The organism is Heliomarina sp. (assembly GCF_052826185.1).
The window spans coordinates 283,799-339,734 of record NZ_JBRBUI010000027.1 but is presented as its reverse complement, the minus strand read 5'-3'; the positions used below and the strand labels follow the sequence as shown (position 1 = coordinate 339,734).

Sequence of the window (55,936 nt, the reverse complement as noted above, 5' to 3'; positions counted from 1 at the left end):
ACCTCTTGCAGCGCCGGGTCAACTGGGATGGTCTCTGTCGTTGTCCAGATCAGCGCACCATCGGGCGCATGGATCGTGCCTCTGAGCGCCAGCATCCTCTCGGCTCCAAGCGTTTCACGCCGTAGGGAGAAGGCAAAGGGCACAGGCACCTGCCCGGCGGGAATTTCGAGCAAGGCCAGCCGTGTCGCGCCGACGTCCATCCGGCTGGCATCGATCAGAGTAATGCGGGCCGTGGACTCCGGTGGCAGGGCGATCCGTTCTCGGTATTCGAGACTGCCTGAAATGGTGATCATGTCCGGTTCAGCCGAAATGGAAGGCGCGACGGTGATGAAAAGCGCGCCAAACAGCCATATCAGAGCCTTGCTCACGAGGTTTCCGATCATCGTCACACTCCGTCTATGCCGTTTCGTGGCCGGATCCAAATGCGAAGGGCAAAGTAAAAAAGACCCGATCAATTTCTGGGCGAGTCTTTTTCTACCATTCGGTAAGCAGCGGAGCGAGAGATTTATCCTGTAGCGGATTGCTCGCAGTCCGCCCGCGCGCGCTGCGCTTGCAAGGTTCGCTACTGGCGGACCGCTTTCGCTGAGGCTACCCGCACGGTCAGCGCGGCGTTCAACAGGACCAGCGCGAGAACGATCAGGGGCGGAATCGCGTGGGAATATTCCCCCGCCAGCAGAACCGTTCCGGCCGCTGCCGCCATGACGCCGGCTGCGAGCAGGCTTCCGATCAGGCGGGTGCGCGGCATTGCGATCAGGATCGCCGAGAACCATTCCAGAAGACCGGTCAGATAGTTGAATCCGCTCGGATAGCCCCAGCGTGCGTAATCCATGAGGATTTCAGGCGTGGCGAAAATGTTCATCGTGCCGCCAAGGGCAAAGAAGGCGACCAGCAACCACGCGAAAATAGAGCGCCACGGGATATTCTTCATTATTCTTCACTTTCATTTCTGGTGCTCTGTCGAGCGGATGGGCCGACCATCAGAGCATTTCGGACCCGTTGCCATCGCGAGACAACCGAACCATAGCGCGGGTCGTGCCACACCAGCGGCGCGCGGTCGAGGCTCTGGACCAGTTCTCGCGCGTGCCCGGCAAAAAGAATGTGGTTCAATCGCTACTTGGCAAGTCGGACAGCATCGAGAGTACAGAGCATCGTGGGGCCGGGCGACGCTGTTCCCACGTGATCAAGAACACTGCGTGAGTTAAATCCATTCGATTACCGTGTGGCGCTAGTAGTGGCTTATCGGACGATGTCGAACGCCCGGGCAACCAGGTCGTTTAGTTCTCCGTTGGTATCGAGGCAGGTCCAGGCAATATCTCCGACATCGCGTTTTGATTGCTTCGCGACCACCGAGGCATCTGCGTCGGAGGCATCCTCCCGGCGATTTGTGACGCGGTTTGTCAGGGTCTTTTGTGGCGCTTCGAGCCATATTCCCGTGAAATTGACACCGGCGCGTTGCGCCAGCGATGCGACGGCCTCGCGTTCTGCTTGCGCCATGAAGGTCGCATCGAGGATGACGGACTGACCCACGGCGAGAATGGTTTCGGCCCGCTGCTGAAGCCTGTCATAAACGGCCTGCGCAGATGCGGCCGAGTAGGCGTCCTCGGGGAGATGTTCCAGCGGATCGACACCGGCCAGCGCCTTACGCTCAAGATCGCTGCGAAGGTGTACCGCGCCCGGAAAACGCCCAATCTCGGGGGCCAGACATCGGGCCAGTGTTGTCTTGCCGGTGCCTGACAGCCCGCCCACCGCAATCAGGCGCGGCGGCGCATCGGCAAGCGCCCTGCCCGCGTAATCCATGTAGGATTGCGCATCACTGTTGGATTGGCCTTCGTGGTGCGCGGCGGCGTCCGTCTGGACATCCACCATCGCGCGGATACCGGCGCGGATTGCAAGGAACAGCGGTAGCGCGGCAAGCGAGCTGTCTTCCGCGCCGCCCTGTTCGAAAAGCCATGCGTTCAGGACTATATTCGCAGCGCGGTGCAGAGCCTGGTGCTGCAGGTCCATCACCAGAAAGGCGAGGTCATATAGGATGTCGCATGTGCCGAGCGTTTCATCGAATTCCAGCGCATCGAACGGGACCGGTCGCCCGTCGATCAGCACGAGGTTGCGCAAATGCAGATCGCCGTGGCAGCGGCGCACGCGGCCCGCTGCGCTGCGCTCGGTCAACAGCGGCGAAACCCGGTCGAAAGCCTTTCGGGCGCGCGATGAAAACTGCGCCACGCGTGCGTCACCCAATTGCGGCCCCATGCCGGAAAAGGCGGTTTCGAGTTCTTCGATGATCTCGCCGATCAAACGCGCGCCGTCTGCCTCACGTGGGGACGATTGCGCATGATATTTTGCAACCGCGCGACCGAGGTCTTCGGCCAGCCGGTCCGTCATTTCACCGCGCGCGACGACCTGCGACAGCTCGGCCTCTTTGGGGAAACGCCACATGCGCAGGACCCATTCGACCGGCTCACCGGTTCCGTCAAGGTCCAGCCCATCTTCGTTCCGCGTAACGGGGATGACGTCGCGATAGATCTCGGGCGCGGCGGGCTGGTTCAACTCCAGTTCGCGCCGCAGCATCTTTTCGCGGATGTCCAGCGTCGAAAAATCCATGTAATCATAGCTGACCGCGCGCTTGATCTTTAGCGCCTCGTCTCCGGCAAGAAAGATATGCGCGCCATGGGTTTCCACATGGTCGACCGACGCCCCACCGTGCTGCGCCGGGTTCATCAGAAATTGGATGACCTCGTCCTGTTCGTCGGACATTTTTGCGCCCTTCCCTATCCTGTCGTCACCGCCCCCTGCGTTTACAACGGAACATACAATTCGGGCCGCAGCCTAGGCATCGCAAAGACAAGTTACGTTGACTTCGATCAAGGTAGAAATGCGGCGGATGCGCAGAATACGGCAATCAGTTCTTTCAGATACCGGAGACCGAATCATGGCGAATACCAAAGAAAAGGCACCCGTCGAAAAGATGATCAAACTGCGCTGGGATTTTTCCAAGTGGAACGGCAGGGACTATCTGGAAACATGGTTGGATATCGGCAGTGAACTTCAGGATTTTGTCGCCGAGCGCATCCGCGAAGACGTGCTGACCCAGCATCGCATCCTGCATTCCCATACACCGGGTGAGCTGAAGCATATTCAGGCCGAATATGTGCAAAAGGCGATGGACGATTACGCCGAAAAGACCGGCAGGCTGGTGGAACTGAGCAACAAGCTGATGACCCCACCAAATTGACGGCGGTTCGTCACGGCCGGAAAGTATCTGCGAAATACCCGAAGCGATGGACTGATTTGATATTCAATCTCGGATCTCGAAAAATCGATCATATATGTAACAATAACATACGTCATTAACTGACACGAGACACCGACCGATGAGTGATGATCCTTACAAGGTTCTGGGTGTGGCCAAGACGGCAACGCAGGACGAAATCAAGAAGGCCTATCGCAAGCTTGCCAAGAAGCTGCACCCCGACCTGCATCCCGGCGACAGCGGCAAGCAGGCCGAGTTTCAGGCGGTTTCGGCGGCCTATGATCTGCTTGGCGATCCGGAAAAACGCCGGCAGTTCGACGCGGGCGAGATAGACGCCTCGGGACAGGAACGCCCGGAGCGGAACTTTTATCACCAATATGCCGGCGGCAATGAAGGCAGGCGATATGATCCCGGCACCGGCCAGGAAGGGTTCGAGAACATGTCCGACCTGTTTTCCGATCTCTTCGGGCGGCGCGGGTCGGGCGGTTATCGGCAGAGCTTCGATGCCCGCGGGCAGGATCTGCGCTATAATCTCGAGGTCGATTTTCTGGATGTGGCCCGTGGCGGGAAACATGCGGTGACGATGCCAGACGGCAAAAGGCTCGACATATCGATCCCTAAGGGGCTGCGCGAGGGCCAGACCCTGAGGCTTCGTGGCAAGGGTGCGCCGGGTCATGGCAAGGGACCGGCAGGCGATGCGCTGGTCACGATTTCGATTCGACCCCACCCTGTATTCCAGCGGGAAGGCGATGATATCGAGGTCGAACTGCCGATCAGCTTCGACGAAGCGGTTCTGGGCGCAAAGGTCGAGGTGCCGACGATTGACGGGCCGGTTTCCATGTCGATTCCCAAGGGCGCGTCCTCGGGCCGACGGCTGCGGCTGAAGGGAAAAGGCATCGCCAAGAGCGGCGGCGGTGCGGGCGACCAGATCGTGCGGCTGAGGATCGACATACCCAAGCATACAGATGCGCAAATGGAAGAGATCGCAAAGCGCTGGCGGGATCATGTGAATTTCGACCCGCGCGAGGAGCTGCGGAGGAAAACATGAGTTATGACGAACGTGCTGTCGTTGCCCGTATCCGGCGCCTGAGTCTCAGGGATCTGCGGGTCTGGGTCGGGGAAGGCTGGGTGCGCCCCGCGCAAGGCGACAGCGGCCCGGTTTTCGATGATCTGGACATCGCGCGAATCCGGCTGGTGTGCGATCTGCGCAAGGAGATGTCTCTGCCCACCGATGCGATCCCGGTCGTGCTGTCCTTGCTCGACAACCTTCACAGCGCGCGGCGGGAATTGAAATGCCTTGCCAAGGCGGTGGAAAAACAGCCCGATGAGGTTCGGCGGGACATCGTGGCCGTCTACCGCGCGACGAGAGAGACGGAACCGGCGAACGAGGCGTGACTGTTTACTGGGAGTAACCCAAGAGCAGGTGACGCAGGCCCAGCGCCGCGCCGGCAAAGATCGACAGCAGTGTCGGCACGGCGGAATAGGCCAGCAGCGAGAATGCGGAAATGCCCTGCCCGATACTGCAGCCGACCGCCAGTATCGCACCGCCGCCCATGAGCGCGGCGCCAACAATCTGGCGTTTTAATTCGCGGGAATCGTCGCAGGCTTCCCAGCGGAATTCACCCCGCAGGCAAGAGCCGATCCATGATCCGGCGAGCACGCCCGCGATAGAACCGACACCGAAGGTCAGCGGCGTGCCCGAGGCTGTCATGAGAAAGAGCGTGGTTTCTCCGATCGGTGCGGCAAAGGTATGGGTGCGGGGGATCTCGGCCGAGAAGCCATGGACAGAAACCCACTGCGTGCCCATCCAGCCCGAAACCACGGCAAGGCCGACCACCGCGCCCCAGAATATATGCCGGACAGTCATGGGTTCCCACTGATGGGCGAAGGTCGCGCCAAGGATGATCGCGCCGATGGCGATGCCGGTGATCCAACGCGGGACGCCGGTCAAAGCCTCAATGGCGAGGGACATGCTTTGCGGATCAGGGGCCGTATCGACCGGAAAGAGCGTCAGGCGTAGGGTCGCGAGCGGACCGGACATCACGATATATGCCGAAATGCCCATTACCAGTACGATCATCAGGGAACGGAGGTCGCCTCCACCCAGACGCGCCAGCGCGCCGTAGCCACAGTTGCCGCTGAGCGCCATGCCGTAACCGAAAGTCAGCCCGCCGAGTACCGCGCCGACCGGGTTCCAGGTCAGGGCGACATAGGCAGTGTCTTCGGCAGCGATCAGGTTGAAATGCATAGCGAGATGGGCCGCGATCACGGCCGTGCCGATGGCGATCCCCCACATGCGCAGACGTCTTTCATCCCCGCCATAGAGCGCATCCTCGATGGCGCCGAGCGTGCAGAATCGACCGACACGCGCGGCCAGTCCAAGGGCGATACCACCCAATAGGCCGATCAGCGCAACAGCCTGCGCCTCGGACAGATAGTCAAGCATTTCATCGTCCTGTGCCTTAACCGCGCGGCGGGCCGCGCGGTCACTCCTCCCGACAGAACAGGTCGTAGACAACTTCCATGATTTTGCGCGGCCGGTCATCTGTCAAGGCGTAGTAGATCGTCTTGCCCTCGCGGCGCGGCGTTACCAGGCCCTCGAGCCTGAGCCGCGACAGCTGCTGAGAGACCGCCGCTTGTCGTGCCGACAACAGTTCTTCGAGTTCCATCACCGACTTTTCGCCCGAGACGAGATGGCACAGGATCATCATCCGGCCTTCGTGTCCGATCGTCTTGAGGAAATTCGACGCGCGCGTGGCATTGCGCATCATCCGGTCCATTTCCTCGGGGCTTGTATCCGCGTCAAAGACCGGAAGGCGCGCGGCAACAGGTTCGGCGTTTTGATCTTCAGTTTTGCCGCTTTCAAGCGTCATCGTTCATTCGTCCTGTTTCGCTCAAGCCCATGTCGTCGGTTGTTAGCATAGGGCTCAATGGGATGCGAAAAAAGTCTTTACCCGGTCGGCAGGCAAACCGTTTGGACCCGACGCCATTGAGGACGCGGGTATCGGCCCAACAGAATTGCGGGGCCAATGCCAAGACGGCGAGAGATATTCGTTTTGTAATCTTCACTTTGCCAGATTGAACCCAGGGTCATTCAAAATCATAATGTAATATTTGAATTTATCAAGATGAATGGGCGGTTCCGATGCTGGATGTCACTTTTCTCGGCGCTTTGGTCGCGGGGATGCTGTCCTTTGTGTCGCCCTGCATCCTGCCTATGGTGCCATTCTACCTTGGCTACTTGGCGGGGACGGGGGTGCAGAACCTTGCGGAAGACGGTGCCGTGCCAGCGGCGGTCCGGCGACGGGCGGTTCTGGCCTCGGCCCTGTTCGCGCTTGGCGTGACCACGATCTTTGTCGCTTTGGGCGCGTCGGCGTCATTCTTTGGCCAGATGGTGCGAGACTATTTCGATATCCTCAAATGGACGGCGGCTGCGATCATCTTTGTCATGGGGCTGCATTTTCTGGGGGTGGTGAAAATTCCCCTGCTCTACCGCGAATGGCGGGCAGATGCGGGCGATGTACAGAACGTCAGCCTTGTGGGCGCCTATGTGATCGGTCTTGCCTTTGCCTTTGGCTGGACACCCTGTGTGGGTCCGGTTCTGGCCGCGATCCTGTTCACCGCCGCCGGAGAGGAATCGGCCCTGCGGGGCGGGCTCCTCCTGTTCATCTACGGGGTAGGGATGACCGCGCCATTCGTGGTCGCGGCGCTGTTCGTCGGCCCGTTCATGCGGTGGATGAAGCGATTCCGAAAGCATCTTGGACTGGTCGAAAAGGCCATGGGCGTGCTGCTCATCCTGTTCGCGGTACTGATCGCAACGGATTCGGTGAACCTTATTGCGCAATGGATGCTGGAACACGTGCCGTGGTTCCAGAATGTGGGGTGACCCCCCGGGAGGAAAAAATGAAGCAACTATTGGGAACACTGGCCGTAATGTTGACGATGGCGGCGCCGGTTCATGCGACCGGGTTGGGTGATGACGGTCTACACAAGGCACCGTGGATGCACGATACCTTCAGGGACCTACGCGAAGACCTTGCCGAAGCGGAGGCCGAGGGCAAACGGCTGATGCTGCTGATTGAGCAGCGGGGCTGCATTTATTGCAGCAAGATGCACGAGGAAGTCTTTATCCAGCCTGAAATCGAGACCCTGCTGAACGACAGCTATTTCGTCATCCAGATCAATATGTTCGGCGACGTGGAAGTCACCGATTTTGACGGCACCGCGTTGGCCGAAAAAGAGATGGTGCGCCGCTGGGGCCTGCTGTTCACCCCGACGATGATCTTCATGCAGGAACAGGTGCCCAAGGACGCGATGGCCACGCAGGCAGCCGCTGCCGTCATGCCGGGTGCCTTTGGCAAGCAGACCACCTTCGACCTGCTGAACTGGGTGCTGGGAAAAGGCTATGATGGGGAGGAGCCGTTTCAGAAATACCATGCCCGGAAAATCGAAGAGCGCGGGAACTGAATCGCAAGCGAATCACATCATAATATTCAACTAGATGAATTTGATGTTGCGTTCTGCGGCATATCGTTGCTAACGTGACGTTACAATTCGGGAGGAGACATGAGGATCACGGTTCTGATTCCGTCTGCGCTCGCGCTTTTCGCGACCGCGGCGGCGGCTGAGACAGTGCTGCCTGCGAACATTGAGTTCAACGAGGGAGCGATCGAAGCGCCGCTCACCGATGCGCTGGGCGATCCGGCACGCGGCAGGGAAATCATGATATCGCGCGGCAAGGGCAACTGCATTGCCTGCCATGACGTGGCGGCGCTGAAAGACGCACCGTTTCATGGCGAAGTGGGCCCGCCGCTCGACTTTGTTGGCGAGTACCGCAGCGCGGCCGAGCTGCGCGGGATCGTGGCCAACGCGAAACAGACGTTTGAAGGGACGGTGATGCCGGCCTTTTACAAAACCACCGGCTTTGTCCGGCCCGGCGATGCCTACACGGGCAAGGCCGCACCGGCTGACCTGCCACCGATCCTGTCGGCGCAGGAGATCGAGGACGTCGTCGCCTTTCTCCAGACGCTGAAGGAGGGATGACCCGCATGATGAGGAGAGTGCAATGCAACTGACGAGACGCGAAACCCTGGCCCTTGGGGTTGGCGCTGCGGCCATGACATTCCTGCCGTTCCGCGTGAACGCGGCGGCAGCAGACGATCTGATCGCGGAGTTTACCGGCGGTGCGGATCTAACGAAGGGCGGGGTCGACCTGAACGCGCCAGAGATCGCGGAAAACGGCAACACGGTTCCAATCGATGTCAGCGCCCCCGGCGCCACGGCCATCATGGTTCTGGCAACAGGAAACCCCACCCCGCCGGTCGCGACCTTCAACTTTGGCCCGCTTGCCTCTGAACAGCGTGCCTCGACCCGTATCCGGCTGGCCGGGACGCAGGACGTGGTGGCGGTGGCAAAACTTGCCGACGGCAGTTTCGCCAAGGCATCGAAGACCGTGAAGGTCACTATTGGCGGCTGCGGCGGCTGAGAGAGGAGCTCAAGAAATGGCAGAAGGTGTAAAAGCCCGCGTGAAAGTACCGAAATCGGCGGCGGCGGGCGAGGATATCGTCATCAAGACGCTGATCAGCCACCCGATGGAGAGCGGCCAGCGGAAAGACAGCGATGGCAACAAGATACCGCGCTCGATCATCAATCGCTTTACCTGCGACTTCAATGGCCAGAACGTGATCGACGTCACGCTGGAACCGGCGATTTCGACCAACCCGTATTTCGAATTCGTGGCCAAGGTGCCCGAAGCCGGTGAGTTCAAATTCACCTGGTACGACGATGACGGCTCTGTCTACGAGGAAAGCAAGGCGGTCGAGATCGGCTGAACGCGCCACCTGCTCCGGACCAGTCCGGGGCAGGCAGCTTTGGGAGGAGTGACATGAAGTACAAACCGATGACGGCCATTGCCGTCACGCTCGCGGCGATTGGGACTGCCGCCTTTGCGGACGCCGATGACCATCAACTTGTCATCAACGGCGAGACCGAGATCGTTACCGAAGCGGCCGCGCCTGATCACATGGAAAATATCGACACGATCTATTCCGGCTGGCGTTTCCGGTCGGAAGAGACGCAGGCGCTGGAAGCGGATGATTTCGACAATCCCGGCATGATCGCCGTCGATCAGGCCATGGATAGCTGGTCGACTGTCGAGGGCGACAAGAACAAGTCCTGCGCGTCCTGTCACGGTGACGACCCGGCCGAGAGCATGGCCGGCGTTCGCGCGGTCTATCCGAAATGGAATGACGATGCCGGTGAAGTCCGCACCCTTGCGATGCAGATCAATGGGTGCCGCGAAAGCCAGATGGGCGCGGAACCCTATGGCTATACCAGCGCCAAGATGACGGCGATGGAGGCTCTTATTTCCGTTCAGTCGCGGGGTCTTCCGGTGAACGTCGCTATCGATGGCCCGGCTCGGGAAACATGGGAAAAAGGCAAAGAGATCTATTACACCCGGTACGGTCAGCTTGAACTGAGCTGCGCGAATTGCCACGAGGAAAATTATGGCAATCACATCCGGGCCGATCACCTCAGCCAGGGCCAAATCAACGGTTTCCCGACCTACCGGCTCAAGAACACCAAGCTGAACCAGGTGCAGGCTCGTTTCAAAGGGTGCGTCCGTGACACCCGCGCCGAGACCTTTAATCCCGGCAGCCCCGAATTTATCGCGCTTGAGCTTTACGTCGCCTCGCGCGGCAATGGGCTTTCGGTGTCCGCACCCTCGGTCCGGAACTGAGTTAAAACCCCGCGCGGCAAATCCGGGCGGGGATATCTGCACCAAATACATTCATAATGATGAATGTTTATATGTGAACCGAGGAAGGCAGCACACATGATCTCTCGACGCGATTTCCTGCAGGTTTCCATGGCCGCAGCGTCCTTGACCGGCGCCTCGGGCTTTGGATCATGGGCGCGGCTGGCGGCTCAGCAACGCCTGACGCAGGACCAACTGTTGGAATTCGAAACCTTCGGAAATGTCTCGCTCATCCACATCACCGATATTCACGCGCAACTGAAACCGATCTTGTTTCGCGAACCGTCTGTCAACATCGGTGTCGGTCCGAACAAGGGAGAGGTGCCGCATGTCACCGGTGCCGATTTCCGCCGTCTCTATGGAATAGAGGACGGCAGCCCGTCGCATTACGCCTTGTCCTCGGGAGACTTTTCAGCGCTGGCGCAGACATATGGCAAGGTTGGCGGGCTTGACCGGGTTGCAACCGTGGTCAAGGCGATCCGCGCCGCCCGGCCGGACGCGCTTTTGCTGGATGGTGGCGACACATGGCACGGATCTTATACCTGCTACCAAACACAGGCGCAGGACATGTTCAACGTCATGGCCGCCCTGAAACCCGATGCGATGACCTTTCACTGGGAATTCACCCTTGGATCGGACCGCGTGGCCGAGCTTGTCGAGGCGCTGCCCTTTGCCGCTCTGGGACAGAACATCTTTGACGCGGAGTGGGACGAACCGGCGGAACTCTTCCCGCCTTACAAGTTCTTCGAGAGCGGCGGCGTCAGGATCGCGGTGATCGGACAGGCGTTTCCCTATATGCCGATCGCCAATCCCGGCTGGATGTTCCCCGAATACTCGTTCGGCATCCGGGACCAGCATATGCAAGAGATGGTCGACGAGGTGCGTGAACAGGGGGCCGAACTGGTGGTCTGCCTGTCACATAATGGTTTCGACGTGGACAAGAAAATGGCCTCGGTCGTGACGGGTATCGACGTGATCCTTTCGGGCCATACCCATGACGCGCTGCCCGAGCCTGTTCTGGTTGGCGACACGATCATCATCGCGTCGGGGTCGAACGGAAAATTCGTAAGCCGTATCGATCTGGATGTACGGGACGGTCAGATGATGGGGTTCCGTCACAAGCTGATCCCGATCTTTTCGGATGTGATCGAACCCGATGCCGAGATGACCGCGCTGATTGACGAGGAACGCGCGCCATATAAGGCGGAACTGGAGGAAGTGATCGGTACGACCGACTCGCTGCTTTATCGGCGCGGCAATTTCAATGGCTCCTGGGATGATCTGATCTGCGATGCGTTGCTTTCTGAGCGCGACGCGGAAATCGCGCTGAGCCCCGGTGTGCGCTGGGGGCCAAGCCTGACGCCCGGGGCCGAGATCACCCGGGAAGACATCTGGAACGTCACCTCGATGACCTACCCCGAGGCCTACCGCACCGAGATGACCGGCGAATTTCTGAAAGTCGTGCTCGAGGACGTGGCCGACAACATCTTTAACCCAGATCCCTATTACCAGCAGGGCGGTGACATGGTGCGGACCGGCGGCCTTGGCTACCGTATCGACATCTCAAAGCCGCAGGGGGAGCGGATATCTGAGATGACGCTGTTGAAAACCGGTGAAAAGATCGACCCTGCCCGCAGCTATCAGGTCGCCGGATGGGCAAGCGTCAACGAGGGCACGGAAGGACCGCCGATCTGGGACGTGGTCGAAGCGCATATCCGCAAACTGGGGACAGTGACCACCACCACCCGCGAAACCGTCGACGTGGTGGGGCTCTAGCCCCGCCGACCGAAGAGGAAGAACCATGAGCGAAGAGAACAGAACAGGCCCCTCGCGCCGACAGTTCCTGACCAGCGCCGCGGCGCTTGGCGCCGGGAGCGTTGCCGCGGGTATGGCCCGGGCCCAGACGCCCGACCCGTTGATCACCGAAATTCAGCCATGGGCGCAACAATTTGGCGACGGCGTCGATGCCACCCCCTATGGTCTGCCGATCCGGTTCGAGGATGATGTCATCCGGCGCAACGTGCCGTGGCTGACAGCGGATGTGACGAGTTCGATCAACTTCACGCCGATCCACGCGCTGGACGGAACCATTACCCCGCAGGGCTGCGCCTTTGAACGGCACCATTCGGGTGCCATCGAGCTTGCCAAGCCGGATTACCGGCTGATGGTGAACGGCCTTGTCGACCGCGAACTGATCTTTACCTACGAAGACCTCGAACGCTTTCCCCGCGAAAACCACGTCTATTTCTGCGAATGCGCCGCGAATACTGGTATGGAATGGGCGGGGGCACAGCTGAACGGGGCGCAGTTCACCCATGGGATGATCCACAACATGGAATATTCCGGGGTGCCGCTGCGCACGATCCTGCAAGAGGCCGGGCTAAGCGCGGCGGGCGACCTGAAAGACAAGTGGATCTATGTCGAGGGGGCCGATGCCTCGTCCAATGGACGTTCCATTCCGATGGAAAAGGCGCTCGACGATGTGCTTGTGGCCTTCAAGGCGAATGGTGAGGCTCTGAGAAAGGAACATGGCTACCCTGTCCGGCTTGTCGTGCCCGGCTGGGAAGGCAACATGTGGGTCAAATGGCTGCGCCGGATCGAGGTGAGCGATGGCCCTGTGGAAAGCCGCGAAGAAACCTCGAAATACACTGACACACTGGCCGATGGCACCGCTCGCAAGTGGACATGGGTGATGGACGCGAAATCCGTCGTCACCTCCCCCTCCCCTCAATCGCCGATCACGCATGGTCCGGGTGCGCTGGTCATCACCGGGCTCGCGTGGAGCGGTCACGGCAGGATCGCGCGGGTCGATGTATCCAAGGACGGCGGCATGACATGGGAGACCGCAAGGCTGGCCGGTGAACCCGGCAACCGGGCGCTGACCCGGTTCTACCTCGACACGGAATGGAACGGAGAAGAGATGTTCCTGCAATCCCGCGCCATGGATGAAACCGGCTATGTCCAGCCGACCAAGACACAGCTGCGCGAGGTGCGCGGACTGAATTCGGTCTATCACAACAATTGCATCCAGACCTGGTGGGTGAAACCGAGCGGGGAGGCAGAAAATGTCGAAGTTTCCTGATTTTGGCGTGGCCGTTGGGCTGGGGACCATTGGCCTGCTTGGTATGGCCTACCTTGGCGTTTCGGATGTGAATATGAATGGCGCGGGAGCGGCAGCTTCCCGGGAAGGGACGAGCGGCTGGTTCATCTCCGCCGCACGCGCAGACGAATCGACCGGAACGCGACTTGGCCTTGGGCGGCCCGCACTGCCCGAGGAACTGGCGGCCTGGAATGTCGACGTGCATCCGGATGGGAGCGGACTGCCCGAAGGGTCGGGCTCGGTCGAAGATGGCGAAGTTCTGTTTTCCGAAAACTGCGCTGTGTGCCACGGCGAATTTGCCGAAGGTATCGACAACTGGCCCGAGCTGGCCGGGGGCGAAGGGACGCTGGCGGATGACGACCCGGTCAAGACGGTGGGCAGTTACTGGCCATACCTGTCGACGGCATGGGACTATGTCCACCGCTCAATGCCCTATGGGAACGCCCAGACGCTTTCCAACGACGATGTCTACGCGATCGTCGCCTATACCCTCTATTCTAACTACCTCGTGGAAGACGACTTTGTTCTGACGAAGGACAACTTCCTTGAAGTCGAGATGCCCAATGCCGACGGGTTCGTGATCGACGACCGGCCCGAGACAGAATATGCGAAATGGACCGGCGAACCCTGCATGGAGAACTGCAAGGACGAGGTAAAGATTACCATGCAAGCGTCGAACCTTGACGTGACGCCCGGCGTTGAAACAGAGGTGGAAGCCAAGGCAGAGGAAGCGGCAGCCGATAAAGCACCGGCAGAGGTCGAGGCAAAAACGGAGACAGCAAGCGTCGATCCCGCACTGATCGCTGCGGGCGAAAAGGTCTTCCGGAAATGCAAGGCCTGCCATGATATCGGAGCAGATGCCAAGAACAAGTCCGGCCCACAGCTTAACGGCGTCTTAGGCAGGGTGATGGGATCTGCCGAAGACTTTCGGTACTCCAAGGGATTTCAGGATGCGCATGACGAAGGTCGCGTCTGGGACGAGGCTGCACTAGTTGAATTTCTCGCCAAACCAAGAGCTTTCATGAAGGGTACGAAAATGTCTTTTGCCGGGCTCAAGAAAGAAGCAGACGTGGCGGCGCTGCTCGCTTACCTTCAGCAGCACGGAGAATGACGACGGCTTTGGCGTCTATCTAAGCGCGGTGGCCCGCCTCCCGGCCATCACTTACACGAAGCTCACTGGGAGATTCAGCTTGGAGGACACTGCATGAAACACCTGATCGCACTCCTGACGCTTTGCGCGGCGCCTGTCGTCGCGCAGGACGCTGTTACCACGCTTTTTGACGGCAGCTTTGACGACGCGACTTTTGCCGTCGAAAGCGCAATTGTCGGCAAAGGGCTCGTTGTCGACTATGTCAGCCATGTCGGCGACATGCTGAACCGCACGGGCGCGGATGTCGGCAGCGAAACCGAGATTTTCAAGGCAGCCGATGTCTTCCTGTTCTGCTCGGCCGTGGTGTCGCGCGAGGTGATGGAAGCAGACCCGATGAACATCATCCATTGTCCCTACAACATCTTCGTGGCCGAAACGGCCGATGGCGTGACCGTGGGGTATCGCAGCTATCCCGACGGTCCGATGAAGAAAGTCGAGGCGATGCTGGAGGAGATTGTCACCGAGGCCACCGGCCAATGACAAAAAGCGGGGAGTGGAGGCCCCGTGCAATAAGGGAGGAGAACCGATGAAGACGTTTATGAAGGCCGCGATGATCGCAGCATGCGCTGCCGTTATGTCACCCGCTATGGCACAGGCGCAGTCGGTCAATGCAGCGGAATATTTCGGCGACCAGAAAGTCGTCTACCATTTCAACGGGAATGGCGGTGAGGGCAACAAGGCCTACAAGGGTGGCCTGCGGAACCTGCAGAACCATATCAACGCCGTCGGAGCGGAACATCTGGAAGCCGCCGTGGTCATGCATGGCAACGGTCTCGGCATGTTGTCCGAGGCGATGAACGACACCGACCTTCAGGGAGCTGTCGCGAGCCTGAAAGGACAGGGTGTCAAGTTCCTGGTCTGTGCGAATACGCTCAAGGGGCGGAATATCGATTATGAAAATGACCTTTACGATGTCTGGGATACCGACATCGTGCCGTCCGGGGTGGCCGAGCTCTCTCGCCTGCAACAGATGGGATATACTTACGTGAAACCGTGATGCTTTTCGCGTCCGCTTGAACAACTACTCATCGTGTAGAGCTGGCAGGCCCAAGCTCGGCGCGCTGGACGTTGCAGCCTGCGCCTAGGCCGACAGACTTGCCTGTTCTTCGCGGATTTCGACGGGCTTCAAAACAAGGGTAAAGAGGCTGCCCTTCCCCGGTGTGCTTTCCACAAGCAGATCGCCGGATTGGGCGCGTGCAAGCTTGCGGGAAATCGCCAGACCAAGCCCGGTGCCCGTTTTCGAACGTGTGAGAGAGGAATCTACCTGCTCGAATGGTTCGAAGATGCGCTGCCGGTCGGCTTCTTCGATCCCCGGCCCGGAATCTTCGACGTTGAAATGGACTTCGCCCTCTTTGTGGGTCACGGTCAGCGCAATAAATCCGCGTTCCGTGAATTTCGCCGCATTGCCCAGCAGATTGGTTAGGATCTGTCTGGTCCTCTTGCAGTCCGCAAGCACTTTGCCGTCCTCATATTCAACGACAAAAGCCAGATGCTTGTCCTCGATGAGGCGGCGCATCTGCTGTTCAACCGTGGTCACGAGATCGCCGATTTCACATTCCGTCATGTCGATATCCGGATTACCGGATTCGATCTTGGAGAAATCGAGCATCTCGTTGATCAATTCCAGCAGGTAGCTAGCCGAGTTCGTCTGCTTGCCTGTCACCGACTTGATTTGATCCGCCAGCCCGCGCAGGGCCTTGCGGCATTCTTCAACATCAACCGGGTCCTTGTGAAGCGCGGTTTCAAGCGCGACATAGGCAGGCTGGCGTTCTATTTCATGTGTCAGTTTGGCCAGCCCAAGCACCACGGTCAGCGGCGTGCGCAATTCGTGGGACAAGACGCTAATGAACTGGGATTTCGCCTCGCTCGCGGCCTGTGATCGTTCCAGGGCATTTTTGAGCTGTGTCACATCGCTGAGGATCACAACGCTGCCGCCATCGGATGTCTTGTGGATCGCGGCGTGCACGGTCAATCCGTTCGAAAACCGCATTTCCCTTTTCGCCTGCGCGCTGTCGATCTCTTTTTTACGCTCCTTGTACCAGGCCTCTTCCTGGCCAAAGGCATCGACAAAATTGCCCCGTTTCAAACCTTCTTCGAGAAGTTCAGTGAGAGTCACGCCGGGGCGCAGGATGTCTGATACGCCGCTCAGGAAGCTTGCGTATCTCTTATTGTATTTCACCAAACGTTGTTCGGAATCGAATTGGGCGAAACCATCATCCATTGCATTGATCGCGCCGGCCAGCCGCGCGCGGGCAAGACGGTTCGCTCTCGAAATGTAAAGGATGTAGCCAAGTATCGACAGACAGACGAGGCTTATCATCAAGAGTATCAATCGATCGCGGACAAGTGTCGGAGCCGTTTCAGGCCACCCCCCTTTCGGCGTTGTCTGAACCTCCCAAGCTCCGTTGGGAAAATCGACATCCAGGCTGACGGGATCCCTTCCTTGAACGCCGGGGTTTCCGGCAACCACTTGTGGTTCGGAAAGGTCGTCGTTCTCGGACAGAATTACGTAATCGACGGTTTCTGCCAGTTCCCGAAAGCCGGTTTGCCCCAACATGTCATCCAGCCGTACGACGACGGTTGCAAAACCCCAGAATTCTTCTGTCGCTCCGCCATCGGAAGATGGAAGGAAAATCGGCGTCTTGAAGAACATAAGATACTCACCAGAAGGCGCTTTGACAGGTCCGGTCAAGAGAGCGGATTTTTTTGCACTGACCCGATCTGCATATTCCAGGAGCGTTGGATATTCTGCGAAATTGAGCCCGATCAGGTGTTTGTTTTCGGCATATGGATAGACATGGCTAACCGTCAGGCCCTGTGCTGCTTCGAAATTGATTATGTCAGGCATAGACTCTTGCAATCGTGCTGCGACGACCGCGAATTCTTCCTGCGTCATGTCCGGATTGCTTTTGATGAAGGACGCTAGTTTCTCAACCTGAAGGAAATGCCCAAAGATATACAGTTCAAGCTTTTCCCGAATTTCGATCAGTTCGAGAGTCTCTGAAAGCCTGAGGTCCTGAAGATAACTGTGATTGCTGAGTTTTTCGAAGTGACGGCCACCCAGCAAAAGCAGGACCATGACGATGATCAAGAGCGCTGCAGCGGCCCTTCGGTCGGCGGAAGAACTATATTTTCGAGTATAGGTTTCGTCTATCAACTAACGGTCCGCATCACGATCAAACAACCTTTCGTTGTCTTATTCATCCACGCCTTGCCGCACAAGATAGACACCCCGTGCGCAGCGGCTTAACGACTTTGCTGTCTACACTGTTGCTCTGAGGTTACAGGCCGTTCAAACCGCGCTATTTTAAGGTGCAGCATGGAGAAAGATAAAGCCTTCAGCGCCCATCGGGCGCCGCCACAGACCTCGTCGGCATATGGATGTGATTCGGCCTGAAACGCAGCGGGCTATGGTCGCGATCCCTTTCGAAGTCGGCTAAAATAAGCCTCTCAAGACGGTCATCTGGCCCCGTAACACAGTCCCAGTCGCGTCTTCAGGAGTAAGCGCCTCAAGAGTTGCTTCGCCGAGCGGTTTCGGCGTGGACGTTGGAGAAGTCGATCTTTTCGAATGCTGCCCGGCACAACTTGTGAACCCTCTCGTCGCCGTGCTCGCACCGATCTGGTCCGAAGCCAGATGAAGTTTTCCGAGAGTCACATTTGCCGTTTCACTGCCAAACAGCGGTCCACACGAAGGCGGTTTCCAAATGGACGTTGCGCGTCTGACTTTCCACAGATTCCAAGCGTCACAGATAAGGTTACTGGAATCGATGTAACTGTGATCCCTCACAGAAACGCGGAAATCTGCAAAGCAAAGGGAGCTGCAATTTACCTTGAGTGTCGAGAGTCACCGATTTTGTCCTTTTGGCCTCGGATAAGCTATTGAAAAATATAGGGTCGATTTTGAGCTCAGAACTGAAATGTCCTTTATCGTCAGGGAATTTGTCCCGGCAAACCCTGCCAGACTTCCCCAAAGCCGAGGTGGGGCATTGGTGTCCGCTACGACCGACGATATCTTGGCAGCTCTGCCATAGTCCCGTGCGAGGTAGCCTAAGGGGTTTCCATCTCGCCGATCCCTTCATCGAAAGTCTCGATAAAGCTTTCAAGCTTGGACATTATTCGCTCGGCTGATGCTTTGCGCTGCAAGATACCCGGAGAAACGTTCATGATCGCAACAACTTCGTCAGTCAAAGGGCGTTTTCCAGAAAATTGATATATTTCAAGTAGATGCGTGAACTCTGCTCGATCAAGGTTCTCGTCGGCGCAAATTTTATCAAATTCTTTATCACGTCTCTCAGCCCAGAAACCTTGGAACGCCTCGTGCGTCTGCTCGGGGCTCTTCATCGCAGGCAGATAGGTCGTAATGAACTCTTCGATCAGCTCACGCTTGCTCCTCAGGCGAGGTTCAGAGCCTAGCATATCGAGTATGGTCTTGGTTTTGCTTGCGGTTTCCACTGTGTCCTCCGCTTCCTGCTGATCGGCAACGATAGAAGCCAAGAGCGCCAGGATATAGGCGACGTTGATATTGTCGCGGCGGATTAGTTCGAGCTCGAAATCAACCTCGTTCAGGATGGAAGCCTTGTGGTCATCGTCGCGGTCGGATTTCATCCGGTCATGGATGTCGAGATACTTGCTTTTGAAGTCCTCGAAGCGCTGTGCGTCCAGCGCAAGATCGTCATCACAGAACTCGGTGAAGCTGGTCAGCACGTTGCGGATGCGGATCAGCTCGCGGAAGGCACGTACGAACGCGAGAATGTCGTCTTCTGAAACCAGCTTGTCTACGGCCGACGGTGTCGGTGCAATCTTGAGTAATTCCATCACCGCCTCGTTGAAGCGGTCAACGTACTCTTGGTAGGGCGCGATCAGGATCGTCTCGTCGGCATCCTTGTTCGAAAACAATGCAATCGCTTCGTCCACCTTGGCCTTGAGGTTGCGGAAGCAGACGATATTGCCCTGCGATTTCTTCTGACCGAGAATACGGTTCGTTCGGGAAAATGCCTGGATCAGCCCATGGTACCGCAGGTTCTTGTCGACATAGAGCGTATTGCAGGTCTTGGCATCGAAACCGGTCAGGAACATGTTGACCACCAGCAGGATGTCGATGCCCTGGCCACTAATGAAGTCCTTTCGATCTCGCCATTTCATACGTTTCGCAAGCGCCTTGTAATAGACGTAGAAGGCCTTTCCGTCCTTCACGCTGTGGTTGGTTCCGAACATCGCGTTGTAGTCGACCACATAGCCAGCCAGTTTGTCGCGGCTGTGCTGGGTCGCCGCGCTAACTGGACCGCCAGTCACATCTGGCTCGCCGATCAGGCCGTTGGCATCTTCGTCTTCTTCATTGGCCGCAAAGGTGAAGATCGTGGCTATCTTGAGGTCATGCTTTCCCTCGTCCTTCTTGCGCTGAAATGCCTCGTAGGTCTTGGTCAGCGCATCGACGGATCCCACACACATGATGGCAGCGAAATCGCGATTGTGCGTCTTACGGTCGTGGTTCTCGATAACCCAGTCCACGACACCGTCAATTCGCCTGTCGCTTTCAAAGAATTCTTTCAAATCGAGGCCGGAAACCTCCTCCTCCGCGATCGAGGTCCCGTCCTTATGGCGCAGCTTGCCCCAATACTCGACGGAGAAGCGCAGCACGTTTTCGTCATGGATTGCGTCGGTGATGACATAGCGGTGCAGGCATTCCTCGAAAAGCTTCGCGGTCGTGCGCTTGCCGATGGCGTTTTCCTTCAGGATCGGCGTGCCGGTGAAGCCGAACATCTGCGCCTTCGCAAAAAAGACCACGATGTTCTTATGCGTGTCGCCAAACTGGCTGCGGTGGCATTCGTCAAACACGAACACGATCCGCTCATCCTTCAGTGCCTCCATCGTCGCCGCGTGCCGTTCGCGCGTGATGGCGGTGTTCAGCTTCTGGATCGTGGTCACGACCAGCTTTGTATCAGGATCGGCCAACTGGCTCACAAGCGCTGTGGTGTTGTCCGTGCCATCGACCGAGCCTGGCGAGAAGTAGTTGAACTCCTTTGTCGTCTGATAGTCCAGATCGGCCCGGTCCACGACAAAGACAACCTTTGCCACCTTCGGATTCTCGACGATCACCTGGCTAGCCTTGAAGCTAGTCAGCGTCTTGCCCGATCCGGTCGTGTGCCAGATATAGCCGTTCTTGCGACCCTTCATCACCCGGTCGAGGATCCGTTCGACCGCGTAATACTGATAGGGCCGCAGCACCATCAGCAGCTGGTCGCTTTCATGCAGGACCACGTATTTCGCGATCATCTTGGACACGAAGCACTTCTCAAGGAAGGCGTCGGCAAAGGCCTCCAGCCGCGTAATCGGCGTGTTGTCCTCATCCGCCCAGAAGAACGTCTGCTTGAAATCCTGATGCCGATTGTTGGCGTAGTATTTCGTGTTCACCCCGTTGGAGATCACGAAAAGCTGTACATATTGGAACAGTGCGTTGCCCGCGCCAAAGCTGTGGCGGTGATACCGGTTGATCTGGTTGAAGGCCTCTTTCAGTTCGATGCCGCGCCGTTTCAGCTCGATCTGGATCAGCGGCAGACCGTTCACCAGCAATGTCACGTCATAGCGCGTTTGGTAGCTTCCCACCTGTGTAACCTGGCTCGTCACTTGATAACGGTTGCGGCACCATTCGCGGGTATTGAAGAACTGGACATAAGCCGTGGTGCCATCATCGCGTTGCAGAGCCATGCGGTCGCGGAGCGTCTTGGCCTTTTCGAAGGTCGAGCCCTTGCCCAGATAGTTCAGAACGGTGCGAAACTCACCATCCGAGAATTGCAGCCCGTTGTGCGCCTCAAGCTGCGCGCGCAGGTTGGCCTCCAACGCAGCGTTGTCGGGGATGGCGACCGATGCCCAGCCGAGATCGCTTAGGCGCTTGATCAGGGCTGTTTCGAGCTGGGCTTCGGATTGGACGCTCATGATTACTCCTCAAGGATTCCGAAGTAACGGCCAACTGCGGCGGCAGCGTTGACAAACTCGCTTGCGGTTTCGAGATCCATGAGGACGCTCTTACCGTTTACATTGAGGTAGATGCTATCCTCACCGATTTTGCCATTCTTCAAGTCACAACCCGAATAGAACGAAGAACGGCCGAATTCGACAGAGATTTCCTCATCTCGGTCCTGGTCCTTGATATCCTTCTCGAAATACATCGTAGTAGCCATGTTGGTTCCTTTCTAAACGAATAGCTTTTGCAGAAGGCCCTTCTTAAAAGCCTCCATCTCGGAAATATTTTGGGACAGCGTGTCGATTTTTGTGTCGAGGGTGGAGAGGACGGCAGCGATCTTGCGCTGCTCGTCAGGGTGGGGAAGCCAGAAGGCCAGTTTTTCCAAGTTTCCCTTTGATACGCCGAGAACAGAAATACCTTGCGCAATCCGCATGATCTGCTGACGCATCGGAGCGCTGCGCAGCAGATAGCCGGAGAACCCGAGCACAAGGGATCCAGCCTTTGGCCGCGCGATATAGGTATGCAATCCAGCGACAGCGGAGTCGGGCGCGACTTCCATGACCTCGATTGCCTTTCCGATATCCGAATAATCTTCGGAAGCGTCAGCGATCACGACGTCGCCCTGACGAAGGAATTCTTCGCCCTCGAATCCCCTAAAGGGTGCGGTTGTGGCAATGAAGGGTGCGTCTTCCTTCGACTGGAAGAACAGCGGCCTGAATTTTCCGTGGATATCGCCATAGTGAATATTCTGAATGCCACTTGCCGGATCATCCCCGAGATGTTCACGGGACAGGCTATTAGTCCGAACCCATTTGAAGACATCCCCCAGCTTGCGTTCCTCCCAATCCGGGAAGGCGCTGCCGTCGTCGCGAGCAAAGCGTATCTCGCGTGAAAACAGCCGCTGCATCAGCCCGCGCTTGTAGTCCTCCAGCGCTGTCTTCTTGTCGGTTAGAAGCCTGATCTTGTGCGAGGCGGCGTCCAGTACCGCCGCAATCTTTTCCTGTTCGGGCTGATCCGGCAGCGCGAGTGGGATCTTGGCGAAGTCCTGATAATAGAGGCGTAAGCGGTCGTTCGTCAGCCCGTGCGAATACGCCCAAAGCTGGTGCAGCATGTGCCGGTTCCGAAACCAGTAGTCGAAGAATTTCGAGGAAATGCCTTTCTCGGGCGAAAGAACGACATAGGCCGGGCTGACCATGCATTCCTCGGACGCCATTCCAACCGCGCCCTGCCACATCCGCATCATGTTGTAGACGAGATCGCCAGGCTGAGCGCGCAGGTTGGTTTCATCCGCCGCGTCGGCTCCCATATGGCGTTCAAGGCTGTCGCGGCGGACGAGGCCACGGTCTTGGGTCACGGAATAGATCGGCAATCCAGCTTCGCCCTTGGCTTTGCTGTTGCGAAAGGCATCGCCCGCCCGCGCAGGTTTCCATGGACTCTTGAACTCGGGAAATCGAAGCTCCGGTGCAGACGGTCTCATAGCGGAGCTTCCAGACCAAGCTCGGCGCAGAACCTGCGCAGTTCTTCGTCAACGTCGCGCATGTGCAGATTGATCTGTTCGACGTGGCGGGTCACATCCTCCAGATCGACAGGCGGTTCTGGCACAAACGTGTCGACATAGCGCGGGATGTTGAGGTTGAAATCGTTCTCTTCAATCTCGGACAATAGGGCCCGATGGGTAAACCGTTCTTCCTCGGCACGGGTCCGATAGGCGCCAACGATGCGGTTCACGTCCTCTTCGCCCAGCCAGTTCTGGTTTTTGCCACGCTGGAAACAGGTCGCGGCATCCACGAACAGCACGTCCTCGGTCTCCTTGCATTTCTTCAGCACCAAAATGCAGGTGGGGATGGCCGTGCCGTAAAAGATGTTCTCCGGCAGGCCGATCACTGCATCCAGCCAGTTGCGCCGGAGCAAGAACTCACGAATGGCCCCCTCTGCTCCACCTCGGAACAACACGCCATGGGGCAGGACCACCGCCATGGTTCCGTCCTCATCCAGATGATGCAGCATGTGCTGAACGAAGGCGAAATCGGCCTTGGAGCCGGGCGCTAAGCGGCCATACTCGGCAAAACGGTCATCGCTTTCGAAGATCTTGTTGGCCGACCACTTCGCGCTGAATGGTGGGTTGGCGACGATGGCTTCGAACGTGCGGCCCATGTGCTGGGGATGTTCGAGCGTGTCTTCCTGCTGGATATCGAACTTGCTGTAATGAACCCCGTGGAGAATCATGTTCATCCGTGCGAGGTTATAGGTCGTGCGATTCAGTTCTTGCCCAAAGAAGTCAGCGACGTTCTTCTCCCCGATCTCCCGCGCGACCCGAAGCAGCAGGGACCCCGACCCACATGTCGGATCATAAACCGACCGCAGCCGCGCCTTGCCGCTTGTCACGATCTTGGCCAGCACGGTCGAGACCTGTTGCGGGGTATAAAATTCTCCGGCCTTTTTCCCGGCTCCCGAGGCAAACTTGCCGATCAGATATTCATAGGCATCCCCCAGAATGTCCGAATTTGCCTGATCAAGCTGGAAGTCGATGGCATCTAGGTGGACGAGAACCTTGGAGATCAGCGCATTCCGGGCATCATTTGTACGACCAAGTTTGCTTGAGTTCAGATCGAGGTCTTCGAAGAGGTTTACGAAATCCTCCTCGGACTCGTTGCCCATGGTGGATTTCTGAATGCTGTTCAGCGTCTCGCCCAGGTCGGCAAGGATGAAACTGCCCGGCTCGGTTCCACGCGCGGCCACGGCCGAGAACAGCTCGCGCGGCTTCAGGAAATAGCCGAGCCGCTCAATGCAGGCCTCTTCGACAGCTGCGAGGATGCCACGATGCACGGCGTCTGTGTCGTCAAGGCTGGTAAACGTCAGACCCTCGGATTTGAGAAGCTCTCGGTCGACATAGATGTGCAGCCTCTCGGACAGGTATTTGTAGAAAATGAAGCCCAGAATGTAGTCGCGGAACTCATCGGCATCCATTCGGCCGCGGAGTTCATTGGCGATATCCCACAGCTTCTGCTCCAGCTTTTTCTTTTGTTCTTCGGTCATTGCACTGCCCAGCTCGCCTGCTGTGAGGCGGAATTTTTCCGTAGCTTGTAGCGAACAAGACGCGCCAGAAAAACAACAAACGCCGTGTGCCGTGGTGACCGTCTGCGCGGATCGCCTTCATTTCGCCAGTTCAACTCTTTACATAAAGCGTTTAATGTAAAGAGTATAGCCGCAACAACATCCGTAACGTGCTGAAATCACGAAGGCCCCAGATCAGAGATCAGCCATGTCCAAGCCGCGAAATGTAAAGAGTGATGGGCAGGCAGCAGCAGATGCCCATGAACGTCGGCAGGACTACCTTAGCCCACCGGACATGGAGCGATTGCTGACGAGTGCCAAGAAGGGGCGCCACGGCATCCGCGATCAGCTATTGCTGATGATGATGTACAGGCATGGTCTGCGCGTTTCTGAGGCCACAGCCCTTCGCCGCGCTGACGTCGATCTCAGTCAGGCCCGGATTTGGGTCTCACGCCTAAAGAATGGCCTCAGTGTGGAACAGCCAGTAAGTGGCGACGAGTTGCGCGCCCTTCGGGGCTGGCTCGCCAAGCGCAACGACGCCTTGCCCTGGCTGTTCATCTCGGAACGGCAACAGCCGTTAACTCGGCAAGCGGTGAACTACATCGTGGCGACCGCTGGTGACCGGGCCGGTCTCGGGCACGTCAATCCGCATATGCTCCGCCATTCCTGCGGCTTCGCCCTGGCAAACCGGGGGCATGACCTTCGGCTGATTCAGGACTATCTTGGGCACCGCGATCCGCGACATACAGCGCATTACACACGAACTGCCGCGCGCCGATTCGACGATCTCTGGTGAAACAGGCCAGATACGCGCTGTCATGCTTCAGCCGGTCAGGCCCTGTTGGGGGTTCGCACATCCGCATCGGCCAGTGTCCTCGCAACGACATCGGGCTCGGCCTCGATCAGGCGAAGGAGCAGGAATGCAGCACGGTCAGGGCGTCGCCGACCCTGTTCCCAATCGCGAATGGTGCTGACCGGAAGAGAATATCGTGCGGCAAAGCTGCTTTGCGAAAGCCCCAGGGACTTTCGGAGTGCCGCGACATCGATACTTGCAGGGGTGAAGGCTGCGCCGGATGCAGATCGTCCTTCCGCAATAGCCTGAGCTTCACGTGCGCTCTCGATCAACTCCCGTCCGAAGCCCATGATTCACCTACAATTGCTCTATCTCCCGCCCTTGGGCTATACGGCAATGCCGTATCTTTGCCAATGGAATCCCTTTGAGCACGATGAAGTCGGCCTGTCTATCCGGCGATGGGTGCGCCTGAGTTCCGCCCTCTCCGTTTGCCGTTGATTTCCCGGACATGAAGATCGTCAACGATGCGGGGCAAGTCTCTGCGGTGGAGGAACCGAGCCCCGCGCTGCCCTGCCGACAGCAATGAAATGTTCAATCTATCAACAGCGGACTGAACGGCCTGAAAAGATTCTCCGATCTCGTCGCCGGCGCGTGCAATGGCAATGTAGCGGGCCCGGAACGCTTCGAGGCTCTCTTTCTGCACCGTGACGAACGCCTCTCCTGTCATCGGGTGACGCTCTTCCAACGGTTCAAGTCGGCCAAGGCGCAGCAGCCTGGCGATAGTCCTCACCGAGACCCCAAGCGTTTTCGCGGCATCGGATCGGAGAATACCTCGGCCGTCGAAGGACGGACAGATTGCGGAGACGGCGGGTCGGGCGAGCACTATGCTCGACACAGGCGGTCCATCACGCCGTGATCTTGCCATGCGGATTTCACCCCGCATCAACATGCCAAGGAGTTCACCTATGGAGCATTTGGAAGCTTGCGCCGCCGCGGCCAATGGAACCGCATCCCTGTGAGCTTGTTTCACAACTGGCAGTTCTCGGACGCGCGTCAAAAGATCGACAACATCCGACCGGGAAAACCATCGCAGATGTGCGGGACTGCCTTGAAGTGGTCGAACCAACCCTGCTTTCAGAATGCTGGCGAATGTACCTTCGCTGCATCCCAGCATCTCCCGCGCTTCTATCGGCTCGATGACGTTGCCGTTGATCTCTCGAACCGCATTCGCCTGTTCCGCCGTCACCAGCGACAGATAAGAAAGATCTGCGAGTTCGGATGGCGGTGGCGGCGCGAGTCCCGAAGAGATGACGTCGCGAATGAATGATGTGCTAACCCCGACTGCACGGGCAAAGTGGCGGGTCGGCAACAGCTTCGGTGTCGCAACAATTTCGCCCAGAATCTTTGCCCCTGCCGTAACGGCATAGTTCCGGATTACGAATTCGGCGAAGACCTTGCGCAGTGGGAAGTAATCCGGATGCAGTCGGGAATCCGTGAGCCAGGTATTGATCGGGCCGAGGTCCTTTCCATAGCGACGACGGCGGCCTTCGTTGCTGATGCATGTCGTTTCGAGCCAATGCGCCAACACATCCGGGCCGCCTTGGAGGACATCGAACCCGACAGCGCGTGCGTGATTGAGAACAGAGGAATCATGACCGGACAAGGCGGTATCAGCCCCGAGGTTGGCCCGCAGTCCGATCACCTCGCTCGCTCGTGCAATGGCATGGGCTGGCAGTCCATCCAGCCAATCGCAGGTTGCCCGGCCATCTACGAGGCGCTCAAGCATGTAGGTTTCGACTGCTGCGGGCCGAGCAGTGGAGAGGCCGATCTGCGGAAGCTCAAGCATCTGTCGATGCTTGCGTGCGACGGCGGTCACGTCGAAAGTGTCGATGGCAAACCGCGCGCGCGGCAAGATGATCAAGGGCAGCTTGTGCCAGGGGCACGTGACAACCGGTGCTACGACGTTCTGCACTACCTGGATCGCCGAGAACGGCACCTCTCCATGTTCGGCACCACGAGCGCAAATCGGGCAAAGGCGAACCTGTGTTCGCTCAAGAACCTTATCCGAGACCACGGCACAGCGAGTCGCGAGTCTGCGCCGTCCGACCACCCTGATTGCCTGAGAGATCAGTCGACCCGCATTCTCCCCCGAGATGTCGGCCAATCGGGCAAGCTCGTGGGCTTCGCCGTTGATTACCGCTCGCCAGTCCAGACCGACATCGTGGCAAAACTCATAGGCGGAAGCGCAGCCGTTTCGCGCCGCCAAGCGCGAAACGTAGGAGGTTTGGGTCTCGTATGGGGTAAGCGGCAACGTCAGAGCCAGACGGGTCATAGTTCCACGCCTCCTCGAATCATCCGGGCATCGAGATGCTGAAACTGATCTGCAATGAACGGGTTCACTCCGTCCACCACACCTGTAGAGCGGCGAAAGGCTGCGGCGAAGTCGCCAGCCTCCAGCGTTGCCCCGCCCGCATACAAGCGTTCGCGGATGGCATTGACGATCAACTCGATCATGCGGCCAAACTCATGCGCCGAGGCCTGGACCAGACGTTCGAGAAATTCTCGCTCGCCAAGACCTGAGGCTGTTTCCAAGCAGGCTTTCGCGCCATAGGTGCGAACGATCTGCATGATATTTCCGCCTGACCGAGCGGCCGAGATTGGCTGAAATTCTACCGGGTGAAAACGCCTCGCCAACTGTGGGTCCATGTTCAGCATTGACCTGAGGTCCGGCATCCCGGACAGGATCAGGCCCACGGGCCATGAATTGTTCTGCATCAGGGATTTCAGCGTATTGACCACGGCGATTTTCTCGCGGTCGCTCTGGCTGATGGCCAGGTCCTGCGCCTCGTCGAGATGGAGGAACTTCACCTGTCGTTCCCGCAGGTGAAAGCGCACCTTGTCCCAGATGATCGCCGTGGTGGGCAGCCGGTTCATAGGATAGCCGAGCGCATTCAGAAGCTCGTGACCAACATGCTTTAGCGTGGCCGGCGACGGAACCTGAAAGCTAGCGACTTCAGCCGTGGCCTCACCAGCCTCGGGTAGGTAGCTTCGTAACAGATGGCGAACGGCGGTAGTTTTCCCGCTTCCCGTGTCCCCGATCACGGCGATGCCACGGGCTTCAACTGGCCGTCCGGCCGCCAGAGCGGCGCGACGTTCTGCCAACAGGATTTCGAACTGCTCTCGCAGCGTCGCATAGCCTTCGTGATGCGCGAAGAAGGCTCGCAACTCGACAACGACGGCCGCAATGTGATCAGCACGACTTTCGGAGGCTAATGGCAAGGTCATTGCGGGTCCTCCAACCACCAATCGTTGGGAGGTTGACTATCGTCTGGCAGATCGTTCTCGTCGTGCAGGTCGCCCGGAGACTGGAGATGATGCCCCGGAGCATTGATGATCTCGCCGAACAGGTCGCCCTCATCGCCATTCTGGGGCTGTCCCGATCCGCTATCCTCCCAACTCAGATGAATGAACAGGTTGCGCTCAAGCTTCAGAATTTCCTTTTCTGTCATGAACTTCGGCGTCAGCCGGGCGCGCTGGCTGGCAATGCGGTCGATATGCGCGATCCTCTCGAATGCGCGGCGGACAATTTCTTCGTTGATGAGCTGCGCGTCGCGATGCCGTTGCCGAATGTCGCGCATCGCGACCGTCCACTCGGCGAGGGACACTCCTTGGAAGCCCGGTCTTACCGAGCTCGCACCGTACCAATCGTTGTTGATGTAGATGGCTATATGTCCGAGATCCTGTGGGTCCATGCGAAAGCGCACGGATCGATCTTGGCCGTGCCGGAACAATTCCCCCAATAGGGGGTGGTCATAGTGAAGGCTGCACACCCGGATACCATGCCGCTCGACCTTGCGGACGCCGGGTATGCCGAACACATAGCGGCGCTGGATGGTGTCAGGCGCCGGTAGTTTGCCCAATTCACTGCACAGTCGCTGCCACGCGTTTGCCGGTGTTTCACCGCCCAGACCAGCGTGGGGGCTGTTATGATACCCGTCGACGACGTATCGCAAGAGGATTTCCGTCAATTCGTCATCGGTAAATACGGCAAGCGCCTCGGAGGGGTAATCACCACGTTCAACGACGTTGGAGAATGTCCGGCCCGACAACCATGGCATGAGCTGAACGCCGAAGGTTCTGAAAACACGCTCCACGGTCGCACGCATTTCCGCGAGCCCGGCAGGCGGCGTCTCGACCGTCGCGCCAAGATCGGTCACGGCAGTTCGGAACATGTCGGAAACGAAAGACGGCCCCTGATCCGACACCAATGTACCAATTCCACCGAACTGATCCCATGGACACTCGCAACCGGCAGCGTCAGAAATGGCCGTCTTGTCGACGGTGATGAGTTCCAGAGACCGAACCGCATCCTCTGGCGTCGGCTTCTCGCAAAGCCGCATCGAGAGGATGCAGCGCGTGGCGACATCGATTGCGACATAGAGCCAGCGACGCCCTACCCGAAAACGCTCCCGCAACTCTGACGGAGCGCCGTCAAACACCCCACCTTCATCGAGGATCGTCATCAGATCGATGCGCCACTCGTCCATCTCGATCCGTTCCAGCGGAGCCAGTGACGAGACACCGGTCCGATAGGGCCGGAATTTCTTGCGGGCAGCTTCTGTACCATGACGTTGCGCATAGGTTTCAAAAGGATCGAGTTGCCGAATCCGCCGCCGGATCGTCGAGGCTGACGGGAGCTCAAGAGGAAGCCGACCCTCCCGGGCACGCTCTTCATTTGCCTTTCGAAAAGCCGCCGCCGTATTGGCAACGATGATTTCCATCGTGGGGCGGTTGCGCTCCTGGTACCCTTTCACGCAATCCTGAAGCAGTGCTTCTCTGACCCGGTAGCTCTCAATCGACCTGATCTGGGATTTGGAGCGCGTCCGAGCCAATCCCATCGGTGAGTGCCCGGCACGTTCGTAGCGACGCACCCACCGGAGCAAGGTTTTCGGATGCGGCGGCGCTTTCAGGGCTACTGGACTACCAGCTCTGGGCGTGCTGCCTTTGCCCTGCCTGTGTCGTTCCCGCTCATCAACCGCGTTGCGAAGCGTGGAAAGGGCGGCTGATATCGAAAGTTCCGTGCGCTGAACCCTGCCAGCCAGCTCAGCTCGCAGGTATTCTTCACACCACGCAGTTTTCCAAAGAACCTTCTCGCGTTCTGCCAGAGCGATGCTCTCCAGATACAGCTTGTCAAAGGCAAGGCGACGCCTGACCTCGGCCTCCTCATAGAAGCCACGTTTCAGGCGTACATCCGGTTTCTGGAGTAGCGCGTGGAACTCAGCATGGCTGAAGCTTCGTACCACATCTGGGGAGCGGACCTCTCGCAGCGACAACCCCCTGGTTGATTGTTTTGCCAGGCGAAGTTCGGACTCACCAATCATGATCATGTCGGTTTCGAGCAAACGAAGGCGCCAACTCATGACATCACCTCTGCGCCGCGCCCGGCGCACACTTGGGAGCGCGGCGTGATTTCACCTTCATCCAGTCTGCGCAGGACACCCGCATAAATCCGGCGGAATGCGGCGGCGAACCCTCGCTCTCCGAGTTCCGTCGCAGAGACAATCGCGTCAATGGTCGTCGGGCCAGCAAGATTTTGGGCAACCTGTGCCACTATCCGATTTGCCTCGTCATCCGCATGGCGTCGAAAAAAGTGTAGTCGCTCGGCATTGAGCGCGTCGACGCGGCGAAACGAACGGTCGGTCATCAAGACGACATCGTGCGCATAGCTCACATCGGTCGCGGCGCGCACATGCTGCAGGTACTCCCGAAATCCGATGCGCTGGCAAATTTCAAAGGGCTTGATGGCGAGCGCAACACGGCGTGTGTCACTGAATCGAACGAGATAATCATAGAAATGCAGACGAACGCGCCCTTGACCATCGCGAAACGTGATGCCCGGCGGCTGATCCCAGATATCATGGACGTCCCGGCGAGCGAGAAGCAGATACAGGATGTGGTGTTCGAGCTTGCTCTCATACTGAATCCGGCGTGGGTGACTGTCGGCTGGCAACTGCGCCACGACGATACCGCGGCTGCTCGCCTTTGAACGTACAGGTATTTTCCGCGTGGCTCTGCTGACCCGAGGCGGGCTGAAAGGTTTGTTATCAGGGTTCATTTCTCCAATGCCTATAGCGTCCGGCCGCAACAGGCCGTTCGCCCAAGGGCGCTCCTTTACTGATGGACACATGCGCGACCAGCCGTCCCAAGAGGGCCGTCAGTCTTGACACGCGGTGAAGGTTGGAGGACAAAGGAGCATCGACCGGCAAAATCGATATTCCCGACGGCCGCGAAAGTTCCAGCTTTCGTGGCTGTCCTCGTTTATGGGAATGGTCTATGTCATTTTTCATCCTCCTCTTCGTCGTAGCGGTCAGGCCAGAGGGCTTCGGGCGAAGCGCCCAGCTTACCAGCGATAGCCTCTTCCACACGTCGCGATTTGCAGCGACCAAGCGATGCGGTCACCACGGTCGTTGGGGTGATTGCTAATTCACGTGCGATTTTCGAGAACGACGACCCCGAAGCACGCAGTCGCCGTCGAATTTCTCTATGCTGCGTTTGATCAACAACCATACTCACGGATATCGATTCCCCTTGCCCGACAATTATCGATATCTCAGGCGCACTCGTGCGTCAAATTTTAGCCTAATAAAACAGCTAGTTATGCGGCATTCGTTCCTAAACCTCGGAGATTCGAAAGTTATCACAGAATTGAAATTTGGGATGTCCAGAACCGGATGCACCGATGCGCGTTGAGGGGGATGAAATTTGGGTTGAATCTAAGTCTGCTGGCTACTGGTTATCGAAACCCAGGCTCCGGGCCCTATTCGATAGCAAGAAATGGCTCTCGGAAATGCGCCAGGTGCATGACCTCAGCCCGCGCCTCATGATTAAAGCGCTCACGGCTGCCGGTTGCGATTTCGACGCGCGCGTTGCCGAGCAATATCAGGCAGGGGCCTTGGTATCGGAACTAATGCGCAAGCACGGCTTGTCGCACGGACGCGTTCGAAAGGCGCTGGAGGCCCATGGCCTCGATATCCCTTCTGGAAACTACCTACGCAAAGTAACTGACGCAGAGTTCATGGCCGCATTCTCGACGGGCAAGAACGACGTCCAGATCGCCAGGGAGATGAACATTGATCGCGGCACGGTAAGGAAGCGCCGTAAAACGTTAATGGCGGGAGGATGACAGCAGAAAGTAACCAGGGTGGAAAGCACACGGCTGCAGCGCCGGTCTCCAAGGACAAGAAAGCGAGTGGTAGCAGACGGTACACATATTAAGTGACGAGGGCGAACAATGCAGCCTCACGACCCGACGACAAGACCACCGTAGACCTTGGCGACCTCTTTTTCCCAAGCCCGATTGAACCAAGTCATATGCGGCTTCACCTGTTGCCTGATTTCCGGGCTGCCCATCACGTCAGCCGCCTTGTAGGCATACTTCAAAAAATTGCGGCGCTTTCCCAGGTGGGTATAGCGGCTGAGCACCTCACGCTTGAACACTTGGAACGACGGAATTTCTTTGCCTTTTGCCGCGACGAGTTTTGCGTGGACGCCGCGCCGCATTTTATGACGGTACGCATCGAGGGATGATGGTCGAATCAGCACTTTACTGCCATCAAACGTGAACCCAAGATATTGGATCGCCTTCGCGGAAATGAGGCGACCAACTTGGAAGTGGGCGTGGTCAGTTTTGTCGACCGACATAGCGAGTCCAAAATCCGCCAACATCTTCTCTACAATTGATACAACGTGATCAACTTTGCTGCCCAGGGGAAGAACGACGGCAATATCGTCCGAATAACGCCGATAAGACCCGCCGTAGCGCCCAACCCATGCCAACATTTCTCGGTCAAATGTTCGCAGGTAGATGTTGGCGTATAGACCAGAAATTGGCGTCCCTTGCGGGATGCCGAACGTCTGGTCATGCTTCCGAACTAGCCCGCCTTTGCGCCCCCTTACGTGCTGGACAAAATCGGCTGGAGAACAGACCCGACTGTGGCCGTTTCGCTTCTTTCCGAGTACGGTGTCTAAATCCTCGGACTCAACCCACGAATAGCGGGTCACATTTTTCCACACTGTGCCGTGGTGGCCGTTTAGTCGTGTTTCGCCCATCAAACCCGCGACTTCATCTCGCAGCAGCGTGTGGTCCAGGCAATCAAAGAAGCCTGAAATGTCCATTGCGACGACGGTACAATCCTGGCGGCACACAATCTCGTCAAACAACGACTTGGCATGGTGGATGTTTGTGCCGCCTCCCTTCCGATATGCCAGAACAGCGCCAGCGGTCCCGTCTTCTACCAGGGCTCTTTAATAAAGCGGGTTTAGATGTTCCGCATAGGCTTGCAGATAGGCAGCGTCAGCGTGCCCGGCGAACCGGATCGGACGAGGCTTCTCCTTCACTTTTCGAATGAAATTCCCGTCTGCATCCCGAAGCCATTTTCCATCGGCCCCTCTCTGACGGATGTATCGACGAGCGAGGTCCGTGAACCCGAGCATCGGCAAGAAACGGTGCGGCTCGATCTCTTGCGTGAAATCAATCGCCAACTCCCGCTCGCTTTCGGGCAATGGCAGGTCGAAATGCTTATAGCGCCGCTCCTTCGAAAAGCCGGGCAACACAAAATCATCTGTCGATGGATCGAATTCGTTCTCGGTAGGCAGGTAAAACCCGGGCATAGCGACTCCGTTCGTCAAATGCCCGGGCTATTTAACCTTGCTCCCATCAACAGATGCGCAATTGCACCCTCCGGTTCGAGATAACCTTGCGTGGTATAGTATAACCACGATGTGCTTGGAAGGATGCGACATGACCGAGATCAAGCCGACCCGGAACCCGCTGGCGCAGATAGCGCTTGCGGTCCTTAACACTGGTCATCCGGGCCCAATGTCCCGGGGCCCACTTCAGATGGGTACTCACGGAATTTTTACAAGACGACATCGAGATTTTTTCGCGGTTTGTTCTTTTACTTCCTTTGGGTCACTCGGCCCGAGTAAGCAACATCACTGCACCAGCTACTCCTTAGCGGATGAGTGGATTCATCGCATCCGGCAGAAGGTCTCGCATCAGAAACGTTAATTCTAGCCACACCTTGTTTTCATGAAGCGGCGCACCCGCGCGGCGGGTGCGGATAAGGTGTTTACCCTCTAGCGGCGGGCAAACCGAGCCAAGGCGCAGCGGCACCCAAAGGACATTTCGTGACGCGAAAGGGCAAATGCCCTGACTATCGACATTGAGGTTCTGGTCGGAGTGAGAGGATTCGAACCTCCGGCCCCTGCCTCCCGAAGACAGTGCTCTACCAGGCTGAGCTACACTCCGACCGTAGCGCGCGGGTTACAGCGATCCGCGCGCTTTGGCAATAGGGGTCTGCAGATTCAGCGTATCAATCTGAGCGAACGCAATGCGGTACCGACCCCCGGTGAGCCCGAGACACCCGGGCGCGATCTCGACCGCAGGACAGGCGTGTTTTCAGAGGCATCGCTGCTGGCTTCGCGGAAGACGATATAGAGGCCCGAGGCGATGATCAGCGCCACGCCAATGAATGTCGTCTGCCCCGGCCATTCGTCGAAAAACAGCCAGCCGTAGAAGATCGCCCAGAGCATCTGGGAATATTGCATCGGCGCGATGAGGGCCGCCTCGGCACGCTTGTAGGCCTCGATGATCAGAAGCAGCGCGATAAAGGCCAGAACGGCGATACCTGCGTTCATCCCCATGTCGATACCCTCCATCGGGTTATAGACAAAAGGCATGGCCGCCCCCATCACGACAAGGGTCGCAATCCAGGGGTAGATCAGCATGACGACGCTGCGTTCCTCACGGCCAATCTTGCGCACGATGGTCGCCACCAACGCTGCACAGACCGAAGCCAACAGCGCCGCACCATGGCCGAGCGTGAGCGGGGACTGTCCCGGCTGGAGCACGATCACGACGCCGACCAGACCGACGAAGATGGCCAGCCCCCGACGCAGGCGTACCTGCTCTCCAAGGATTGGGATAGCCAGCAGGGTGATCAGGATCGGTGTCGCGAAGAGAATCGCGTAGGTGTCCGCCAATGGCAGCACAGAAAAAGCGTAAAAGCAGGCGCCCGAAGCGATCACCATCGAGATGGCCCGAATGTTCGTCCACCACGGGTGTACGGGTCTGAGCGTACCGGGCGTGCGGTCGCTCATCATCATCACCGTACCCAGCGGAAAGGAATAGAGCATGGTGAAGAACACCACCTGAAAAGGTGAATAGCCGCCGCCAAGAAATTTAATGATCGTATCGTGAAACGCGTAAACAGCGAATGCCATCAACGCGAGCAGAATGCCGCGTGTCTGGGAGGTCAAAGCTCACTCCTGTAGTCCTGTTATTCCTCCCCTGATGCAGGAATCTCAGGCAATCGCGACCGAAAATCAAGTTGGACCGGGCATTTAGCTGCTGCCCGGCCCGATTTGATCAGAGCGTGGCGTCCAAAGCGGCAAGGATCGCGTCGCCCATTTCGCTTGTGCTAACGGGGGTTACGCCTTCTTCGCCCAAAAGATCGGCAGTCCGCTTGCCATCGGCCAGAACCTGTTCGACGGCTTTCTCGAGACGTGTGGCTTCGTCACCCTTGTCGAAGGAATAGCGCAGGGCCATCGCAAAGGAGAGGATGCAGGCAATCGGATTGGCCTTGCCCTGACCGGCGATATCGGGTGCCGAGCCGTGGACCGGTTCGTAAAGCGCCCTGGGCCGGCCGTTTTCCATCGGCGCGCCAAGGCTGGCCGAGGGCAGCATGCCAAGCGAACCGGTCAGCATGGCGGCGAGGTCGGACAGCAGGTCGCCGAACAGGTTGTCGGTAACGATCACGTCGAACTGCTTGGGCCAGCGGGTCAGCTGCATGGCACCGGCATCGGCGTACATGTGCGACAGTTCTACGTCGCTGTATTCGGCCTGATGCACTTCGTTCACCACGTCGCGCCACAGGATACCGGATTCCATCACGTTGGCCTTCTCCATCGAGCAGACCTTGTTGCCGCGCTTGCGGGCCAATTCAAACGCCGAACGTGCGACGCGGGCGATTTCGCTTTCCGTGTAACGCTGGGTGTTGATGCCGACCCGTTCGTTACCTTCCTTAAAAATGCCGCGCGGCTCGCCGAAGTAGACACCGCTGGTCAGCTCGCGCACGATCATGATGTCGAGCCCTGCAACAACGTCTTTCTTCAGAGACGAAAAATCCGCCAGCGCGTCGAAACACTGGGCCGGGCGCAGGTTGGAAAACAGGTCCATTTCCTTGCGCAGGCGCAGCAGGCCACGCTCGGGTTTGACGCTGAAATCGAGGTTGTCGTATTTCGGGCCACCTACCGCCCCAAGCAGCACGGCATCGACTTCCTGCGCCTTGGCCATCGTGTCGTCATGCAGCGGCGTGCCGTGCTTGTCATAGGCACAGCCGCCGACAAGATCTTCGCTCACGTCGAACTTGAGACCGCGCTTGTCGCCGAACCACTCGATGATGCGGCTGACCTCGGCCATGACCTCGGGGCCGATGCCATCGCCGGGCAGGATCAAAAGGGAAGGATTGGACATGTGCGGACTCCTGAAAATGCTTCGCGGTGGGCGTAGCGCGGAGTCCGGGGGGCGTCAATGTGTCGGGACGGCGTATAGGCCCGGAGGGGCCTTATTCAGCCGCTCGCCGTACGTTCGTTACAGGTTTGCCGGGCCTGGTTGATCGACATGAAATTACCGACCGTTTCCACATCGCCCGTCAGGCTGTCGGTTTGGCCCGAGGGGGGCGGTGCAAAGCCGAACTTTACCGATTTTTCGCCAGGCTGCGCAGCGCTGGCCGATGGCCCCTGCCAGACGTATATATTGCTGTTTCTTGGTACATCACCGCTGTTGCGTGCGTATTCGGCCGCGCCGCACCAGTAAATCGCGTCTTCGGAAAAATCGGCAACGACTTCGACCAGCCCGTCGCCATAGGCATAGCTTTCGACACGCGACTGGTTTCCGGCATTGGCGGGAGAAGCTGCAATCGCCACCGCCGCGAATAGTGAGATATTGAAACGTCTTACAGGTGGCATGGCATCCCCCTTTGCTTTTTCGTTCGTAGGGAATACGCGCCCCGCGCCGTTCCGGATCATTCTTTGCGGCGCTGGCTTAGCTGGAGACAGATTGAAGACCCTGCGCGAGAATATCCCAAACGCGACGAATCCGGGGCGTCTGACGCATGGCCTCATGCGCGGCCAGCCAGACTTCGAGTGGCGGGATTTCGATGCCCAGCTGCAGCTCTTCAAGCAAGGGATCGTCCCGCCCCGCCTTTGCCTGACCAAAGCCGATCCCGCAGCCACCGCGCATCAATTGCCAGCAGGCGGCCTGATCGTCGCACCGCACGGCAAAGCTTTCCCGCGTCACCGCATAGCCCATGTCGCGCATCGTCCGCAGGATCAGGTCCGTCGATTCATAACCGATAACGTCGAAATCAAAGAGATCCGAAGCCTTTTCGGGACGCCCGTGCCGGGCGATATAATCCTTGGCGGCAAAGGCACCCAACTCAAGATCAGCAACATGGCGCGTAATAATATCGAGCTGGGTCGGTCGGTACATACGCACGGCAATATCGGCCTCGCGGAACAGCAGGTTCTCGGCCCGGTCCGAAGGTATCAGAACGATATCGACGCTCGGCTCGCGCCTTCGCAGATCCGCGATGATCGAGGGCAGGACGAAATGCGAAGCATAAACGCTTGCGGTGATGCGAACCGTACCCTCCAGCCGTTCAGCATGACCGGCGGCGCTCAGGGTCAGCGCATTCATCGCGTCACGCATCTGCCGCGCCATCGGCATGAGTTCGGCCCCCGCATCCGATAGCCGAAGTCCCCGCGCATGCCTGTCGAAAAGCCGGGTGCCGAGGTCTTCCTCCAATAGCTGTATCTGGCGGCCAAGGGTCGGCTGGCTCCGCCCCAATTCGCGCGCGGCGGCAGACAGCGATCCGGAATCCGCCACCGCCAGAAACGCCTGAATCAAGGACCAGTCCGGAGTTTTGCTATGCGCATCCATTCATTCATGAATACATAATGTACGAATGCCGGCAATATCCATAAATTTATGGCATCCCATATAATGCCTGCAACAGATCAAAACGCAGGAGATTAGGATGAAAAAGACGGTTCTCATACTCGGTGCCAGCGGCCGTTTTGGCCATAATAGCGCCGATGCTTTCGAAAAAGCGGGCTGGAGCGTCCGCCGGTTCGACCGGAAATCGCAGGATCTTACACAGGCGGCCTGGGGCACGCAGTTGATCGTGAACGCTTGGAACCCGCTCTACCCCGACTGGTCGAAAGATGTGCCGCGTCTGACGCGGCAGGTAATAGATGTCGCCCGCAAGACCGGTGCAACCGTGTTGATCCCGGGAAACGTCTATAACTTTGGCGCAGATGCCCCGCCCCCTTGGGGTGAGGAGTCCAGACAGATGGCCAGAAATCCGCTGGGCCGTATCCGGATCGACATGGAACGCGCCTATAGGGACAGCGGTGTGCGCACGATCATCCTAAGAGCGGGCGATTTCATCGACACGCAGCCATCCGGCAACTGGTTCGATCTGGCGCTGATCAAGAAACTGGACAAGGGCATTTTCACCTACCCTGGCAACCCCGACATCCCGCATGCATGGGCCCATCTGCCAGACTTGGCCCGTGTGGCTGTCGGCCTTTCGGAACAGGGCGACCATCTGCCAACCTTTGCCAATGTTCATTTCCCGGGTTACACGCTGACCGGCCATGAGATGCGCCAAGCGCTTGAGCGTGTGACGTGCAGATCGTTGAAAATGCGGCGTTTCTCATATTTGCCGCTGCATCTGGCGCGCCCCTTCTGGCCCCTCGGGGCAAAGCTGCTGGAAATGCGCTATCTCTGGTCGACGCCGCACTGGCTGACAGGCGAACGTTTGCACGAAATCCTGCCCGGTTTCAGGGATACCCCGGTTGAAATCGCGCTGGCATCGGCGATTCCGCCGCATTCAGTCGAGGGTCAGATCGACCCAGACAAGGCGATGGCGGCTGGCTGAGATCACTGCATCATGCTCTGGCGCGTCCTTTCCGGGCCAGAGCACCCCGGCGTCCATCACCGTCCAATCGCGCGAAGGCAGGACATAATCCACCCGCAAACGTCCCGGACCGTCCCAGTCCACAGTGTCCAGCGCATCGGGCCCAGTGTGTCCCTGCCCCCCAGCCGCCGCACCGCCATTGCTTGTCGGCGCCGGATCAACGATCCGTGCATCCGAAAGAAGCGCCCGCATCGCCTCGCGCCGCCCCTCGCTGTCATGGGGATCAAGATTGCTGTCCCCGGCTATGACAAAGCGGGAGTCTGGCACCGGGCCAAAGTCGCCGTCGAGATAGGCCTGCCAAAAGACGATCTCGTCGTGGTTGCGACGCCCATTGCGGTCTTCCGGCCCGTCGAACACCGGCGGGGTTGCCTTGAACGTGAGAAGCGTAAGCGTTTCGCTATTGGGCAGTTCGATGGGAACCGCCCAATGGGCAGTGCTCGACAGCGGCTGTTCGAGATACACCTGCTCAGAGGGGAAGAGGGTGCCATCTTCATTCACCGGCAGAAGGGCGTCGGGCAGATCGCGCCAGAGCGACCCAGAGAAATCTCTGACCTCTTCGATGTGGATGGGAAATCGAGACAATACCGCAATCCCAGACTGCCCGGTAAATGCGCCAAACCCCCATGAATCCTCCGGCTCTCCGAGCCTGCCGTTGCCGTCCAGATCATACCCGCTCGCCCGGCCCGAATTCGGCTGCGCCGCATAGAAGTAGGGATAAGGCGCGCCAGCCTTTTCCAGCTCGGCCATCAATGCCCGCAGCGTCGCGCCTTCAAGGTCCCAGTCGATACTTTGCAGGGCAATGATATCGGCATCACCAAGCGCGATGACCTTGACTACGGCGGCGACCTGCTGGTCCTTGCCAGACGCAATATCGCGCAGCAGCAAACCGGGGCCTCTGCGTTCAAGCTCGGTATTGAAACTGGCGACGCGGATCGTGTCCGCTACCAGTTGTGTCGCACAGAATATGAGAATTGCGGTCAATAACGACCGCAGCATCACGCGGCCTGCATGGACTCGGCGCTGGCATAGACGCGGCGGCGCTTTTCCCGGATCAGGTCCGATATCCGCGAAATCGCAATGCCACGCATGACCATGCTGGCGGGCAGAAACGCCCATGCGCTCAGACACCAGATCACCGTCAACGGGCTGTCGAGCGAAATCGGATCGACGATTTCGGACGCAATCTTGATGAGAGCGGGAAAGATGAAGGGCAAGAGAAAGCCCACAATGATGTTGATACGCCCATCTCGCTGCAGGCGATGCACGACATCGCCGCCGGTGGTCGGGTCGAAAAGCGGCAAGTTGACCCAAACGTTAAAGGCACCACTGCTGATCGGCCATCCTAGCACCCGCACGCTGAACAGGAAGATAAGGACGGAGACAACCGCGGTTGTATAGGTAACACCGGCAGCAATACGGACCGAATTGATGGTCTGCTCAGCTGTTCCCTCGGGCAACAGCAACAGTACAAGGCGCACAGGCGAGAACGGGAAATCGGCAAAGCGCCCTATGAGTCCGCCGATATGGTGTACCAGTCCGGTGATCGCTGTCGGTTCAAACTGGTGTTTGGCGGCCAGCGAGAGCGAGGAAAACATCACGAACAGTGCTATGAACCTGATCCGGTTTACCGGCGGCGCGTCGCGAAATTCGATGAAGCTTGGAAAATCTGTGTTGTATTCTGCGAAGGTAAGCACGCCTGCGAGGATTGCGATCAACACGACCATCTCGCTGGTATCCGACATGTAGCCCGCCAGCAGCAGCGATGGCATCGCCACGACCAAAGCCACCAATGTCCCGCGTGTTACTGCGCCCGCTATGCGTGCAATCACTGTCCGATCCTTTCAACTTGGACAGGTTCGGTGGATTGCCGCCGATTGCCCAACTTGAGTCCACCCGATCCGAGTGGCGCGCCCCATTTTTGCCATATTCGTGCCGCAATTCGCCATGCCGCTCAAGCCGTGCAATCACGAGAGCGAAGATTTGCGGCAAAATCATGAAGAAACTGGTGCGACTTTGCATCAAATCTGTTGCCCACGGGGCAACAGTCGACACGTCACACAAGATCTAGCGGCGTTAAAATTACGCGGCCGAACCGTGGCTTCCTCGTTACGAATAGGCGGTTAAAGTCAGTTAAACGTCCCTTAAATACAAATCCATATATGGCTTAATTGTCACGTCAACACAAACAATAATGCACTCATGGGCTGAAAATAATTCATTTGCTAAACTTATAGTTGGCCACACTTCCCCGAGGTAAACCCCTCTATCCTTGCAACGAAAAAGGGGCCGGAAATGACCGACCCCTTTCAAAAATCTGGATTTTTTAAGGCAGCGATCAGACCCAGGGACGCGCTTGGGCGGCTTTTGCCTCGAAGGCGTCGATTGATGCTTCTTTAGCCATTGTCAGCCCGATATCGTCGAGTCCTTCCATCAGACAGTGCTTTTTGAACGAATCAACTTCGAAGGAAAAGCTTTCGCCATCCGATGTCGTGACGGTCTGGGCTTCGAGATCCACGGTCATCCGTGCGTTCGCGCCCTTCTCCGCGTCCTTCATCAAAACGTCGACCTGCTCTTGTGGCAGCGCGATGGGCAGAATCCCGTTCTTGAAGCAGTTGTTGTAAAAGATGTCGGCAAAGCTTGGCGCGATGACGCAGCGAATGCCAAAATCCTTGATCGCCCAAGGTGCGTGCTCGCGGGAAGAGCCGCAGCCAAAGTTGTCACCAGCGACAAGGATCTCTGCCTCGCGATAGGCGGGCTTGTTCAAGACGAAATCTTCAACCTCGTTGCCCTCACGGTCATAGCGCATTTCGTCGAACAGGTTCACACCCAGCCCGGAACGCTTGATCGTCTTGAGGAACTGTTTCGGAATGATCATGTCCGTGTCGATGTTGACCATCGGCATGGGCGCAGCAATTCCCGTGAGTTTTTCGAATTTATCCATCGTCGGTTTCCTTGAACGGCAAGAGCCCTGGGGGCGACCTTGGCAACGCCTTGCGGCGCGGCCATAAATACAAGGGCGTGATGCCCTATTTTCATGGCGGTTGCAATCTATGGCGGGCGCTCTGGCTGCATAGAAAAAGGCGGCCCCTGTTGGGACCGCCTTGGTTTTCAGTAAGCAGGCTCGGTCAGGAAGCTGTTTTGCGGCGACGCGCTGCAAACAGGGCGCCAAGACCCGCCATGACCAGCCAACCCGAAGCAGGCAGCGGGACCACGTTGGTCGAACCACCGGTTGGGACACCGCCGGTTGTGATCTCCTGAAGCTTGGCAGCCGCGAACTGCGCAAGGAAGGCCGCAGGGTCAGCACCGGCGCCGGTGAAGCTGTTCAGATCGAACAGGGCTTGATTCAGCGAGTCATTCGGACGCGACGCAGGTTCGAACTCAGAAAACAGGTTGGTAATGGTGATGATGTTGTTGAGATAGTTCACGCTATCCAGTTTTTGCCCAAGTGCCGCATAACCGGTACCAAAGCTGTTGGTATAGGAATTTTCATCATCTGCGTCCTCATCGGTGATAAGGACAATCGATTTCACCGTGTTGCTGCGCCAACCGACGGACGTGAACAGCGAACCACCCGGCAGGACCGAATCGACGGCGGAAAGCGCATCTTCAGTACCACCGAACGTTTGCGAAGCCTCGGCTGCCAGTGCATTGCCAAGGGTCGCAACGTTCGAGGTCAGCGCCTGACTGACGTTCAGGCAAGAATTGCCTGCGCCGCAGTTGCCCGTTGGTCCAAGACGCGCCTGTTCATAGGTCACGAGCCCTGCCTGAACGGAAGACACATTCGCATCGCCAGCCAGACCACTGACGAACGTCGAAATATTAGCACCCAGAGTTGAGAATTCGTTGCTCATCGATCCGGACTGGTCGATGACGAATACGATATCGACGTCAACCGGTGCGGCGTCTACCGCTGCTGTCGTTGCCAATGCCACGGCCGAAGCCAGAATAAGGTTTTTAAACATAATAGACCTCTAAATTTTAAAATATGAATATCATTCCCTCCCAGTGTTTCGAAATCAAGGAAAAGGTTAACGAAGGGTGGAAATCGCCATTTCTGTGCCGAGGGGCTGTAAATGTGCACGATAACATGAGCTGCTTCAGGCCAAAACCGCTTACGTTTTGGGCATCACGGCTAAACGCACGACGGGAATCCAGCGAGCTTCGGTGCCACTCGTCCCTCAGTACAAGGCAGAATCAGACAACAAAATTTGCCGGGCTTCACTTGCACGACGGACACGAAAGATGGCCCGGCGGAAAGGCCAGGCCAGCCGTGTTGTCACTTGGTGATCTTGTTCCGGACCGTCTTGAGGAAAAAGGCAAGAACGATCAGACCCGCGCCGTTAAACAACAGTTCGATCCCGAGCAGAATACCAAGCAGGCTTGGCGCAACCTCGGCGAAATTGGCAAAGACGTAACCGGCCAAGAGCACCGAAAGCGCGCCGGAAATGAGCATCGGCCAGAAGAACGCCGTCTGCTTCATCTGGAAGGCCGCGATCAGGCGCATCACGCCGTTTGCGGCAAAGAGGATCAATACCATCAGGGTCAGAGAGATAACGCCCTCGAACGGATTGAACAGCAGCGACAGCCCTAGAAGCACGAGAAGAACGCCCAGCGCGATCCCCGCGAACTTGCCGAAACCGCCGGGTTCACTGAACCCGGCGATAACCTGAAATACGCCCGTTACGGCAAAGAGGATACCCGCGAGGGTTGTGACAGCGAGCGATGCCGCGACCGGATTGGCCAGAACAAAAAGGCCGAAAACAATCGACAAGATCCCTACGATCAACCATTTGGTCCACGTCTTCATCAGGCTTCCCCCTCAATCTAAACGATTCTTTCGAAGCCTACATCATCTCCCGCACGTCTGTCAGCTTTCCCGTGATCGCCGCCGCAGCCGCCATTGCGGGCGACATCAGGTGCGTCCGGCCCTTGTAGCCCTGACGCCCCTCGAAGTTGCGGTTCGAGGTTGCCGCACAGCGTTCGCCGGGGCTCAGCTGGTCGGGGTTCATCGCAAGGCACATGGAACAACCGGCCATGCGCCATTCGAAACCGGCATCCTTGAAGATGTCCGCAAGCCCTTCTTCTTCGGCCTGCGCCCGGACAAGACCGGAACCCGGCACGATCATCGCGCGAAGTCCGTCCTTGATCTTCTTGCCCTTCAGGATCGCAGCAGCGGCGCGAAGGTCTTCGATCCGGCCATTGGTGCACGAACCGATAAAGACCGTATCGATCTCGACGTCCGAAAGCGGCATGCCCGGCTTGAGACCCATGTAGTCGAGCGAACGCTCTACCGCGCCGACCTTGCCGCCTTTGAAATCCGAAGGGTCCGGCACATTGGCGGTGATCGGCAGCACATCCTCGGGCGACGTGCCCCATGTTACGACCGGCGCGATATCCTCGGCCTTGAGTGTGATGACCTTGTCCCAATGCGCGTCGTCATCGGAATAAAGCGTTTTCCACCAGTCCAGCGCGGCCTCCCACTGGGCACCCTTCGGCGCGTGGGGACGGCCCTTGCAATATTCAAAGGTTTTTTCGTCCGGCGCGATCAGACCGGCGCGGGCACCGCCTTCGATCGCCATGTTGCAGACGGTCATGCGGCCTTCCATCGAAAGCTCGCGGATCGCTTCGCCGCAATATTCGATGACATAGCCGGTGCCGCCGGCAGTACCGGTCGCGCCGATCACCGACAGCGTGATGTCCTTGGCGGTCACTCCCGGGCGCAGCTTGCCGGTGATTTCGACCTTCATGTTCTTGGATTTCTTCTGGATTAGCGTCTGTGTGGCCAAAACATGCTCGACCTCGGAGGTGCCGATCCCGTGCGCAAGCGCCCCGAAGGCACCGTGTGTCGCTGTATGGCTGTCACCACAGACGACGGTCATGCCCGGCAGTGTCCAGCCCTGTTCGGGACCGACGATGTGAACGATGCCCTGACGGACATCCGACACCGGGTAGTAGTTCAGACCGAATTCCTTGGCGTTGGTGTCGAGCGCCTCGACCTGAATACGGCTGTCCTCGGTCATGGTCGCGGCATTGGCGCGGTCCAGCGTGGTCGGCACGTTGTGGTCCGGCACGGCAATGGTTTTTTCCGGCGCACGCACTTTGCGGCCCGTCATCCGCAGCCCTTCGAAAGCTTGCGGGCTGGTAACCTCGTGAACGAGGTGACGGTCGATATAGAGCAGGCAGGTGCCGTCGTCGGCCTCATCGGCCAGGTGAGCATCCCAGATCTTGTCGTAGAGTGTCTTGGGGGACATCGGTCCTCTCCCGTATTAAGTAGCTGTCAGCGAATGGAGTTCGGGCGCGGATGGCTTATAGGCGCGCGAGAATGGTGTTATAGGCGCGCGAGAATGGTGCGGGTTGCCCCGAAAAAGCGCCACGGCAGGCGGGCGCGGTCATCCATGTCGAATACGCGTGTCATTCTGGGCAGATACTACTTAGCCCCGAGTCCCGCAAGAGGCAGCATACCAGCGATGCCTCACGAAAAAGGGCACCCGATCAGGCGCCCTCATCAAAGTCGATCCGAGTTGGACAGTATCAGCCGCGACGACGACGCAGCGCCATGACACCAAGGCCCGACAGAAGCAGAAGACCGCCCGCCGGCAGCGGCACGGGGGCAACTTCCGAATAGCCAAAGCTTACTTCGGCCGAAACCGGCGTCGCGCTGTCCTTCAGGCCCAGGCGGTAAGTACCGGCAGCCAAATTGGCGAACAGCACATCACCCGGCTTGGATGCGTTGGTCGCATTCCCACCCGACGCGCCGGTTTGGGCGATCAGGTTGCATTTGCCTGCGATCTCGGCGACGGCAGTAAAGCAAAAGTCGGTGTCCAACGAGAAACGCTGAAGCGCGGCGCCGCCCATTCCATCAATCAGGTCAAGCGTAATACCGGTGACATCGTCATTGCGCGCCAAGCCTGTGTAATCCAGCAGGGAAAGCGAAAAAGCGGTGTCGCTTTTGAAATCCACGCTCAGGTTTACCGGCGTGCTATCCCAGGAAAAGGTCGCTGTGGAGGCGCTCGTAAATTTGATGTTGGCATCCGTCGCGCCGTAGTTCTCTTTGGACACACTAACGATGGAGGCACTCGATTGAGTTGCAATCCCGCCGATCAATGCGATGGCGCCCAGAATTGTCTTGAAGTTCATATTTACCCCTATTGAGCTTGAATTGGCTCTACACGGCTATCGGCTCAACCTACCGGATTCAAACATAAACCCCAAATTTGCCACAATTTTGTCCCTTTTCAATTCGGGGTTGCAGATCGAAACAATCATCCTTGGATTTTCACCCCTCGCGAAAGGAATCCGTCTTTCATATCAATGATAAACCGTCCGAATCATCGTCCGCGTTAGGGACTTGGCGCCAACGTCTCGCGACATAACCGGTAAATTCGAAGTGCTGCTTGGGACGCCCCGGGCATGATTTGTTCTACATCGTCTGTGACACGCCCGAAAATTCGTGCATCCTGCTTGCAGAAGAGGTGTCATGGAAGAATTTGAAACGCTGAACACGCTGGCGGAAACGGGTCAATCGATCTGGGCAGATGCGCTGCGCTATCTTCAGATGGTCATAGAACCCGGCTGGCGGCAGAACCAGATTCTGATCGTTCTGGGCCTGATCTTCGTGGCCTACGCCCTGCGGAAACTGCTGGAAGGGCCGCTCGACAACTGGTCGCGCAAGCGGTCTGGCTGGGAAAAATGGCAGCTGCGTCAGCTTGTGCATGTTCGCAAGAACCTTGGCCTTATCTGCTATGCGGTACTGGCCTCGGCGGTTTACGGGTTGATGCAGCAGCTGACATGGCCGTCGCGCAGCTACCTGATCGGCGTCGTGGCCACGCTGGTCACGGTCTGGGTCGTCATAGGCTTTACAACGCGGCTGATCCGAAACCCGACCCTGCGACGGCTGGTTGCGTGGTTCCTTTGGATATACGGTACGCTGCTCGCGCTAGGTCTCATCGACGAGACAGAAGCGCTCCTGGACGAACTCGCCTTCAGCCTAGGCAACGTCCGGCTTTCCATGCTGACCGTGATCAAGGCCTTGGTGATCATCACGCTAATGCTGACGCTGGCCCGGCTTGCGACACAAAAAGCGGGAATAGCGCTGTCCCGGAACGAGGACATGTCGCCGTCGATGCGGGTTCTCGGCACCAAGGCAGTGCAATTGCTCGCCTACGGGATCGTCTTTATCGTCGCCATCCGCTCGCTGGGCTTCGATCTGACCGGCCTTGCCGTCGTGTCCGGCGCGATTGGCGTCGGGATCGGGTTCGGCCTGCAAAAGGTGGTGTCCAACCTGATCTCCGGCCTGATCATCCTACTCGACAAATCCATCAAGCCCGGCGACGTGATCTCGCTCGGCGAGACCTTTGGCTGGATCGACAGTCTGGGCGCGCGATATGTTTCTGTCGTCACCCGGGATGGCAAGGAATACCTGATCCCGAACGAGGACCTGATCACCAGCCAGGTGGTCAACTGGTCCCATACCAACAAGTTCGTCCGGCTCGATATCTTCTTTGGCGTGTCTTACGGGGATGATCCGCACAAGGTGCGCAAGGTGGCCGTCGAGGCCAGCGAAAGCGTCGAGCGGGTGCTGACGCATCCCAACCGGCCCGTCTGTCATATGGTCGGGTTCGGCGACAGCAGCGTGGATTATATCCTGCGCTTCTGGATCACAGACCCTGCCGGCGGGCTGACCAACATCAAGGGCCAGGTTCTGCTGGCCCTGTGGGATGCCTTCAAGGAGAACGATATTTCCTTCCCCTTCCCGCAGCGCGAGGTCCGCCTGCTCGACGGATCCACGGTGGAAATGAACGCGCGCACGCATGTCATTAAGGAATCCGACGATCCTGGGAGAGGCAGCTGAGCCATTGCAAGCGGGCGCGATTTCGGCCATCAGCCGCCGAATGCGCCGCTTTCATTGAAAAGTCATTAAGGCGCTGTTAAATTGGGGCTACCCCATGCGCCGGGGGCCGTCGGCGCGCAAAACGGAGGACGACGTCCTGACAACCTTTGCAGAAGCGGAAACTTCCGCTGATGACCGGGCCAGTATGATGATGGCCCAACCCCAGCCGGACAGCGAAGAGCTGCTGGCGCGTATCCTGACTTCGCTCGAAGACGACAAGGCCGAGGATGTTGTGCAGATCGATCTGCGCGGCAAGACAGCCATGGGCGATTACATGGTCATTGCCAGCGGCCGGTCGACCCGGCAGGTTTCGGCGATGGCGGAAAAGCTCATCGACCGTCTCAAGCACGACTTCGGACGACTTGCCCGGATCGAGGGCAAGGACACGGGAGACTGGGTGCTGATCGATACAGGCGACGTGATCGTTCATATCTTCCGCCCCGAAGTCCGAGAGTTCTATCAGCTCGAGAAGATGTGGATGCCGAGCGGCGCCGCCAACTGATCGCCCACCGGGCGCGGCAGGAACGGAACGAATATGCGCGTGCATATCTGCGCGGTCGGTCGGTTACGGTCCGGGCCCGAGAAAACACTGATTGACGATTACCTCACCCGGTTCGACCGGACCGGGCGTGCGCTTGGGCTTGGCCCGGCGCAGGTGGTCGAGGTTGAAGACCGCAAGGGCGGCGGCATGGCAGCCGAGGCCGAGTTACTGCGGCGGGCAATTCCCAAGGGCGCGGTCCTGTGCTGCATGGACGAGCGCGGCAAGGCGCTGTCCTCTCCGTCCTTCTCCGAACGGCTTGCCGGGTGGCGTGATAATGGCCGTTCTGACCTTGCGCTGGTCATCGGGGGCGCAGACGGAATCGATCCGGCTCTGCGAGGTGAGTCGGATATGCTGCTCTCGCTGGGTGCAATGGTCTGGCCACATATGCTGGCGCGGGTCATGCTGAGCGAGCAGCTCTACCGCGCGGCGACGATCCTCGCGGGAAGTCCTTATCACCGGGATTGAAAGGCGCCAGCGCCGGATTGGGGCGCTGCCCCAAACCCCGGGATATTTTATGACCCAAAGAAAGGGTCATGGAAGCCTGTAAGCCACTACTGTTTCGGACCAGCCCTCGACGAGGCATCTGGACTGGATATGGATCGTATCTAGCCCCTCGGGTATTTTGACGCCGGACAGGCTGCGGGTGAACGGCTGTTCATTCACATGCGGATGAAGGAGATCACGGCGAGCCAGTTCGGTCCCCTTTGCGTCCAGAACGCGCCAGCCATCGGCAAAATGTTCCCATCCCGTGTCGGCATGCGAGAGGGTCACCGATATCTGCCAGCCGGATGCCTGTTTCGTCGTAGTGATGCTTTCGACGACGGGTGCCTCGGCCTGTAGCGGCGCTGCCGCGAGACAGAGTACCGGCAGCAGGTATTTTAAGGTCATTGGCAGTCTCCCGGGTTGGAGCTTCGGGTTATTGCTGCGAGGAGGGCGGCGTCTGCAGCAGGTAGCGGCGCGAGCGGGAGGCGAACTCCCTGCGCCAGAGGATTCCGGTAGTGAGCAGGGCGGCGACGATCAGCGCAACGGGACCCAGCAGCCAGGCCAGCGCCGCAAGGGCGAAATAGGTGGAGCGCATGCCCTGGTTGAAGCTGCGGGCGGCGGTGATGTTGATTTCCGCGGCCTGCCTGGCGCGGGGCTGCGCGATCGGGTCCTCGGGGTCATTAGGCACGGCAGCCATCAACACGGCGCAATAGCCGAAGAGCCGGTGCGCCCAGACATATTTCAGGAAGGCATTGGCCTGAAACAGAAGCACCGCAAGGATTTTCACCTCCCAGACCACGGTCGGCGCGCTGTCGAGCGTCAGGTCCCGGGCGAGACCGGCGAGCTGGTCGGCATTGCCGATCAGGGCAAGCCCGCCGCCGATTGCGATCATCGAGGCGGAGGCAAAGAAGGTGGTGCCCTGACGCAGGCTGCTTAGCACCTGACCGTCGAAGAGACGGGGTTGACGGGTGAGCATATGCACCATCCAGTCACGGCGGAACCCCTGCATCAGGAGGCTAACGGAAATCCGCGAGTTGGCCGGGTTCTCGATCCGCCAGCCGATGCCGAGCCAGCAGATGAGCAGGCAGAGCACGGCGGCCCCGTCCAGATAGGAAAACAGGGCGATGCGATCCTGCCAGCTCATGCCGGAATTCCGTTCCGGGCGGGAAAAACCTTGCCCGGGTCGAGAATTGGAAATATTTCTTTACCAGATCGGAGAGTTATCATGGACATGCCTGTTGCCAACCCGGCCATTCTGGCCCGAAAGGCGGCTTTGGTCGAGCGTCTGCGCGCGGTTTTGCCGGAAGAAGCGCTGATTTCCGACCCCGCCGAAACACGCGCCTATGAATGTGACGCGCTGACCGCCTATGCCTGCCCGCCGATGCTGGCCGTTTTGCCGGGCTCGACGCAGGAGGTTTCCGACATACTGGCGATCTGCCACGAGATGCGCGTGCCGGTGGTGCCGCGCGGATCGGGCACGTCGCTTGCCGGGGGCGCGCTGCCGACGGCGGATTGCGTCATCCTTGGGGTGGCGCGGATGAACGATGTTCTTGAAACGGATTACGAGAACCGCCTGATCCGGGTCCAGACCGGTCGCACCAATCTGAGCGTGACAGGGGCTGTCGAAGAGGAAGAATTCTTTTACGCGCCGGACCCGTCGAGCCAGCTTGCCTGTGCCATCGCCGGCAATATCGCGATGAATTCGGGCGGGGCGCATTGCCTGAAATACGGGGTGACAACCAACAACCTGCTGGGCGTCACGCTTGTGATGATGGATGGCACGGTTGTCGAGATCGGCGGCGGTTACCTCGATTCCGGGGGGCTTGACCTCTTGGGGGTAATTTGCGGCTCGGAGGGGCAGCTTGGCGTGGTGACCGAAGCGACCCTGCGAATCCTGCGCAAGCCCGAGGGCGCGCGCCCGGTGCTCATGGGGTTTGACAGTAATGAAGTCGCCGGGACCTGTGTCAGCGACATCATACAGGCCGGGGTACTGCCAGTGGCCATCGAATTCATGGACCGCCCCTGTATTCAAGCTTGTGAGGCATTCGCCAAGGCCGGGTATCCCATGTGCGAGGCACTGTTGATCGTCGAGGTCGAAGGCTCGGAGGCCGAGATCGACCACCAGCTGGGTCTGATCACCGAGATCGCACGGCGGCATGATCCTGTTGAACTGCGCGAGGCGAAGGATGCGGATGAGGCCGGGCGAATCTGGCTTGGCCGAAAGAGCGCCTTTGGCGCGATGGGCCAGATCAACGACTACATGTGCCTCGACGGCACGATCCCGGTCTCGGCGCTGCCGCAGGTGCTGCGCCGGATCGGAGAGATGTCGAAGGAATACGGGCTGGACGTGGCAAATGTGTTTCACGCCGGAGATGGCAACATGCACCCTCTGATCCTGTTCGATGCGAACAAGCCTGGCGACCTTGAACTCTGCGAGAACTTCGGGGCCGATATCCTCAAGCTATGTGTCGATGTGGGCGGTTGCCTGACCGGGGAACATGGTGTCGGGATCGAGAAGCGTGACCTGATGCTCTATCAGTATGCCGAGGCGGACCTTGAGGCGCAGATGCGGGTAAAGGATGTTTTTGATCCTGACTGGCTGCTTAATCCGGCCAAGGTCTTTCCGCTGTCGGTTTCCGAGGCACGGCGGGGAGATCTGGCGAATGTGGCGTGAGATGGCCTTTTCGGGGCCAGCCCCGTCGCCCTTGCGGGCGACTCCCCGGGATATTTGAAACCCAAAGAAGGTCAGGATGACTCCAGAAAACGAAGAGGAACTGTCGGCAGTGCTGGCCGAACGCCGGGATCCCGTCTTGATCCGGGGCGGCGGCACGCGCGGAATCGGCATGGAGGCATCCGTTCTGGAAACCGGGCGTCTGAGCGGCATCGAACGTTATGAACCCGGCGCGCTGACGCTGGTTGCCGGGGCGGGCACCCCGCTGGCAGAGATCGAGAAAGCGCTGGCCGAGGGCAATCAACGGCTGGCATTCGAGCCGATGGATCATCGCGGCCTTTTAGGGAGTGAGGGAGAGCCTACAATCGGCGGGATCGTGGCCGCCAATATCTCGGGGCCGCGGCGGATACAGGTCGGGGCCTGCCGGGATCATCTGCTCGGGGTGCGCTTTGTTGATGGTAGCGGCAGCATCATCAAGAACGGCGGGCGCGTGATGAAGAACGTGACCGGTTATGATCTGGTCAAGCTGATGGCGGGGAGCTGGGGGACGCTGGGCGTGTTGAGCCAGGTCTCGCTCAAGGTCTTGCCCGAAAGCGAGACCGAGACGACGCTTTTGCTGCCCTGTCCCGATGTGGCGACGGCTGTTTCGCGCATGTCCGCCGCGCTGGGATCGCCCTTTGAGGTGACCGGGGCGGCCTGTGCGCCCCGCGAGGGGCCGCTTACGGTGATGCTCCGGCTGGAGGGGTTCGAAGAGTCCGTCGCCTATCGCGCACAGCGTCTGGCAGATCAGCTTGGCGATTTATCTCTGGTGTCGGATCGAGATGAATCGCGGCGGATATGGCGGGAGATCCGCGATGTTTCGGCCTTTCACGGGACCACCGGAGATGTCTGGCGCATTTCCGTCAAACCGGGCGATGCAGCGGAAGTTTCGTCGCGGCTCGAGGCGGAGGCGCTGTCCTTTGACTGGGGCGGCGGACTGATCTGGGCGCTGGTCGGCGAAGGCTCCGATCTGCGCCAGCGGATCGGCCCATTCAGCGGTCATGCGACACTCGTGCGAGCGACCACCGATACACGCACGCGGTTTGGCATGTTCGAGCCGGAACCCGCGCCGCTTGCCGCGATAAGCGCCGGATTGCGCGAGAGGTTCGATCCGCGCGGCATTCTCAACCCCGGCCTGATGAAGACCCCTGCCCATGCTTGATTGCGAACACCCCGTGCCCGGTCGCAACCGGGCAGGCAGCGATGGCACATGGTGCGAAAGAGAGAGACGCTGATGCAGACCCATTTTACCGATGCGCAGCTTGCCGACCCTGACGTCGAGCGGTCGAACGAGATCCTGCGGGCCTGTGTCCATTGCGGGTTCTGCACGGCGACCTGTCCGACTTATCAGGTGCTGGGGGATGAGCTCGACAGCCCCCGCGGCCGGATCTACCTGATCAAGGACATGCTGGAAAACAACCGGGTGCCTGATGAAAAGACCGTCCGGCATATCGACCGCTGCCTGTCCTGCCTTGCCTGCATGACGACCTGCCCCTCGGGCGTGCATTACATGCACCTCGTGGATCATGCTCGCAGCTATATCGAGGAAAACTACCAGCGTCCGCCGTCCGACCGGGCGCTGCGCTGGGTGCTGGCGCGTATTCTGCCCTACCCCAATCGCTTTCGCCTTGCGCTTCTTGCGGCCAAGATCGGCAGACCGTTCAAGCGGCTGCTGCCCGATGCGCGGCTCAGGGCGATGCTGGACATGGCACCGCGCGATATCCCGCCGGTCAGCCGCAACGACGATCCGCAGAGCTTTGCCCCGGAGGGCAAGCGGCGCAAACGGGTCGCACTTATGACCGGCTGTGCGCAAAAGGCGCTGAACACCGATATCAACGACGCGACCATTCGGCTGCTGACGCGACTGGGATGCGAGGTTGTCGTCGCCGAAGGCGCGGGCTGCTGCGGGGCGCTGACACACCACATGGGCAAAACCGATGAAAGCCATGCCTCCGCCGCGAGCAATATCCGGGCGTGGCATAACGAGATTCATAACGGCGGGCTTGATGCCATCGTCATCAACACTTCGGGTTGCGGCACGACCGTAAAAGATTACGGCCATATGTTCCGCGAAAATGACGACCTTGCCGTCTGCGCGGCGCAGGTATCGAATCTCGCCTGCGACATCAGCGAACTACTGGTCCAATTGCTGGATGAAGACCCTGGCGAAAAGCACTCGACCGCCAGGTCGCTGATTGCCGGAACCGATCGCGCGGACAAGCCGGAAGCCCCGCATCACGGTATGGTCGTGGCCTATCACGCGGCCTGCTCTCTCCAGCATGGGCAAAAAATCAAGACTCACCCCAAGACCCTGCTGAAGAACGCGGGCTTTACCGTGGTCGAACCTGCCGACAGTCACCTGTGCTGCGGGTCCGCAGGCACCTACAACCTGATGCAGCCGGAAATTTCGGGCCAGTTGAAAGAGCGCAAGATCCGCACGCTTGAGGCGCGAAACCCCGACATCATCGCGGCTGGCAACATTGGCTGCATGATGCAGATCGGGTCGGGCACGGGGATTCCGGTCGTGCATACGGTAGAGCTTTTGGACTGGGCCAGCGGTGGGCCGAAACCGCCCGCGCTCAGCAGAAATGCAACAGCCCCATCGGGCCCGCCGATACTTCGTTGATGCGCCGTATTTTCGCCTTAAGACACGGGTAATCGGAATCACTGACGAGTATGGGAGTACCGCGTGCGCCGCTGGATCGGATTTCTATTTGCGATTTCACTGCCACTGGCCGCCACGGCCGAGGATTCCGCCCTGCACCGGCTCGACACGACCGAGGATGGACGCGCTTGGGAAGCGGTCGGACGGCTTGACGTCAATGGCGCGGGCTTTTGTACCGGTGCGCTGATCGCGCCCGATCTTGTGCTGACCGCCGCTCATTGCCTGTTCGACAAGACCTCGCGCAACCGGATTGCTGCGGAAACCATCGAATTCATGGCAGGCTGGCGCAACGGGCGGGCCTCGGCCTACCGGCATGTGCGCCGCGCCATCGTCCACCCCGATTACGTATTCGCCGGCGATGTGTCACCGGAACGGGTTCGGAACGATCTGGCCCTGCTCGAACTGCAGCACCCGATCAGGAACACGACGGTAACGCCATTTCGCACCGCCACCCGGCCGCGCACCGGCGAAGAGATCGGGATCGTGTCCTACGCCCATGACCGCTCCGAAGCGCCGTCACTGCAGGATGTCTGCCATGTCATGGCGCGTCAGCAGGGGATGCTGATCATGTCCTGCGACGTCGACTACGGGTCTTCCGGCGCGCCGATCTTTTCCTTTTCCGATGGCACGCCGCGCATCGTTTCGGTCGTTTCGGCCAAGGCCGAAGTCGGCGATCAGCGCGTCGCACTGGGGACTGACCTCGAAGGTCCCTTGACCGTTTTGCTGGCCGATCTGGCCGCCGGTGCGGGCTTTGACGTCCCGAATGCGCCCCGGATCGGCCGAATCCGCGTGGGCGACGAGAAAAACCAGACCGGAGCGAAATTCGTCAAACCATGAAAAACACCCTGCTAGCCGCCTGCGCCCTTGCCGTTTCATTCGCGCCCCCCTCGCTGGCCGAGGACATGGATCCGATCGACATCCGTCGGGCCATACCGGTGAGTTCGCCGGTCGAAGGCGCATGGGGCGGGCTGAGCGCTATTTCCGGCGCTGGCAAAGCTGTGCCGTCACGCATGGGCAGTCCCTGTATTCAGGTCGGGCAGGGATCGCGGCCGGGCGCAAACTGCCTACCCGCAAAGTCATTCGATTATGCCAAGTTCGGCGAATCCGGCGTATCCGACCTGTTTTCCTTCGAAGAGGCAGACACCAATGCCGGGTATTACATCCACGTGGATATGCGCCGGTTGAATGAACTCAACGCGCAAACGCACAGCGACCGGTCGAATCAGGACAGGACACGCAAGGGAACGCGCTGAAGAAATCTGCCCAGCAGAGGTCTTGACAGAAAATTCCTCAATTCCCATCTGAGCCTTGTCGGGATGCCTAAAAGGGTTCCGACAAAAGTCCAATCGCCCGTCCCCTGTGGAGGGCAAAGAAGAAATCGCTCAAAGATGAGGATTATACCTATGCGTACGTTTGATTTTGCACCGCTTCACCGTGCAACCGTCGGCTTTGACCAACTGGCCGACCTGATGGACCGTCTCGTCACCAATGACGTAGGCCAGTCCACATACCCCCCTTACAATATTGAAAAAACCGCTGA

At 58.6% G+C, this 55,936-nt stretch carries 58 protein-coding genes and 1 tRNA gene (2 of these 59 cut by a window edge); 27 read left to right on the top strand and 32 right to left on the bottom strand.

All coding sequences use genetic code 11. The features are described 5' to 3' along the window. Both ACU0FH_RS10480 and ACU0FH_RS10475 read right to left on the bottom strand, forming a co-directional pair. Positions 1–383, bottom strand: the 5' portion of a protein-coding gene (locus tag ACU0FH_RS10480) for an META domain-containing protein (RefSeq protein ID WP_446194550.1). Its footprint begins 367 nt before the window's first position; the window shows 383 of its 750 coding nt (coding positions 1–383); its start codon is at positions 381–383; its stop codon lies beyond the left edge, outside the window. 179 nt (positions 384–562) lie between these two features. Next, positions 563–928, bottom strand: a complete 366-nt coding sequence (locus ACU0FH_RS10475) for a DoxX family protein (RefSeq protein ID WP_446194549.1) — start codon at positions 926–928, stop codon at positions 563–565. 104 nt (positions 929–1,032) lie between these two features. Between ACU0FH_RS10475 and ACU0FH_RS10470 the strand changes: the two genes are divergently transcribed. After that, the gene (locus ACU0FH_RS10470) at positions 1,033–1,197 is read left to right on the top strand and encodes a hypothetical protein (protein ID WP_446194548.1); all 165 of its coding nucleotides are present in this window, start codon (positions 1,033–1,035) and stop codon (positions 1,195–1,197) included. A 39-nt stretch (positions 1,198–1,236) separates the two neighbouring features. On the opposite strand, the gene ACU0FH_RS10465 is transcribed toward ACU0FH_RS10470, so the two are convergent. Then, on the bottom strand, positions 1,237–2,751 hold the full coding sequence (locus ACU0FH_RS10465; RefSeq protein WP_446194547.1) for a bifunctional aminoglycoside phosphotransferase/ATP-binding protein: 1,515 nt from the start codon (positions 2,749–2,751) through the stop codon (positions 1,237–1,239). Positions 2,752–2,926: 175 nt separating this feature from the next. On the opposite strand from ACU0FH_RS10465, the gene ACU0FH_RS10460 reads away from it, so the two are divergent. From ACU0FH_RS10460 to ACU0FH_RS10450, 3 genes are all read left to right on the top strand, one after another. After that, positions 2,927–3,229: a phasin family protein gene (locus ACU0FH_RS10460; RefSeq protein WP_446194546.1), complete on the top strand. Its 303-nt coding sequence runs from the start codon at positions 2,927–2,929 to the stop codon at positions 3,227–3,229. A gap of 139 nt (positions 3,230–3,368) precedes the next feature. Further along, positions 3,369–4,295 (top strand): DnaJ C-terminal domain-containing protein, encoded by a 927-nt coding sequence (locus tag ACU0FH_RS10455; RefSeq protein WP_446194545.1) that lies wholly within the window; start codon positions 3,369–3,371, stop codon positions 4,293–4,295. Next, on the top strand, positions 4,292–4,642 hold the full coding sequence (locus tag ACU0FH_RS10450; RefSeq protein WP_446194544.1) for a MerR family transcriptional regulator: 351 nt from the start codon (positions 4,292–4,294) through the stop codon (positions 4,640–4,642). Before ACU0FH_RS10455 ends, ACU0FH_RS10450 begins: the two co-directional genes overlap by 4 nt. A gap of 4 nt (positions 4,643–4,646) precedes the next feature. Here the strand turns inward: ACU0FH_RS10450 and ACU0FH_RS10445 are convergent, their stop codons facing one another. Together ACU0FH_RS10445 and ACU0FH_RS10440 are read right to left on the bottom strand one after the other, a co-directional pair. Then, the gene (locus ACU0FH_RS10445; protein WP_446194543.1) at positions 4,647–5,693 is read right to left on the bottom strand and encodes a YeeE/YedE family protein; all 1,047 of its coding nucleotides are present in this window, start codon (positions 5,691–5,693) and stop codon (positions 4,647–4,649) included. A 40-nt stretch (positions 5,694–5,733) separates the two neighbouring features. Then, positions 5,734–6,120 carry an ArsR/SmtB family transcription factor gene (locus ACU0FH_RS10440; protein WP_446194542.1) on the bottom strand — a complete coding sequence of 129 codons (387 nt, stop codon included), beginning with the start codon at positions 6,118–6,120 and terminating at the stop codon, positions 5,734–5,736. Between the two features lie 272 nt (positions 6,121–6,392). On the opposite strand from ACU0FH_RS10440, the gene ACU0FH_RS10435 reads away from it, so the two are divergent. The 11 genes from ACU0FH_RS10435 to ACU0FH_RS10385 all read left to right on the top strand — a co-directional run bounded on the left by ACU0FH_RS10435 (position 6,393) and on the right by ACU0FH_RS10385 (position 15,251). Then, complete coding sequence (locus ACU0FH_RS10435; RefSeq protein ID WP_446194541.1) at positions 6,393–7,133, top strand: cytochrome c biogenesis CcdA family protein; 741 nt, start codon at positions 6,393–6,395, stop codon at positions 7,131–7,133. Positions 7,134–7,150: 17 nt separating this feature from the next. Next, on the top strand, positions 7,151–7,714 hold the full coding sequence (locus ACU0FH_RS10430) for a thioredoxin family protein (RefSeq protein ID WP_446194540.1): 564 nt from the start codon (positions 7,151–7,153) through the stop codon (positions 7,712–7,714). Positions 7,715–7,813: 99 nt separating this feature from the next. After that, positions 7,814–8,290 (top strand): sulfur oxidation c-type cytochrome SoxX, encoded by a 477-nt coding sequence (gene soxX, locus ACU0FH_RS10425; RefSeq protein ID WP_446194539.1) that lies wholly within the window; start codon positions 7,814–7,816, stop codon positions 8,288–8,290. A gap of 22 nt (positions 8,291–8,312) precedes the next feature. Beyond that, positions 8,313–8,732 carry a thiosulfate oxidation carrier protein SoxY gene (gene soxY, locus ACU0FH_RS10420; RefSeq protein WP_446194538.1) on the top strand — a complete coding sequence of 140 codons (420 nt, stop codon included), beginning with the start codon at positions 8,313–8,315 and terminating at the stop codon, positions 8,730–8,732. Between the two features lie 16 nt (positions 8,733–8,748). After that, entirely contained in the window at positions 8,749–9,078 is a 330-nt protein-coding gene (gene soxZ / locus ACU0FH_RS10415; protein ID WP_088631557.1) for a thiosulfate oxidation carrier complex protein SoxZ, read from the top strand. A 53-nt stretch (positions 9,079–9,131) separates the two neighbouring features. After that, positions 9,132–9,986: a sulfur oxidation c-type cytochrome SoxA gene (gene soxA / locus ACU0FH_RS10410; RefSeq protein ID WP_088631558.1), complete on the top strand. Its 855-nt coding sequence runs from the start codon at positions 9,132–9,134 to the stop codon at positions 9,984–9,986. Positions 9,987–10,082: 96 nt separating this feature from the next. Then, positions 10,083–11,780 carry a thiosulfohydrolase SoxB gene (gene soxB, locus ACU0FH_RS10405; RefSeq protein WP_446194537.1) on the top strand — a complete coding sequence of 566 codons (1,698 nt, stop codon included), beginning with the start codon at positions 10,083–10,085 and terminating at the stop codon, positions 11,778–11,780. Positions 11,781–11,805: 25 nt separating this feature from the next. Next, positions 11,806–13,086 carry a sulfite dehydrogenase gene (soxC, locus tag ACU0FH_RS10400; protein ID WP_446194536.1) on the top strand — a complete coding sequence of 427 codons (1,281 nt, stop codon included), beginning with the start codon at positions 11,806–11,808 and terminating at the stop codon, positions 13,084–13,086. Continuing rightward, complete coding sequence (locus ACU0FH_RS10395; protein ID WP_446194535.1) at positions 13,070–14,215, top strand: c-type cytochrome; 1,146 nt, start codon at positions 13,070–13,072, stop codon at positions 14,213–14,215. Before soxC ends, ACU0FH_RS10395 begins: the two co-directional genes overlap by 17 nt. Positions 14,216–14,308: 93 nt before the next feature. Then, positions 14,309–14,734, top strand: coding sequence for a DUF302 domain-containing protein (locus tag ACU0FH_RS10390; RefSeq protein ID WP_446194534.1), 426 nt, complete (start codon positions 14,309–14,311; stop codon positions 14,732–14,734). A gap of 46 nt (positions 14,735–14,780) precedes the next feature. After that, complete coding sequence (locus ACU0FH_RS10385) at positions 14,781–15,251, top strand: DsrE family protein (protein WP_446194533.1); 471 nt, start codon at positions 14,781–14,783, stop codon at positions 15,249–15,251. A gap of 84 nt (positions 15,252–15,335) precedes the next feature. Here the strand turns inward: ACU0FH_RS10385 and ACU0FH_RS10380 are convergent, their stop codons facing one another. The 5 genes from ACU0FH_RS10380 to ACU0FH_RS10360 all read right to left on the bottom strand — a co-directional run bounded on the left by ACU0FH_RS10380 (position 15,336) and on the right by ACU0FH_RS10360 (position 24,251). Then, complete coding sequence (locus tag ACU0FH_RS10380; RefSeq protein WP_446194532.1) at positions 15,336–17,345, bottom strand: ATP-binding protein; 2,010 nt, start codon at positions 17,343–17,345, stop codon at positions 15,336–15,338. 956 nt (positions 17,346–18,301) lie between these two features. Further along, positions 18,302–21,187 (bottom strand): type I restriction endonuclease subunit R, encoded by a 2,886-nt coding sequence (locus tag ACU0FH_RS10375; RefSeq protein ID WP_446194531.1) that lies wholly within the window; start codon positions 21,185–21,187, stop codon positions 18,302–18,304. 2 nt (positions 21,188–21,189) lie between these two features. Further along, on the bottom strand, positions 21,190–21,432 hold the full coding sequence (locus tag ACU0FH_RS10370) for a hypothetical protein (RefSeq protein ID WP_446194530.1): 243 nt from the start codon (positions 21,430–21,432) through the stop codon (positions 21,190–21,192). A gap of 12 nt (positions 21,433–21,444) precedes the next feature. Next, entirely contained in the window at positions 21,445–22,692 is a 1,248-nt protein-coding gene (locus ACU0FH_RS10365) for a restriction endonuclease subunit S (protein WP_446194529.1), read from the bottom strand. Further along, positions 22,689–24,251, bottom strand: coding sequence for a type I restriction-modification system subunit M (locus ACU0FH_RS10360; RefSeq protein WP_446194528.1), 1,563 nt, complete (start codon positions 24,249–24,251; stop codon positions 22,689–22,691). The genes ACU0FH_RS10365 and ACU0FH_RS10360 overlap by 4 nt, the downstream gene beginning before the upstream one ends. A 226-nt stretch (positions 24,252–24,477) precedes the next feature. Here ACU0FH_RS10360 and ACU0FH_RS10355 point away from each other — a divergent pair, with 226 nt between their 5' ends. Further along, on the top strand, positions 24,478–25,065 hold the full coding sequence (locus ACU0FH_RS10355; protein WP_446194527.1) for a tyrosine-type recombinase/integrase: 588 nt from the start codon (positions 24,478–24,480) through the stop codon (positions 25,063–25,065). A 35-nt stretch (positions 25,066–25,100) separates the two neighbouring features. Here ACU0FH_RS10355 and ACU0FH_RS10350 read toward each other — a convergent pair whose 3' ends face one another. The 6 genes from ACU0FH_RS10350 to ACU0FH_RS10325 all read right to left on the bottom strand — a co-directional run bounded on the left by ACU0FH_RS10350 (position 25,101) and on the right by ACU0FH_RS10325 (position 31,629). Then, entirely contained in the window at positions 25,101–25,412 is a 312-nt protein-coding gene (locus ACU0FH_RS10350; RefSeq protein WP_446194526.1) for a helix-turn-helix domain-containing protein, read from the bottom strand. 98 nt (positions 25,413–25,510) lie between these two features. Then, the gene (locus tag ACU0FH_RS10345) at positions 25,511–27,394 is read right to left on the bottom strand and encodes a TniQ family protein (protein ID WP_446194525.1); all 1,884 of its coding nucleotides are present in this window, start codon (positions 27,392–27,394) and stop codon (positions 25,511–25,513) included. Beyond that, entirely contained in the window at positions 27,391–28,347 is a 957-nt protein-coding gene (locus ACU0FH_RS10340; protein WP_446194524.1) for a TniB family NTP-binding protein, read from the bottom strand. Before ACU0FH_RS10340 ends, ACU0FH_RS10345 begins: the two co-directional genes overlap by 4 nt. Continuing rightward, positions 28,344–30,482 carry a Mu transposase C-terminal domain-containing protein gene (locus ACU0FH_RS10335; protein WP_446194523.1) on the bottom strand — a complete coding sequence of 713 codons (2,139 nt, stop codon included), beginning with the start codon at positions 30,480–30,482 and terminating at the stop codon, positions 28,344–28,346. The genes ACU0FH_RS10340 and ACU0FH_RS10335 overlap by 4 nt, the downstream gene beginning before the upstream one ends. Next, positions 30,479–31,177 carry a hypothetical protein gene (locus ACU0FH_RS10330; protein ID WP_446194522.1) on the bottom strand — a complete coding sequence of 233 codons (699 nt, stop codon included), beginning with the start codon at positions 31,175–31,177 and terminating at the stop codon, positions 30,479–30,481. The genes ACU0FH_RS10335 and ACU0FH_RS10330 overlap by 4 nt, the downstream gene beginning before the upstream one ends. Positions 31,178–31,398: 221 nt before the next feature. After that, positions 31,399–31,629 (bottom strand): helix-turn-helix domain-containing protein, encoded by a 231-nt coding sequence (locus tag ACU0FH_RS10325; protein ID WP_446194589.1) that lies wholly within the window; start codon positions 31,627–31,629, stop codon positions 31,399–31,401. A gap of 280 nt (positions 31,630–31,909) precedes the next feature. On the opposite strand from ACU0FH_RS10325, the gene ACU0FH_RS10320 reads away from it, so the two are divergent. After that, positions 31,910–32,245: a hypothetical protein gene (locus ACU0FH_RS10320; protein WP_446194521.1), complete on the top strand. Its 336-nt coding sequence runs from the start codon at positions 31,910–31,912 to the stop codon at positions 32,243–32,245. Positions 32,246–32,361: 116 nt separating this feature from the next. Here the strand turns inward: ACU0FH_RS10320 and ACU0FH_RS10315 are convergent, their stop codons facing one another. The 7 genes from ACU0FH_RS10315 to ACU0FH_RS10285 form a co-directional block, all read right to left on the bottom strand. Next, the gene (locus tag ACU0FH_RS10315; protein ID WP_446194520.1) at positions 32,362–33,282 is read right to left on the bottom strand and encodes a reverse transcriptase domain-containing protein; all 921 of its coding nucleotides are present in this window, start codon (positions 33,280–33,282) and stop codon (positions 32,362–32,364) included. Between the two features lie 84 nt (positions 33,283–33,366). Beyond that, on the bottom strand, positions 33,367–33,732 hold the full coding sequence (locus ACU0FH_RS10310) for a hypothetical protein (RefSeq protein WP_446194519.1): 366 nt from the start codon (positions 33,730–33,732) through the stop codon (positions 33,367–33,369). Positions 33,733–34,295: 563 nt separating this feature from the next. Then, positions 34,296–34,372, bottom strand: a tRNA-Pro gene (locus ACU0FH_RS10305). A 56-nt stretch (positions 34,373–34,428) separates the two neighbouring features. Then, positions 34,429–35,382, bottom strand: a complete 954-nt coding sequence (locus tag ACU0FH_RS10300) for a DMT family transporter (RefSeq protein ID WP_446194518.1) — start codon at positions 35,380–35,382, stop codon at positions 34,429–34,431. 109 nt (positions 35,383–35,491) lie between these two features. Continuing rightward, positions 35,492–36,598 carry a 3-isopropylmalate dehydrogenase gene (gene leuB, locus ACU0FH_RS10295; protein WP_446194517.1) on the bottom strand — a complete coding sequence of 369 codons (1,107 nt, stop codon included), beginning with the start codon at positions 36,596–36,598 and terminating at the stop codon, positions 35,492–35,494. 95 nt (positions 36,599–36,693) lie between these two features. Continuing rightward, positions 36,694–37,092 carry a hypothetical protein gene (locus ACU0FH_RS10290; RefSeq protein ID WP_446194516.1) on the bottom strand — a complete coding sequence of 133 codons (399 nt, stop codon included), beginning with the start codon at positions 37,090–37,092 and terminating at the stop codon, positions 36,694–36,696. Positions 37,093–37,168: 76 nt separating this feature from the next. After that, the gene (locus tag ACU0FH_RS10285; RefSeq protein ID WP_446194515.1) at positions 37,169–38,032 is read right to left on the bottom strand and encodes a LysR family transcriptional regulator; all 864 of its coding nucleotides are present in this window, start codon (positions 38,030–38,032) and stop codon (positions 37,169–37,171) included. Between the two features lie 130 nt (positions 38,033–38,162). Here ACU0FH_RS10285 and ACU0FH_RS10280 point away from each other — a divergent pair, with 130 nt between their 5' ends. After that, positions 38,163–39,068 carry an epimerase gene (locus tag ACU0FH_RS10280; protein WP_446194514.1) on the top strand — a complete coding sequence of 302 codons (906 nt, stop codon included), beginning with the start codon at positions 38,163–38,165 and terminating at the stop codon, positions 39,066–39,068. Here ACU0FH_RS10280 and ACU0FH_RS10275 read toward each other — a convergent pair. From ACU0FH_RS10275 to ACU0FH_RS10245, 7 genes are all read right to left on the bottom strand, one after another. After that, on the bottom strand, positions 39,021–40,103 hold the full coding sequence (locus tag ACU0FH_RS10275; protein ID WP_446194513.1) for an endonuclease/exonuclease/phosphatase family protein: 1,083 nt from the start codon (positions 40,101–40,103) through the stop codon (positions 39,021–39,023). The genes ACU0FH_RS10280 and ACU0FH_RS10275 overlap by 48 nt on opposite strands. Continuing rightward, positions 40,103–40,936 carry a hypothetical protein gene (locus tag ACU0FH_RS10270; RefSeq protein ID WP_446194512.1) on the bottom strand — a complete coding sequence of 278 codons (834 nt, stop codon included), beginning with the start codon at positions 40,934–40,936 and terminating at the stop codon, positions 40,103–40,105. Before ACU0FH_RS10270 ends, ACU0FH_RS10275 begins: the two co-directional genes overlap by 1 nt. A gap of 506 nt (positions 40,937–41,442) precedes the next feature. Continuing rightward, a complete protein-coding gene (gene leuD, locus ACU0FH_RS10265) occupies positions 41,443–42,048 on the bottom strand; it encodes a 3-isopropylmalate dehydratase small subunit (protein WP_238371985.1) in 606 nt (201 codons plus the stop codon). A gap of 184 nt (positions 42,049–42,232) precedes the next feature. Then, a complete protein-coding gene (locus ACU0FH_RS10260) occupies positions 42,233–43,069 on the bottom strand; it encodes a VWA domain-containing protein (protein ID WP_446194511.1) in 837 nt (278 codons plus the stop codon). Positions 43,070–43,383: 314 nt separating this feature from the next. Continuing rightward, positions 43,384–43,914, bottom strand: a complete 531-nt coding sequence (locus ACU0FH_RS10255; RefSeq protein ID WP_446194510.1) for an HdeD family acid-resistance protein — start codon at positions 43,912–43,914, stop codon at positions 43,384–43,386. Between the two features lie 37 nt (positions 43,915–43,951). Continuing rightward, positions 43,952–45,358, bottom strand: coding sequence for a 3-isopropylmalate dehydratase large subunit (gene leuC / locus ACU0FH_RS10250; RefSeq protein WP_238371988.1), 1,407 nt, complete (start codon positions 45,356–45,358; stop codon positions 43,952–43,954). 280 nt (positions 45,359–45,638) lie between these two features. Beyond that, a complete protein-coding gene (locus ACU0FH_RS10245) occupies positions 45,639–46,244 on the bottom strand; it encodes a VPLPA-CTERM sorting domain-containing protein (RefSeq protein WP_446194509.1) in 606 nt (201 codons plus the stop codon). A 340-nt stretch (positions 46,245–46,584) separates the two neighbouring features. Here ACU0FH_RS10245 and ACU0FH_RS10240 point away from each other — a divergent pair, with 340 nt between their 5' ends. The 3 genes from ACU0FH_RS10240 to rlmH all read left to right on the top strand — a co-directional run bounded on the left by ACU0FH_RS10240 (position 46,585) and on the right by rlmH (position 49,003). After that, the gene (locus ACU0FH_RS10240) at positions 46,585–47,958 is read left to right on the top strand and encodes a mechanosensitive ion channel family protein (RefSeq protein WP_446194508.1); all 1,374 of its coding nucleotides are present in this window, start codon (positions 46,585–46,587) and stop codon (positions 47,956–47,958) included. A gap of 187 nt (positions 47,959–48,145) precedes the next feature. Then, complete coding sequence (rsfS, locus tag ACU0FH_RS10235; protein ID WP_088631949.1) at positions 48,146–48,499, top strand: ribosome silencing factor; 354 nt, start codon at positions 48,146–48,148, stop codon at positions 48,497–48,499. 33 nt (positions 48,500–48,532) lie between these two features. Further along, entirely contained in the window at positions 48,533–49,003 is a 471-nt protein-coding gene (gene rlmH, locus ACU0FH_RS10230) for a 23S rRNA (pseudouridine(1915)-N(3))-methyltransferase RlmH (RefSeq protein ID WP_446194507.1), read from the top strand. A gap of 66 nt (positions 49,004–49,069) precedes the next feature. Here the strand turns inward: rlmH and ACU0FH_RS10225 are convergent, their stop codons facing one another. After that, positions 49,070–49,426 (bottom strand): hypothetical protein, encoded by a 357-nt coding sequence (locus ACU0FH_RS10225; protein ID WP_446194506.1) that lies wholly within the window; start codon positions 49,424–49,426, stop codon positions 49,070–49,072. Between the two features lie 28 nt (positions 49,427–49,454). Continuing rightward, positions 49,455–50,165 carry a DUF599 domain-containing protein gene (locus tag ACU0FH_RS10220; RefSeq protein ID WP_446194505.1) on the bottom strand — a complete coding sequence of 237 codons (711 nt, stop codon included), beginning with the start codon at positions 50,163–50,165 and terminating at the stop codon, positions 49,455–49,457. 81 nt (positions 50,166–50,246) lie between these two features. Between ACU0FH_RS10220 and ACU0FH_RS10215 the strand changes: the two genes are divergently transcribed. The 6 genes from ACU0FH_RS10215 to ACU0FH_RS10190 form a co-directional block, all read left to right on the top strand. After that, the gene (locus tag ACU0FH_RS10215; RefSeq protein ID WP_446194504.1) at positions 50,247–51,695 is read left to right on the top strand and encodes an FAD-linked oxidase C-terminal domain-containing protein; all 1,449 of its coding nucleotides are present in this window, start codon (positions 50,247–50,249) and stop codon (positions 51,693–51,695) included. A 76-nt stretch (positions 51,696–51,771) separates the two neighbouring features. After that, positions 51,772–52,893, top strand: a complete 1,122-nt coding sequence (locus tag ACU0FH_RS10210) for an FAD-binding protein (protein ID WP_446194503.1) — start codon at positions 51,772–51,774, stop codon at positions 52,891–52,893. A gap of 72 nt (positions 52,894–52,965) precedes the next feature. Next, positions 52,966–54,357 (top strand): glycolate oxidase subunit GlcF, encoded by a 1,392-nt coding sequence (gene glcF / locus ACU0FH_RS10205; RefSeq protein WP_446194502.1) that lies wholly within the window; start codon positions 52,966–52,968, stop codon positions 54,355–54,357. Positions 54,358–54,420: 63 nt separating this feature from the next. Beyond that, positions 54,421–55,233 carry a trypsin-like serine peptidase gene (locus ACU0FH_RS10200; RefSeq protein ID WP_446194501.1) on the top strand — a complete coding sequence of 271 codons (813 nt, stop codon included), beginning with the start codon at positions 54,421–54,423 and terminating at the stop codon, positions 55,231–55,233. Beyond that, positions 55,230–55,649 (top strand): hypothetical protein, encoded by a 420-nt coding sequence (locus tag ACU0FH_RS10195; protein ID WP_446194500.1) that lies wholly within the window; start codon positions 55,230–55,232, stop codon positions 55,647–55,649. Before ACU0FH_RS10200 ends, ACU0FH_RS10195 begins: the two co-directional genes overlap by 4 nt. Positions 55,650–55,799: 150 nt before the next feature. Continuing rightward, positions 55,800–55,936: the 5' portion of an Hsp20 family protein gene (locus ACU0FH_RS10190; protein WP_446194499.1), read on the top strand. Its footprint extends 334 nt past the window's final position; the window shows 137 of its 471 coding nt (coding positions 1–137); the start codon lies at positions 55,800–55,802; its stop codon lies off the right edge, out of view.

Bases quoted from the DNA above. Each gene is read 5' to 3' on its own strand.
- ACU0FH_RS10475 (WP_446194549.1), bottom strand. From the start codon at position 928: ATGAAGAATATCCCGTGGCGCTCTATTTTCGCGTGGTTGCTGGTCGCC.
- ACU0FH_RS10465 (WP_446194547.1), bottom strand. From the start codon at position 2,751: ATGTCCGACGAACAGGACGAGGTCATCCAATTTCTGATGAACCCGGCG.
- ACU0FH_RS10460 (WP_446194546.1), top strand. From the start codon at position 2,927: ATGGCGAATACCAAAGAAAAGGCACCCGTCGAAAAGATGATCAAACTG.
- ACU0FH_RS10455 (WP_446194545.1), top strand. From the start codon at position 3,369: ATGAGTGATGATCCTTACAAGGTTCTGGGTGTGGCCAAGACGGCAACG.
- ACU0FH_RS10450 (WP_446194544.1), top strand. From the start codon at position 4,292: ATGAGTTATGACGAACGTGCTGTCGTTGCCCGTATCCGGCGCCTGAGT.
- ACU0FH_RS10445 (WP_446194543.1), bottom strand. From the start codon at position 5,693: ATGCTTGACTATCTGTCCGAGGCGCAGGCTGTTGCGCTGATCGGCCTA.
- ACU0FH_RS10440 (WP_446194542.1), bottom strand. From the start codon at position 6,120: ATGACGCTTGAAAGCGGCAAAACTGAAGATCAAAACGCCGAACCTGTT.
- ACU0FH_RS10435 (WP_446194541.1), top strand. From the start codon at position 6,393: ATGCTGGATGTCACTTTTCTCGGCGCTTTGGTCGCGGGGATGCTGTCC.
- ACU0FH_RS10430 (WP_446194540.1), top strand. From the start codon at position 7,151: ATGAAGCAACTATTGGGAACACTGGCCGTAATGTTGACGATGGCGGCG.
- soxX (WP_446194539.1), top strand. From the start codon at position 7,814: ATGAGGATCACGGTTCTGATTCCGTCTGCGCTCGCGCTTTTCGCGACC.
- soxY (WP_446194538.1), top strand. From the start codon at position 8,313: ATGCAACTGACGAGACGCGAAACCCTGGCCCTTGGGGTTGGCGCTGCG.
- soxZ (WP_088631557.1), top strand. From the start codon at position 8,749: ATGGCAGAAGGTGTAAAAGCCCGCGTGAAAGTACCGAAATCGGCGGCG.
- soxA (WP_088631558.1), top strand. From the start codon at position 9,132: ATGAAGTACAAACCGATGACGGCCATTGCCGTCACGCTCGCGGCGATT.
- soxB (WP_446194537.1), top strand. From the start codon at position 10,083: ATGATCTCTCGACGCGATTTCCTGCAGGTTTCCATGGCCGCAGCGTCC.
- soxC (WP_446194536.1), top strand. From the start codon at position 11,806: ATGAGCGAAGAGAACAGAACAGGCCCCTCGCGCCGACAGTTCCTGACC.
- ACU0FH_RS10395 (WP_446194535.1), top strand. From the start codon at position 13,070: ATGTCGAAGTTTCCTGATTTTGGCGTGGCCGTTGGGCTGGGGACCATT.
- ACU0FH_RS10390 (WP_446194534.1), top strand. From the start codon at position 14,309: ATGAAACACCTGATCGCACTCCTGACGCTTTGCGCGGCGCCTGTCGTC.
- ACU0FH_RS10385 (WP_446194533.1), top strand. From the start codon at position 14,781: ATGAAGACGTTTATGAAGGCCGCGATGATCGCAGCATGCGCTGCCGTT.
- ACU0FH_RS10375 (WP_446194531.1), bottom strand. From the start codon at position 21,187: ATGAGCGTCCAATCCGAAGCCCAGCTCGAAACAGCCCTGATCAAGCGC.
- ACU0FH_RS10370 (WP_446194530.1), bottom strand. From the start codon at position 21,432: ATGGCTACTACGATGTATTTCGAGAAGGATATCAAGGACCAGGACCGA.
- ACU0FH_RS10365 (WP_446194529.1), bottom strand. From the start codon at position 22,692: ATGAGACCGTCTGCACCGGAGCTTCGATTTCCCGAGTTCAAGAGTCCA.
- ACU0FH_RS10360 (WP_446194528.1), bottom strand. From the start codon at position 24,251: ATGACCGAAGAACAAAAGAAAAAGCTGGAGCAGAAGCTGTGGGATATC.
- ACU0FH_RS10355 (WP_446194527.1), top strand. From the start codon at position 24,478: ATGTCCAAGCCGCGAAATGTAAAGAGTGATGGGCAGGCAGCAGCAGAT.
- ACU0FH_RS10350 (WP_446194526.1), bottom strand. From the start codon at position 25,412: ATGGGCTTCGGACGGGAGTTGATCGAGAGCGCACGTGAAGCTCAGGCT.
- ACU0FH_RS10345 (WP_446194525.1), bottom strand. From the start codon at position 27,394: ATGACCCGTCTGGCTCTGACGTTGCCGCTTACCCCATACGAGACCCAA.
- ACU0FH_RS10340 (WP_446194524.1), bottom strand. From the start codon at position 28,347: ATGACCTTGCCATTAGCCTCCGAAAGTCGTGCTGATCACATTGCGGCC.
- ACU0FH_RS10335 (WP_446194523.1), bottom strand. From the start codon at position 30,482: ATGAGTTGGCGCCTTCGTTTGCTCGAAACCGACATGATCATGATTGGT.
- ACU0FH_RS10330 (WP_446194522.1), bottom strand. From the start codon at position 31,177: ATGAACCCTGATAACAAACCTTTCAGCCCGCCTCGGGTCAGCAGAGCC.
- ACU0FH_RS10325 (WP_446194589.1), bottom strand. From the start codon at position 31,629: ATGGTTGTTGATCAAACGCAGCATAGAGAAATTCGACGGCGACTGCGT.
- ACU0FH_RS10320 (WP_446194521.1), top strand. From the start codon at position 31,910: ATGCGCCAGGTGCATGACCTCAGCCCGCGCCTCATGATTAAAGCGCTC.
- ACU0FH_RS10310 (WP_446194519.1), bottom strand. From the start codon at position 33,732: ATGCCCGGGTTTTACCTGCCTACCGAGAACGAATTCGATCCATCGACA.
- leuB (WP_446194517.1), bottom strand. From the start codon at position 36,598: ATGTCCAATCCTTCCCTTTTGATCCTGCCCGGCGATGGCATCGGCCCC.
- ACU0FH_RS10290 (WP_446194516.1), bottom strand. From the start codon at position 37,092: ATGCCACCTGTAAGACGTTTCAATATCTCACTATTCGCGGCGGTGGCG.
- ACU0FH_RS10280 (WP_446194514.1), top strand. From the start codon at position 38,163: ATGAAAAAGACGGTTCTCATACTCGGTGCCAGCGGCCGTTTTGGCCAT.
- ACU0FH_RS10275 (WP_446194513.1), bottom strand. From the start codon at position 40,103: ATGCTGCGGTCGTTATTGACCGCAATTCTCATATTCTGTGCGACACAA.
- leuD (WP_238371985.1), bottom strand. From the start codon at position 42,048: ATGGATAAATTCGAAAAACTCACGGGAATTGCTGCGCCCATGCCGATG.
- ACU0FH_RS10260 (WP_446194511.1), bottom strand. From the start codon at position 43,069: ATGTTTAAAAACCTTATTCTGGCTTCGGCCGTGGCATTGGCAACGACA.
- ACU0FH_RS10255 (WP_446194510.1), bottom strand. From the start codon at position 43,914: ATGAAGACGTGGACCAAATGGTTGATCGTAGGGATCTTGTCGATTGTT.
- leuC (WP_238371988.1), bottom strand. From the start codon at position 45,358: ATGTCCCCCAAGACACTCTACGACAAGATCTGGGATGCTCACCTGGCC.
- ACU0FH_RS10245 (WP_446194509.1), bottom strand. From the start codon at position 46,244: ATGAACTTCAAGACAATTCTGGGCGCCATCGCATTGATCGGCGGGATT.
- ACU0FH_RS10240 (WP_446194508.1), top strand. From the start codon at position 46,585: ATGGAAGAATTTGAAACGCTGAACACGCTGGCGGAAACGGGTCAATCG.
- rsfS (WP_088631949.1), top strand. From the start codon at position 48,146: ATGATGGCCCAACCCCAGCCGGACAGCGAAGAGCTGCTGGCGCGTATC.
- rlmH (WP_446194507.1), top strand. From the start codon at position 48,533: ATGCGCGTGCATATCTGCGCGGTCGGTCGGTTACGGTCCGGGCCCGAG.
- ACU0FH_RS10225 (WP_446194506.1), bottom strand. From the start codon at position 49,426: ATGACCTTAAAATACCTGCTGCCGGTACTCTGTCTCGCGGCAGCGCCG.
- ACU0FH_RS10220 (WP_446194505.1), bottom strand. From the start codon at position 50,165: ATGAGCTGGCAGGATCGCATCGCCCTGTTTTCCTATCTGGACGGGGCC.
- ACU0FH_RS10215 (WP_446194504.1), top strand. From the start codon at position 50,247: ATGGACATGCCTGTTGCCAACCCGGCCATTCTGGCCCGAAAGGCGGCT.
- ACU0FH_RS10210 (WP_446194503.1), top strand. From the start codon at position 51,772: ATGACTCCAGAAAACGAAGAGGAACTGTCGGCAGTGCTGGCCGAACGC.
- glcF (WP_446194502.1), top strand. From the start codon at position 52,966: ATGCAGACCCATTTTACCGATGCGCAGCTTGCCGACCCTGACGTCGAG.
- ACU0FH_RS10195 (WP_446194500.1), top strand. From the start codon at position 55,230: ATGAAAAACACCCTGCTAGCCGCCTGCGCCCTTGCCGTTTCATTCGCG.